The sequence below is a fragment of the Brevibacillus sp. NPDC003359 genome (genome assembly GCF_042878995.1).
Classification (GTDB): domain Bacteria; phylum Bacillota; class Bacilli; order Brevibacillales; family Brevibacillaceae; genus Brevibacillus.
Genome location: NZ_JBIAOR010000017.1, coordinates 1 through 56,917 on the forward strand (window position 1 = coordinate 1; position 56,917 = coordinate 56,917).

Consider the following 56,917-nt stretch of genomic DNA (forward strand, 5'->3'; position numbering starts at 1 on the left):
AAATTAAAAGGCATGAGCCCGGTACAATACCGCACTCATGCCCAAGCAGCCGCCTAATTAAATGACATGTCTAACTTTATGGGGTCACTTCAAGCGAATGCATCGGCGGTTTTTTCTGTCTCGCATGTAACACATACGATAGGCTTCTCATATTGACCGCACCCTTGCTTTTTTGCTACACTTAATACCGAAAATAGCCCGTCTTTCCTATATTTGCGAAAAGAAGTGGCAAAAGGTGGAGAAGGTGGCAGGAGGTCTTTTTCGTCGATGAATTTGATGCAATTTATGGTATCCATTGTTCTGTTCTCCGTGCTAGGATTTGGCATTGGGTTTATTTTAAACATGATTTTGAAAACGACATGGTTTCCAGTTGTGATCGGCGTTGGCGTAGTTGTGGGGGCGCTTGTCTATCAACAAATCGTTCCAGGAATTTGGGATTCGCTCATTCTGGGCTGCGGCATGGCAGGTACAGTGGCGAGTGGCTTGACCATTCAAACGCTTCGCAAAAAAGGATATCGGATGTTTTAACAAAAAGTGCAAGCAGGCCTTTGTTTTGGGCCTGTTTTTCTTTTTCAATTTGATTGGAAATGCGTGCAACTGACTGAATATTTCCGTAATCAACCAAAATTTGTGTATACTTTCCTCCTCGTCGGGACATGACTAGAAACGAGAGGAGGTTTACCAAGAAATGAATGGGAAGCAGTTCGTAAGTATCGTCGCGCTGTTCATCCTGGTCTTGACGGCCTTCGCAAGCGATGGATACAGCTATAATGTTGTGGGAGACCACGGTGTCTCATCCACCTTTGGAATCAAGGAAACGAAAGAGGGGCAGCGTGTCGTCAAAAAACGGACGGTATCTGCCAGTTCTCTTACTCAAGTGATTGATAAAATGGATGTATTTCACGATCAATATCCAAAAGTACGTGTAGTAGCAACAGGCTACTATGCTGGATACGAGTCGACGGGCAAAAATCCATCTCACCCGTCCTATGGCATTACATATTCAGGTGTAAAAGTACGTAGAGACGACTATTCCACGATTGCAGCTGATCTGCGAGTCTTCCCGCTGGGGACCATTTTGTACATCCCCGGTTATGGATATGGCGTCGTAGCTGACAAGGGTGGAGCGATTCGCGGCCATAAGATTGACCTGTATTTCGAGACCAAGCAAGACGTATTCTCGCAATGGGGGAAAAAATCGGTGGACGTGTATATCGTAAAAAAAGGCGAAGGCAAAGTAACGGAAGCTTTTCTGAATAGCTTGAATGAAAAAGGAATCGCAGCCATGGCGGAACCCGTCAGCGGGCAACAACAAACTGAATAGCAACTAACCAAACAAAAACAAATAGATGCCACAGCGGTGGCATGAAAGAAGAAAAGAAAAAACGTTCAAAGCACATGCTTTGAACGTTTTTTGTGTCATTATGTATGAATCAAATCAACCAGCTTCTCCAGTCCTTCCAAAATGCGAGGAGAAGGGCGGCAATATAGGCCTTCTTCCAACAAGTGGACCTGATTGTTTCGAATCGCGGTCATGTTCATCCACTCTGGGCGGTTTGTGATCATGTCAGGCTTGATTCGCTTCAGTTCAACTCCGCACCAGACGACGCAAATATGATCGGGATCGCGTTCCATGACCATTTCCCGGGTAGCCTTGACGTTCGCGACAGGATAATCTGCAAAAATATTGGTGGCTCCCGCAATTTCACTTACATCGGTCAACCAATTTTCCTGACCAGGTGTGTAGATGGGATTCGGCCACCATTCCCAGTACAGCTTCGGGCGTTGAGCGTATTTCGCGGCTTTTTGCCGAATGCTTTCGATGGTTTCGTCAAATTGGACCGCAAGCTGCTTGGCTTGCCTCTGTGTTCCTGTCGCCTCACCGACGAGTCGGATATCATGAGCGATTTCCCCGATCCGGGAAGGGTTCAGGACGATATGAGGAATGTCTCTATCGCGCAGAGCTTCTATATTTTTCTCCATGCCAGGAACAGAGAGTGACGATACAACCAGATCCGGTTGGAGAGCAGCGACCAGGTCCATATCGATTGTCAAATCGGGTCCAACCCGGGGGAGATGCTGCCACTCTGGTGGCCAGTCAGAGTGATCATCCAAACCAACGACATGCTCATGCAAGCCTAAATAATACAGGATTTCGGTATTGCTGGGACAGATGGAAACAATGCGCATGGGAGCCCTCCTTTAAAAAAACGGATGGAGCAATAACGCAATCATGACGCCTAACCAACCGCCGATCAACACCTCGATGGGTTGATGACCGAGCAGTTCTTTCAATTTTTTCGCTTTTTCCTGGTTCGGGCGTACTTTTAATGACCTCATTCCTTCTAACAGGTGATTGAATTCATCGACCAGCTTATTTAAGACAACGGCTTGCATACCGGCATGGCGGCGGACACCTGCGGCATCAAACATCACGATCACACCGAGAATAGCGGAAATAGCGAACATGTTACTGCCGAAGCCCTCACGTAGTCCCACGGCTGTGGATAGCGCCGTCACGGCAGAAGAGTGGGAGCTGGGCATACCGCCTGTACTCATGAGCAGTGACCATTGCCACGTTTTTGTTGCAAAAAAATGGAGGGGAATTTTGATAAATTGGGCGATCCCTATGGCTAGGAGTGCTGCCCATAAGGGGAAGTTTTCAAAAAAATTCGCCACGGAAAATCCATTCCTTTCTACTGTGCGCTTATCTCTAGGATTATTGTAACAGAAGGGCGTTGTCTTAATCCGTGAAGTTTTTGTTTGGATGTAAAGTCACTGCCAATCTGTGTTACCATGAAGACGGAAGGTTCGAAACGGAGGCATGCATCCATGGGGTATCCCGAACAGTATTTACAGTTCATTGAAAAATTCAATGATGGAGAATACTACGAATGCCATGATCTGTTGGAAGACATCTGGATGGAAGATAAGTCAGACAAGTTTTTGCAAGGATTGCTGCAATTGTCAGTCGGACTGTATCACCAAGAATACGGCAATATAAAAGGTGCTCGCTGGATGTTAGGCAATGCACGAAAGTATTTGACCCGTTACCAGCCCGTTCATTGGGGACTGGACGTAACAAGAGTTCTTCGGTACATAGATGAATGCGAGAAATTATTGCCGGAAAAGGATGTCATTTCTTACACAGAGGCAAAAGCCATGACGTTTCCACCTTTGCGCTTATATATCGACACATCGTTCTAAACAAGGGAGATCAAAAGGCGTCTTTTGATCACGTAGTAAATGTGCCCATATTGTATCCTACCACAGAGAAAGAGGGAAGAGTATATGAAAGTAGCAGTAGAAAACCGCTTACAGCTCGTGAATATTGCGTGTGATGAACTGATTGTCCCGCTATGGAAGGGTGAGGAGATTTCGCAAGTATACCCAGAATTGGACGAAGCTTTTGGAGGCAGTCTGAGTGGCTTGCAGCAGGACAAGGAAGTTACGGGTGAGGCAAAGGAAGTTACGGTTGTCCACGGAATGAACAGCGTTGCAGCGAAAAAACTGATGATCGTCGGTATGGGCGATCCAGGCAAATTTGATTTCGTCGCAGCCCGAAATGCATGGGGACGTGCAGCCAAAACGGTTGTGGGAAAAGGCAATGGCAAAACAGTAGTTATTGATTTGCCAACAACCGAGCATTTGAGTGCTGACCGTCTGGCGCAGGCAGTGACGGAAGCCTTTGGACTTGCCGAATACAATTACGAAGGCTACCGCCAAAAGGCAAAGCGTGAGTCAGACCCAGTTGCGACGGTGCGGATTTTATCAGCAGATGGCGATGCCTCATTGGTACAGGCAGGTGTTGTGCGTGGTTCGGCGCTCGTATCCGGTACGAATTTGGCTCGCACACTCGTCAATGAACCAGCCAACTACTTGACTCCACGCGCTTTGAAGGATGCAATGGTTGCGGTAGCTGAGCGCTATGGCATGACTGTGGAAGTAATGGAAAAAGCGAAGCTGGAAGAGCTGGGGATGGGCGGAGTGCTCTCTGTAGCGAAAGGTAGCGAGCTCGAGCCTTACGTCGTGGCAGTTAAATATCAAGGAAGAGACACGTGGGATGATGTCATCGGCTTGATCGGTAAAGGCGTGACGTTTGATACAGGTGGTATCTCCATCAAGCCGGTAGCAGGCATGGAAGACATGAAGTCGGACATGGGTGGAGCGGCTACGATGATCGGCGCATTGGAGGCACTGGGGCAGATTAAACCAAAAGTAAACGTACTGGCTGTCGTCGGTACTGTGGAAAACATGCCATCCGGAACGGCTTTCCGTCCAGGCGATGTCATCACGACTATGAGCGGTAAAACGGTGGAGATTATTACGACAGACGCAGAAGGTCGCCTCGTACTGGCTGATTGCATCACCTATGCAAAAGAGCAAGGAGTGTCTTGCCTGGTGGATGCCGCTACGTTGACAGGTGGTATCGTGGTTGCGCTCGGTCATTTCTGCTCTGGCGCCATGACCAATGACAAAGCACTGTTGGATGAGCTGATGACAGCATCAGACGTGGCGGGAGAGCGTTTGTGGCAGCTCCCTACCTTCGATGAGTACCGCAGCCTGAACAAGAGCCGTTTTGCCGACTTGAAAAACTCTGGCGGACGCTATGGCCACGGCATCATCGGCGGTGTTTTCCTGCAAGAATTCGTTGGCGATACACCGTGGGTACATCTGGACATCGCGGGTACGGCATACACAGCAAGTGCTGGCGACATGCAACCAGCTGGCGGTACCGGAGCGATGACGCGCACCATTGTTGAGTTTGTTTCCAGCCGTAGTGAATAAGAGGTAGTTCAACATACCATTCCAAATAAAAAAGGAGTGTTTTCACATGGCTCAAAATCCAAGCAACGAAGCACGTCGTCAACTGCTGGAGGATGCAAAAACAATCGCAGTAGTGGGTCTGTCCAACAAGCCGGACCGCACCAGCTATATGGTATCGGAGGCTATGCAGCATGCAGGCTACACGATCATCCCTGTCAATCCTGTTATCGCGGGTGAAACGGTTTTGGGTGAAAAAGTGCTTGCCAGCCTATCTGAGATCGATCAGCAAGTCGACATCGTCAATGTATTCCGCCGCAGCGAAGACATGATGCCTGTTGCAGAGGAAGCATTGAAAATGCAGAACAAGCCAAAAGTGTTCTGGATGCAGCAAGGCATTGCCAACGAAGAAGCTGCTAAATTGGTTGCAGATCAAGGTATCGAGGTTGTGCAGGACATGTGCATCAAGGTAGATCACGCCCTTTTGCGGGTTGGAAAATAAGAGACTGACAATCGAGGGAGTGGAAACAACATGTTTATCAACCCAGCGGCAGATACCAAGCGCGATCGCATTCCACCCAATCAAAAACAGACGACAGGCTTTCCTGTCCTGCACTATGGAGAGGTTCCCGAATATACAGATCTGTCGACGGAGTGGAGTTTTCGCCTTTTCGGTCTCGTCGAAGAAGAAGTGACGCTGACTTACGAAAAAATGATGGCTTTGCCAAAAGGCGGCACGACTAACGATATTCACTGCGTGACAGGCTGGAGCAAGCTGGACAATGAATGGGAAGGCATTCCGGTGGAGGAAGTTCTGAAGCTGGTGAAGTTGAAGCCGGAAGCGAAATACGTCATGCTGCACGCTGAGCACGGATGGACTGTGAACATTCCGCTTGTCGACTTCATGAAAAACGGCAATCTGTTCGCCACGAAACATAACGGCGAAGATTTGACCCCTGAGCACGGCTGGCCGCTGCGCTTTGTCATTCCGCATCTCTATTTCTGGAAAAGCGCCAAATGGGTGCGTGGGATTGAGTTTATGGAGAAAGACAAGCAAGGGTTTTGGGAGAAGAACGGATATAATATGTATGGCGATCCCTGGAAAGAGCAAAGGTTTGCTTGGGATTGATGGGGAAAAGAGGCGGGAAACCGCCTCTTAATTTGTTTCAAATGAAATGATTTTGCATGCTACTCTTCGACCAGGACCACCGACAGCCTCACCATATGTATCTACTACTATTCTGGAGAATACAGTTTGCATAATTACTTTCTTGTGCTCAAGCTCAAGATGTGGCCAGTTTTTCTTTATGGTCTTTGCAAATGTCATGACACCTTGTTTTGACAACTTAGGTATCGTTTTATCCATAGACGATTCTGCCATGAGTTGTGCCCTGATAGTCTCTTCACGTTCATTTTCTTCATGCATGCGGAGTTTGAGGTCATCTAGGCTAATTACATCATTAGCAAAAGCCATCTGCGATTTCTTTTTCCGCTTTTGTATTTCACTCAATTCACGCTCTAATTGTACGTGATCAGGAACCGTAAAGGTAACATGATGATCGTTGGCTACTTCGATTTCTTTTTGCCATGAACCATCTATAATGAAATCCATTTGTTCAAGCATGAGCTTTTCGATAGTGTCTTCAGCGATTATGGGTATTTCGTATATTCCTTGAGCAAATCGACCACTACATCTGTAATAACGGTAATTTTTAAGCTTTTGCTTTCTCTCCCCACCTTGGAGGGGGCTTCCGCATCGGGCGCATATTAAAATTCCAGTAAACGGAAAGCAAACATTAGTCTTCTCACGGTATATCAACCGTTTCTTAGTAAGAATACCAACAGCCTCGAAATCTTCTTCTGAAACAAGTGCTTCATGATCACCATCTATCAAGTTATCCATCCATCTCTTTTTTCCTATATAAACCGGATTGTTAAGAATGTATCTTACGGTAAATCCAGCCCAGAGCGCACCATTTCCGGTTCTGAGACCTTCTTTATTAAAAATCCTACTAATCTCACGCTGTCCCGCGAAGGAGAATCTGCTGTACAATTAATTACAAAAGTTTACACTACAGGATTATTAAGCAAATAAACTGGATTGTTTAGTAAAATGGATAGAGTGGTTAGGGACGTGTCAGTGTGAATGTGGCACGTCTATTTTTTTTACCTGAAATACGAACGTATGATCTTAATAGTGAGGAGGCATTGTGTGATCAAACTTACAGATGTAGCTAATCAGAAGTTGCTGGATGTATTTCTATCTCAAGCAGACAATCAACTACTATACCAACGAGTGCTTGCTTCACCGGGCGACACGCAGAGGAGTGATGAATTGGATAGTAGACTTCAGGAGTTTTACGCTGAGATCCAATTGACCAAATTTATTTCGTCACTCGATGCCCAACAAAACGAAAAGGCAGTTTCAATCACATAGTGGCGACATAAGAAAAACGAGCTAGGCACAATTTTCACTATGTGGGGAGCAGTACCAGAGATCAATGAGAATACAAGAAAAGTAAAACTGCTCACGGTCGAAGATGTCCAATGGATTCCGCTCGATAACATAACTGATGTTAAAGGCTAGGAGGTATACCATGGCAAAGTCAGCTACACCAAAACGTCCTACAAGAGATGAATTTGAGTTAGAGGAATTAGGGACTCAGCTCATTGAAGATAAAGATGATGGTGACGAAAGGTCGTTGATTGTTTGGGGAATGCCTGAGAAAGTGCGCGGGCGGATCACGGTACTTGACTCGCGAACAAGGCTAGTTCATGTAGAGGAAAACGGAGCAATTAGGAAGATACCTTTTCTGGACATTATGAAGGTGAGTTACGAGTAATTACCAGCGCATATCGCCTTTGTTTTTTTTACGCTGACGCTGGATGTACATAACGAGCAACACGCTAAAGACTGCAAAGTGGTGATTCAGCAAGATTTATTTTCGTCATAATGAAATCCCGCACTTATTCGAGTGACTACTGCAGTTTGTAGATCCGAAAAACATTGACAAGCACACACAGCCCCTATCCTGGTTAAAAGGTGGGGGCTGTTTGACGCTTGCCAACTAACCGGCCATTTCCCTACTTTACAAGTCCCTTCAAGTAATCCAGGAGCATCGGATAGAAATCCGGCTTGAAGTGAACACCGTTGTCCGCGTAACGGATTTTGTTGGCTCCGAAGAGGGGTGACAAGTCCACGTAATCGACTTTGACTTCATCGGCCAACTGTTCAAGCGCTTGGTTGAAGTCCGGAATGTTCGCATACCGCGGTTCTTGCTTCAGGGCTTCCTCGGTGACTGGCGGGATCGACAGGATGTGGATCTTGGCCTTTGGTAGCTTGTTCCGGATGCTACCGATCAGCTGGCGAAAGCGCTCGACGAATTCCTGCTTGTCCGACAACCGCATGTCATTGCTGCCCAGCAGAATGAATACATGCTCCGGTGCCCTGCTAGCGAGTTTCTCGACATTCATGAGGGCGAGAGAGAGCGTCGCGCCGCTCGGGGCAATGACATTCGCCGTATCCACTTTGTTCAGATAGGACAACGCCCCCAGGATGGAATCTCCCAGGAAAACACTGTGCCTGAACGCTGCTTTGTAGGCTTCGTTCGTATCGGCGACCGCCGGACCGCGCGTCTGATTGTCCAAATCCGTTTGCTCCTTCAAATAGCCCAACAGGATTGGATAGAATGCGTTCTTGAAATGAGAGCCGTCTTCATCGTATTGAATCTTGTGCTGCCGGAAAATGGGGGCAAGGTCAATGTAGTCTACTCCCTTCTCCTTCGCCATCTTCTGCAAGGCTGCGTTGAATTCTTCAATCTGCGGGTTCATGGACGCACCGAACGGTGATGCGGCATCTACCGGCGTAATCGACAGCATGTAGACGCGGGCCGCCGGCAGGAGTTCCCTTAGACGATCGACCAGCCTAGTGTATTTCTGTACGAATGTCTTCTTCGCTTCTTCTGACGGTTCCCTGAGATCGTTCTGCCCCATTGAAAGGAACACATGCGAAGGCTTGCGGCCCGCGATCTCTTCGACGTTGTCCAGTGTAGTTTGGACTGTTGCACCCAAGCCCCCCATAACGTTCGCTTCAGGCAGCAGGTCATCGTTCGTCAGTCCTCCAATAATGGAGTCGCCTACGAACAAGCTGCTGCCGAACAATTCCTGGACGCTGCCTGAAGGCGCCTGTGTCGTAGCGAGCTGAGTCTGCCGCTTGTCGTCGGCCGAGCCGCAAGCGACGAGGGTCGATAGTATCGCCGCTGACAGTAAAATGCTTACCCATCGTTGTACCATTTTCATGCGCAATATCTCCTTCTTGCAAGATACCCATATCATAGAAGAGAGAAATCAATATCGAGTGCAGACGAGGTCAATATTAGGTACAGATGAGATCAATATCGTGTGAAAATGTAACAAGCAACGTCTTCGTTTGACCTTTCGCGAAATTTATGAAGGATTATTTTCTAAGGTATGCTGCGTTCACCAGTATTCGTCGAGTTTATTCTAGCTGCCTAATCAACAACCCGCTCCCATTTTAGGAGACGGGTTATAATCACATAATGGTTACACAAGTATATGTACGGTGATCCTTGGAAAGAGCAGAGGTTTTCTTGGGATTAATTGGAATAAAAAGAGGCGGATAATCACCGCCTCTTAATTTGTTTTAAAGGATTTAATTTCACAAGCTACTCGTCGTCCTGGTCCACCTACGGATTCACCATATGAGTCTATGACTATTTCAGAAAACAGGGTATGCCCCAGTTTTCTTTCATAGTACGTGCGATATCGATGACTTCTTGATTTGTTAGCTTAATTTGCACCACCGCTGATCGCAGGACAGGCCACTACCTTGCCATTATGTAAGCTTTTTCGCACGTGGCTTGACAATTTGTCTTAAAAAAACGAGTGAGATCAAAAATAGATCAGCATCGAAAAATCCTCGCTATCTGTGCAGATGCGAGGACTTCCATTCATATCGTTATGCTATGCTACCTTAAATGTACCTGTAATTTCCTGAAGCTCCTGTGCCAGTATATTTAGAGATTGGGTTGAAGCTGAAATTTCCTCCATTGTAGCCAACTGCTCCTCAGAGGAAGCGGCAACCAACTGTGAGTTCCCAGCTGTTTCTTTGGAAATCCGCTCAAACTCAGAAACAGTAGCAGAGATCTCTTCGGAACTGGCTGACATTTCTTCTGCCAAAGCCGATACCTCTTGAATTTGATCGGTGACGTGCTGGATTTTGTTTACTATTTTCTGGAATGATTCACCTGCCTCGTGGACGACACTGATCCCAGATTGAACATTTTGGTTTACTTTACTCATCGTGCCTACGGCATGGTTCGTATTGTTTTGAATCTCGTGAACCAAGTGTGCAATCTGTTTTGCTGATTCCTCCGATTGTTCAGCAAGCTTTCTTACTTCATCAGCCACAACAGCAAAACCTCTTCCATGCTCACCAGCTCTGGCAGCTTCAATGGCTGCGTTTAACGCCAATAAATTGGTCTGCGAGGCGATGCCGGTGATCACATCTACGATTTTGACAATCTCTTCAGAGCGTTCACCCAAGAATTTTATGACATTGGTTGAGGTATCTACAGCCTCCTTGATTGAGTCCATCTGCTCGACAGCTTCTCGAATCGAAGTATTCCCTTGTATCGCTTCCTCCGAAGCCTCTGTGGAGGAGACAGACACCGTATAGGCTGATTCAGCAACTTTTTGGATGCCTACTGCCATTTCCTCCATGGATCGCGCACTCTCCTCTGACCCGTGAAGCTGTTGCTCCGCGCCATTGGCTACTTCCTGAATCGCCGTTGTAATGACAGTAGTGGCTTCTGCTGTTTGTTCCGCGCTAGCTGCCAACTCTTCCGAGCTCCCTGCCAAGGAAAGGGCATTGTCGTTAATTTTGCTGACAACGGTACGCAGTCCAGCGATCATTTGATTAAAATCTTTGGTAAGTGTCCCAATTTCGTCCTTGGATTGATATTCTCCGAATACAGTTAGGTCGCCAGCTTGGGCACGGCTCATCAGTTCCTGTATTTTTTTTACCGGTTTTGTAATCATATTGCTAATGACAACACCGATTACCGCTAGTAGAATAACAAACACGATGACAGCAACAAGCATGAAAGTAGCTTCAGTTTCGGCATTTTGCTTGTTTTCTGCATTGACCTTCCTTGTATCATCGGTCATGTAGTCCGAGAATTCCTTCATCACATCGAAGGTCTCTTGCTGCACAGCGCGGACTTTTGTTAGGTAATACTGATACGCTTCCGCGTTCCTGTTGGTTGTAGCAAGTTCTATTGTTTTATTTCGTTCAGTAACGTAATCGGCATACAATCCCTTGAATTTCTTGAACAGCTCGCTTTTCTTCTGATCGAAAGCGATGTTGTCCAGATCGGCTATTACTTTTGCATTATCATTTTTCACTTGTTCAATATTGTCTTTTAATTCTTTATTCCTTTTCTGGTCTGTGGTAACCATTAGTTCCATAAAATAAGAGGCATTGGTCTGCATATTGGTGCGGATCTTGCTGATCGACTCGACAGCATAAAAGTTTTCGTTATACAACGTTTCCGAGCTTTCGACCATTTCTCTTGTGGAAATGTACCCAACCCCTCCGACTGCCATCAACATCATTAATGCTAGGACAATAAGCGTAAAGATTTTGTAATACAACTTCAAATTTCGAAAGAACATCTGCTCTCACCTTTTTCTTATGAAAATACGATATGCTTGTTGTTTTCCGCTATTTTTGAAACTTTAAACATTTTTCGTAGAATGAGTTCTGGAAAATAAACCTTGATATAACTTTCCTTCGATAACACCGACGGCTAGAAGCAACGGCTGACCGGGTGTAGTCTCCAAGCTGAAAGACGGGCGATACCATGCAGATAAGCGTACAGTCGATTTCACCAAGATCATCAATTATACGTATGTAGACGTCCAGATCGCAGGCTACAGAAAAGGGGATTTTGGCTGGCTTGCTCATTATAACGGAAGGCCAGCAGGTGTAATTGAACTTGATGTTCCTCCCACACATAAGCAGGCGTTTTATGGTGTCGCAAAATCAATCACTACTGGAGAAGACCGCGATTTCGTTTACATTCAGCCGAAGATCAAAGCACGCGTCAAAATGCGAAACTGGGCAAAGAGCGGTATGCTTCGCTCACCAGTGTTCGTCGATTTTATTCTAGCTGGCAAAAAAATAACCCGTCCCTATTTTGGGGAGACGGGTAAGTACAATCTCTTTGAAAATGTCTGGAGCTTGTTCAATTTTTGATGATTCAATTTTCCCAAGTAGAAATCCGTAACCAGCAACGTGAGGATATACATCGGATTGCTTTAACTGATCCCTTAATGAGCCTTCTTCGTAGTATAGATCCCACGAATCATCTTCTAATTCAATGGCGATGCCCACATGCACTGTCCCGTTGTGATCGATTTCTAGATGGTAATGGCGTAAATTTTTCTCGTAATAGAGTGGAAGAAGTATGGGGTAACCTTATTTGCAACTTAATACCGATCTGTTCCTCATTTAAGTTCATCTTTTCCACTTCATTACATTTATTGGATTTCTAATGTATAAATAATTGCTTTCAAAAATATATTTATTTTGTTCCTTATTAAGTTTGAAACAAAATTAAAAAGGAGTGTTTTATTATGAGTAATTTAGAATTGTTAACACCAGAGAACAGTGCAGTAATTTTGATCGATTTTCAGCCTCAAATGACTTTTGGAGTTGCAAGCATTGACAGACAAACTTTGTTTAATAACGTTATATTGCTTGCTAAATCAGCAAAAGTTTTTAACGTACCCACTATTCTTACTACAGTTGAAACACGCAGCTTTTCTGGTTATTTTTGGCCACAAATTCTTGATGTATTCCCAGAACATGAACTTATAGAACGTAGTTCAATGAACTCTTGGGAAGATTCGAAATTTGTTGAGGCAGTTAAAGCAACAGGAAGAAAGAAATTGATATTTGCAGCACTTTGGACTGAAGTTTGCCTTGCATTCCCTGTGCTTGAAGCAATTAAAGCTGGCTATGAAGTTTATGCAGTTGAAGATGCTTCAGGTGGTACTAGTTTGGCAGCACATAACGCAGCTATGCGTCGTGTAGAACAAGCTGGAGCAATTCCAGTGACAGCAATTCAAGTTTTACTTGAATACCAACGTGACTGGGCACACAAAGACACTTATGATGCTGTTATGGAAATTGTAAAAGAACACACTGGCGCTTATGGTCAGGGCGTGGAATACGCATATACTATGGTACATGGAGCGCCTGCAAGCAGAAAAATATGAAACAAGAAGGAGTCACTGACGGAGTAACTCATACAGGGAATACGATGGAAGCTGGCGGTCCAGTAACAACGATTGTTACATGGAATATTCAAGAGGATAGAGAAACACAGTTTGAAGCGTGGAGACATGAAATCGAAGCTGCCGCTACTAAATTTCCCGGGCATTTGGGCGTAAATCTAATAGTTCCCAATAACGGATCCAGAGAGTATAGTGTTATTTTTCGCTTTGATACGTATGAGCATCTACGTGCTTGGCAAGAATCAGATATTCGTCGAGATTTGTTAAAAAAGGCAGAACGATTTCAAGCTACTAATCCAACTTACAAAACTGAAAGTAGTTTGGCGTATTGGTTTGTTACTCCGGAAACGCCAGCTCCACCTCCAACATGGAAAATGTCTATTGTTACCGTTCTTGGTGTATGGCCTCTTAGCATTTTGGTTCCTATGGTGTTAGGACCTATTATAAAAAATATGAATCCCATTATGTCAGCTTTTTGGGTTGCTGTATGCATAGTGTCCTTACTTTCATGGGTAGTAATGCCGATTCTCGCTAAAATATTTCATCCATGGTTACAGAATAATCGGAAGTAGACGAGGTGTGGACATGAATTTACCGGATATGATCTTATATAACGGAAAAATCACTACCCTTGACCCATCTCAACCTGAGGTATCGGCTATCGCCATAACTGATGGTTTAGTCACTGCCGTAGGTGGAGATGAGCTTCTTGATAGTGCCACGGAAAAAACCCAAAAAATAGACCTTAAAAGAAAAAGAGCGATTCCGGGCTTGAATGACTCTCATATACACGTTATTCGTGGTGGCCTTCATTATAATATGGAATTGCGCTGGGAAGGTGTGCCATCACTTGCTATTGCTCTGGAAATGCTTAGAGAGCAGGCAAGGCGTACACCTGCTCCTCAGTGGGTAAGAGTAGTTGGAGGTTGGTCTGAATTTCAATTTAAAGAAAGACGGATGCCAACTTTAGAAGAGATTAATGCTGTTTCTGAAGACACGCCTGTCTTTGTGCTACATCTTTACGATAGAGCACTTGTAAATCGTGCAGGGCTGCGCGCACTGGGATACACAAAAGATACCCCAGACCCTCCGGGTTGTTTAATTGAGCGGGATAAACGAGGTAATCCAACGGGTCTTTTACTTGCCTATCCTAACGCCTCTCTTCTTTATTCAAGTTTGGGTAGAGCACCAAAACTTAATTTTGAAGACCAGATTAACTCAACTCGCCATTTTATGCGCGAATTAAATAGAGTAGGTATCACAAGTGCCATTGACGCAGGTGGTGGATTTCAAAATTATCCTGATGATTACAAAGTTGTTGAACATTTAGCCGAGAAGGATCAATTAACTTTGCGTATTGCGTATAATCTATTTACGCAAAATCCAAATCATGAATATGAAGATTTTACTTCATGGGCAAAAATTGTTTCTCCAGGTCAAGGAAATGATAAGTATAAAATGAATGGTGCCGGAGAAATGTTAGTATTCTCGGCTGCCGATTTTGAAAAATTTCAAATGCCGCGACCCGAACTAACTACGGTGATGGAAGCTGACTTAAAGAAAGTAATTTCTCTATTGGTGGAAAACCGTTGGCCATTCCGTTTACATGCAACTTATGAAGAGTCAATAACTCGTTTCTTAAATGTTTTTGAGGAAGTCAACAGAGAAATTCCTTTTAATGGTCTACGCTGGTGGTTTGACCATGCAGAAACAATCTCAGATCGTAGTATGGAACGTGTTAAGGCTTTAAATGGCGGTATTGCCATCCAAGACCGCATGGCTTTCCAAGGTGAATACTTTGTTGATTTATACGGAAAGGAAGCTGCAAAGCGTACTCCTCCGATTTATCGTATGCTAGACTTGGGTATACCTGTCGGCGCCGGTAGTGATGCAACCAGAGTTTCCAGCTATAACCCGTGGGTTGCTCTTTACTGGATGGTTGCCGGAAAAACCATTGGTGGGCTTTCGATATACGATGAAAAGAATAAACTTGATAGAAAAGTAGCCCTGGAGCTATATTCAAAAGGAAGTGCGTGGTTCTCTGGTGATGAAGGTAAAAAGGGAACGCTTGCAGTAGGTCAGTTTGCTGATATTGCTGTATTGTCTGCTGACTACTTTACTGTTCCAGAAGAAGAAATCAAAGACCTTGAATCATTACTCACCATTATGGGTGGGCAAGTTGTTTATGGGAATGATGAATTTAAAAGTTTATCACCTGAATTGCCGCCAGCATCACCTGATTGGGCACCGACGGGAGTATATGGTTATGGTGGAGCTAACCTATCCCACAATATAATTTCTCACGATGCCCATGATCATAAGTCACATCGTTGCAGTAACCCTCTCCATCAACACACTCATACCGTAATAGGAAAAGATGGAACTAAGTGGGGGATTGGTTGTACTTGCTTTGCTTTCTAATAAGGGTTGGGGGCCGAGGACTACACAAGTATATGTACGGTGATCCTTGGAAAGAGCAAAGGTTTGCTTGGGATTGATCATACAAGAAGAGGGGCGGGAAACCGCCTCTTCATTTTGTCTCAGTGGATTCACGTTCATGCCTAAACAGCCATATCATGATCAAAGGCACTTGCATAGTATGCACCACGTGCATTTTTAGCCTTTATTGGTGTTTGGAGTGAAGCATTTCGATGGGGGAATGGCTGCCTGTATTCCTGTAAGAAAGGGTGAATCCAATTTGGCCTGCCCATTTTTTCAGCCAGCAGTGGAATACAATACGGGAGGAACATCTCCTTCCAGCATTACTTCTGCCGATTTTAACGGAGACGATTTGATAGACTTGGCCGTAGTGGATATTGGGTCCAATGATGTTTCCATTCTTCTGAACAATGGCTCCGGCGTATTTTCCGTATCACAAACGATACCCTTCAGTATTTTGTTTCCTGGGTCTGTACTAGGTCAAATTGTAGCAGCTGATTTCAATGAAGATGGTTCTATAGATTTGGCTGTTACAGATCAATCTTCCAATAACCGCGTTTTTATCCTTTTCAATAACGGAGATGGCACCTTTTCTTCACCTGTAGCCTACAGTACCGGTGTGTTTCCTGCTGTTTCCGAATCTTTTGCGATTGCTGTAGGTGACTTTGATGGTGTGAACGGTTTGGACTTGGCTATAGCAAATAGGGGCCAACTTGCAGGAACTAGTTTTATTACGGTCTTGTTGAATGATGGATCAGGGGTATTTAGCATGGCGCCAGGGAGTCCTTTTGACACGAATCCTGGCTTGGCCCCTGCTGATATTGTAGCGGCTGATTTTAATGGAGATGGCAAGCTTGATCTGGCCACTGCCAATCGAGACACCAATGATGTAACATTGTTTAGAGGGAATGGAGACGGTACGTTCCAAACTCCTGGAGTGAGCTTCTCTGTACTTCCCGGGGGCTCATCCCCCAGTAGCCTTGTATCTGCTGACTTAAATGGTGATGGGATTCCTGATATTGCTGTCGCAAATAACGCAACGAGTAATGTAACCGTCTTTCTAAACGATGGATTCGGTTCATTTACAGAAGCAACAGGAAGTCCTTTTTCCTTGGGTACTAATGCATTTCCTTTTGATATAACAGCGGCAGACTTTAATTGTGATGGATTCATTGATTTAGCTACCCCGAATGAAGGTTCTGATAACGTTTCTGTACTCATCAATGACGGAACGGGAGGGTTCTCGACACCCTTTCAGTTCTCTACAGGTGCAGGTCCGCTCAGTATAACAGTAGCTGATTTTAACGGAGACGGAAGAGTTGACATTGCTACTGCAAACGAGGATTCGAGCAACGTTTCTGTTTTGCTCAATGGATGCGTGCAGCCACCAACCTGTCCACCTGACATGATAGTACTCTGCCCTATTGTAAACTATCCAACACCTGTATCTCTTTGCCCGGGAGTTACGGTTACCTGTTTTCCGCCTTCAGGATCCCTTTTTCCAGTGGGAGATACTGATGTCACCTGTACGGCACAAGATATATTTGGGAATACGGAAGTATGTTCATTTACCATCACGGTTATTGACGAACCTCCAACCATCACTTGTCCTGAGGACATCACAGTCCCTGTTTTACCTGGGCAAACTTCCGCTACTGTTACCTATGAAGTCACTGCCACGGATACTTGTGGTGTAACCTCTATTACCTGTCATGGGATCACTCGGTCCTTTTCTCCGCCTGCCCCAATTGCAGTTACAACTTTTACCATGGACTTTCCTGTAGGAATGACTATGCTCACCTGCACAGCCAGGGATCAGTCAGGAAATATGGCCTCTTGCAGCTTTGTTGTTACCGTCACTTCTGGAGTCTCCAACAGTGTTCAGCCAGAAATCATTCGAGTAAAAAAAGTGTATGATTGGGTAGTCTTTCAATCTAATTTTAGGCTCATACTGGATTTAAATCGTAGTCATGATGATCAAGGAAATCAAAAATGAACCCGTCTCCTTACAAAGGGACGGGTTTTCTTAGCTGTTTCTGGCTTAATGGATACTTCTTCATTTCTTTAATCGATATGGAACCGTAGCAATTTTTACATCTTGGCGGGCGAATAAATACGCGCGGATTAATAAACTCGTCTGGTTATGAAGTAAGTTATGCCACCAGCGCTTGGTAATAAACTGTGGAATCATGACAGTAACATGATCCGTTTCTGCTTTTTCCACTCAACCGTGTCAATAAACTTAAACAAAGGTCTTATTATACTGCGATAATGTGAACGCAGGACAATCAAACGTACTCCGGGATTCCATAGCTCCCATTTTTCCTCCATTTTTTTCATATCTTCATCACTGAACCCGACGTAGACAGCGACAATATCGTCTGACAATGATTGCGCATAACTAATGGTGTTTTTCACCACCTGCGAAATCCTTGCCACAGGAATAACGATGACACTCCCTTTGGGTTCGGGTTTGTCTGTTTCCATATCAAGTCGTAACTCATCTGCCAAATCTCTATAATGCTGATTGATCTTCCTAAAGATGAAAATGACGATCGGAAGGAAAATAAAAATCGGCCATACCTGAGAGATTTTTGTAATCAAAAAGATGAGGCAAATGGTAAGGGTCGTTAACATTCCTAGAGTATTAATAACAAAAGGGGCTAGCCACCCTCGTGGCTTTTTGGATATCCAGCGTTTCATCATTCCTGCTTGTGACAAGGTAAACGGTATAAAAACACCAAGCGCATACAAAGGGATTAAGTTTTCCGTTTCTCCTTTAAACGCAATCACTAATATTGCTGAAAGAATAGCCAAGAAAATAATCCCGTTTGAAAACCCAAGACGATCTCCTCGAACCATGAACATATTTGGCATAAATCTGTCCTTGGCTAACATAAAGGCGAGTAAAGGAAAGGCTGCAAAAGCAGTATTAGCCGCCAGGAATAAGATAAGTGCCGTAACAGCTTGAATCGAGTAATACATGATTCCTCGTCCAAAAACAGCAGAAGCGATTTGAGATACCACTGTTTCCTTTGGGCTCGGTGAAATACCATACAAATAAGCCAACAGGCTGATGCCCATGAACATAACTCCGAGGATAAGTCCCATCATGATTAGAGTTAATGCTGCATTTTTCGGTGCTGGGTCCCTAAAGTTGGGAATTGCATTGGATACGGCTTCTACCCCTGTTAATGCCGAACACCCTGAACTAAATGCTCTCAATAGAAGGAATAATGTTATTCCTGGAACAACTGCCCCATTTCTGGAGGATGAGCTTGAACATTTCCCACCATCCATTGATATCCCCCGCCAATAATTAAGACGAGAATAGCGACAACAAACAAATAAACAGGGTACATTAAAATCGTTGCTGATTCTGTTATTCCACGTAAATTTAATACCGTTACGATTGCAATCATGAACAGAGCAATAAGAACGCGATGATCATGTAGTATTGGAATGCCGAAGTAATAGCGTCAGTAGAAGCAGACGTACTAACAGCAACCGTTAAAATGTAATCCACGAGCAAAGAGCCACCTGCAACCAGTCCAGTAGTGGTTCCAAAATTGTCCTTTGCGACAATGTATGCTCCACCACCAGTTGTATAAGCAAAGATGGTTTGGCGGTAAGACAATATGAGGATGGTTAAAAGACCAACAACCGCAATGGAGATGGGGATAGAGTACCACATCGCTACTGCACCCAAAGTAATTAACACGAGAAGAATCTGTTCTGTTCCGTAAGCGACAGAAGATAGAGCATCAGATGAAAGAACCGCCAAAGCTTTTACTTTATTTAACTTTTCTTCGGCAAGTGCACTTGATTTCATAGGTCTACCGAGTAAAAATCGCTTGAATTCTGATATCATGTGTATTCCCCTATCTGACATTTCTCGTTAGTTTTCCCACTACCACAATAATATTAGTCAACTACATGATCAATGACTCGGCGCGGGCGGATTATGAAGGTCACTTACGCGTAAAAAAGAAAACGGGTTCTTGTCCCTTAGCTTCATGCTTTTGGACAAAACCCGTTGCAATCATTTAATTAGATTCACCTGAATTTACTTTTGTATCCTTAACACAATCCGTTCACAGAATACGTTGAAACACGCGAAAATCAGATGGACTACGGCCCGTCATTCGCCAAAGTCTCAGATAACTGTACGCGTATTTATAAAAATGGCCATGCCTGCTTTCAACTAATGCCTGTTCCCAGTACGAAGCCTCTAATGGATTCAACTCGGCTTCCGTAACCTCCATATCGGATTCAACCCGATCTTCCTCAAATGTATTTGCATAAGCCAAGAGGTTGATTCTCGTGTAAAAGGCTGGATCGAGATGGTCGTGTACATACTGGCGATAAGCTTGATTCATTTCTACTATAGCGTGACCATGCGTAAGGATATGCCCCAACTGCATATCGCCTTTCTCCATTTGCAGCGGTCTCTGAAAGTTATGGAGTAAGTCCAGCACTGCCTCCGGAGTCAGCTGTAATCTTCCACCTGTATTTGGTATGCCGTCAGGATCAATGACGATATTCTCCCCATTTACAGTAACAAAGCCAGGACCTGATGCTGCGAAACCTCTAACAATCTTCCCCATGGCATCAAACAATTCGGTAGTTGCCGGAATAGCGGAACGAGAGAGCATACTCAGCAAATAGAAAGTGTAGATCACGTCATGACCAAGAGCATGGCATGCCTGGTTCTTTTGGACAAGCAGTCTCGTCATTTGAGCAGGAAAGTCCTCGTATTCTTTGTTTACCCGGTACTGCTCTTCGTTTGCATGTTCTTCTACAATTTTATCAAGATTTTTACGAATCGAATCTTCCAATAAGACAGGTACAAGTCTTTCTTCCAAAAGCGTAGTCAAGGCTATAACCGCACACGCCCAATGGCCTTCCCATATGTTGCTTTGTGACGATTCGATCATTTTTTGGCAAGCCCATTTTCTATAGAAATTGATATCCATATCAATCACCTTTCACTCTGATTGAGCTTATTCTTTAAAAGAAGGAACCTGTATACATGATGATAGAATAATACAAATACCATGATGTCAAAACTAAAAATTGACATGACACCAACTAGATGAGGGGTGTTCCTTGATGACAACGAGCAGAACGAATCCTAAGGTTGATGAATTTTTAAATAAAGCGAAGAAGTGGAAGGCAGAATTTGAGAAGCTGAGAAATATTGTTCTTGCGTGTGAGCTGACCGAAGAATTTAAGTGGATGCATCCTTGTTACACGTTTGAGAAAAAAAACATCGTTTTAATACATGGATTTAAAGAATATTGCGCGCTACTGTTTCAAAAAGGTGCCTTGTTAAAGGATCCACACGGGATTCTTATCCAACAAACGGAGAATGTACAGGCGGCGCGCCAGATCCGGTTCACCAATTTGGAAGAAATCATTGAAATGGAATCCATTTTGAAGGCTTATATTCAGGAAGCCATTGAAGTTGAAAAAGCTGGCTTGGAAGTGAGCCTGAAAAAGCATGAAGAATACGTCATTCCTGAAGAATTGCAAAAGAAAATGGATGAAATCCCTACCTTGAAAACTGCTTTTGAAGCATTGACTCCGGGACGGCAAAGAGCCTACATTCTTCATTTTTCAACACCCAAACAGTCTAAAACTCGAGAGGCAAGGGTTGAAAAATGTATGCAGCAAATTCTCGAAGGAAAGGGATTAAATGATTAGTATATTTGATGAGAAAATGGTGAAGAAGAGGCGGGAGAACCGCCTCTTTTTTGTTTTTGTATTTCGTTTCATTCGCGATATCACGAATAGTATACTTTTTCTACTTTATATAATGTCTGCTCAATGGTTGGGCAGAGATCGGCATCTACTTTGTAAAATTTCACCCGGAAGTACAGGCTTTTCAAAAAGTTCTTTATATTGTTTTTTTGTTTAAAGGCAGGAAGAAATTCGGAACTCTTCTCCATATCACCAAAACTTTGAATCCATTGCTCTACATAAACCTGGCTAAGTATTTTTCTATTCAAAATACGAATGATGGATTTTACCATGCGCTCATCTTCCCCATCGGAGTAAATGCGATCGGTGATGGTCATCTTTTCGTAAACCAAATCGAGGATGGTGATGAGGTCATTTTTATCCAGTTCGGGACATTGAGCTAATTCGTCTAATGCATCTGCTGCATGGGCTATGGCATGAGCCCAGCCTTTTTCATCATCATATCCTCGATAATCACGCTCTTCTCGTACGTTATAAAAAACTTTCTCTTTGATCGCCTGGATGTTCTCGCGGGAGAGAAAGGGGGATTCTCTGTGTCTCATAAGAAGGAGCGGTATGACTAGCATGGAGAAAGAGCGGGTAAAGACAGAATCTGTATTTGTTTCACCAAGTCTAAAGAGCAAATGGTTTTGATCTAGAATGATTGGTATCAGTTGTTCCAGTTCGTTTGCAGTTAGAGAATTGTCAGGAATCCAATGTGATAAGGTTGTATAAATGAGGTCATCTCGTAGTTCGGCATCCAAAGAACCAATGTGACTCATCATTTCTTGTATGAATTGGAATGTATCGGGTGGGGCTTGGTAGCCGTTTTCTTTAATAAATATCAGCTTTTCTTTTACATTCATTTTACACGCTCCTACTCGAAGTTTTCCGAACTGACTTTGCGGTAAGTGACAGTTTAAGTTTCGACATAAATAGGTTATGAACCTCCCTGTACAATTGCCAGACAAGAGACCCTAAGACATTTGAAAAAAATTTAGAAGAGAACCGAACCTTTTTCCGAAAGAGAGACAATATAGTGTGTAAGCTTACTCAGGAGGGCCCTCTGAATGGAAAATGAAGAGATGTATCAATTACTTATAAAAATGAAAGAGGGTGATGAACAAGCATTTCATACGATGTATGATGCCACCTTTCAGGACGTATACCGGACCGTCTCCTTTCTAGTGGATCATAAGCAAGATCGGGAAGATGTCATGAATGAAATCTATATGCAAATGTGGACATCACTTGCTAATTACGATACGAAACGTCCTTTCCAGTTCTGGCTGCATGGCCTGGTAATCCGTCAAGTGCAGAGATTTCGGGTCAAGAGCTGGAGGAGATTCCGCATTTTTGAACGCATCCGTTCCTACTCCCAGGAAGAGTCTTATTGGGATGAACATACTGCGTTGATGGATGGGAGGAACCAACTGATATCCCAGTCCATACGAAAACTGACCGACAAACAGCGGTCAGTGATTATCTTCCGCTTTTATCACGACTATACTCTTGAGGAAATTGCGACGTTGCTCGATATTCCGTTGGGTACGGTCAAGTCCAGATATCATGCTGGCCTCCAGGCGCTTCGAAAAGACTTCGGGAATCTCCCCCTGGAAAGGATGGAAAAGATCAATGACTATTGAACGCAAAATCTGTGAACATCTGCACGAAGAGGCAGAAAAGATGGAGTGCCCGCCGGCCATTTCCAAACGTATAGAACAATCCTATTCTCACTATTTGCAACGAAAAAGGAGCGAAATAACGATGAAAAAACGTTTAATTGGTGGATTAGTTGCTGCTGCGATTTTGATTCCAACCGCAGCATTTGCGGCCCCTGTTGTGATTGATATGCTTACTCGAGCACCAATGACTTCTGAACAAGTTAAGCTGGATGAGGTTGGCAAGGCAGTACTTGAGAAGCTGTACAGCGCAATTCCCGAAGCAAAATCGTTTGAGATTATCGATGCAAGCTACCTTGGAGACTCCAGTGATTCAACCAAAAAGGTCCAACTAAGCATCGTCCTGCAGGAAAAAGGAGGAACTGGCAAAAAGCTTACTCTTCATACAAACGGTATTACGGGTGAGATTCAAGACCTGACTCAAGAGAATTGGGAGCCTAATGAGAAACCACTCATTACATTGCCCGATCAGGAAATCAAGGGAAAGGTAGATCAGCTCATTGATAAAGTGTATGGCAACATCAACGAGTACGAGGTTGCCATGGAGCAAATGGAGAATCCAGATCAAAAAACATTTATCTTGAATTACATCAAGAAGGGATCAGAGGGAGGGGGTTACCAAGTATTTGTTCACGGTAATACCATTAGTCTTTCTCCGATACCTCCTAGACCTTCAAACAATGAAGTAGAAGGATATTTTTCCAGAGAGGTAGCTCCTGCACCTTCAAACAAGGAAGTAGAAGGTTATTTTTCCAGAGAGGTAGCTCCTGCACCTTCAAACAAGGAAGTAAAGGGTTATTTTTCCAGGGATGGTAAACCTGATTATACTGCTGATAACTTCTTAAACAATGAAAAACTGTTTTCTTTACTAAAAATGAGCCCGACAGAGTTAAAAGAAGAAATAGCAAAAGGGAAATCTGTTGTAGAGATTGCAGCATCTAAAAATATCTCGAAACAACAAGTAATTGATGTGATCGCAAAAACACAGGCTGAAGTTCAACTTCAAGATGGAAAAAATAAAGTAACAATCAGCGATGATTTACTGAAACAAATGATGAAAGCAGTTGAGCCAAAAGTCCTACACGTCATTGAACACAAAACGGAAACAGAATGGAAGTAATAGAGAAGAGGCGGGCGAACCGTCTCTTTTTTTATGGAGATTTTACGAGGAGAAAATAGAAATATTTGGTAAAGTGAAAGTGGAACAAATAGAGCAATGAAAAGAGGATGAACGGTGAATAAACAAGCGAATAAAGAGACAAAAGAGGCATTAAAAGTATTACAAAACCAATCAGTCATCCAATCAGCTGAATACTGGGTACAAAACGCTCATGAAGGCGGAGTTGTCCGTGGAGACTTGGTAGCATTGCTCATTCAAAACATGGCGAAAAAATTGACTGGAACAGTTCCTCAACCCGAGCCGCCGGAAAAGCCGAAGCCTGAACCAACTCCAGGACCTACCCAACCTACCAAGCAACCGAAGCCGTGGAGTGAAATCGAAAAGCTGGCAAAGGCTGCTTCTGTTCACATAGACATTGGATTCGGCGGAACGGGTGTATTATTGAAAGGTGGCCTGTTGCTGACGGCAAAGCACGTATCCAAAGGGAGAGTCTCTTTCAGAGTGAAAACGTACTCTCGGGATTGGTTAAACGCGACACTGATTGCGGAGCACCCGGGAATAGGAAAAGATGCTGTTGACCTGGCTCTGTATAAGATTGAGAGACCGCCTGCCAAATTACCTTTCTTGCCTTTGAGCGCGGACCCACTTGTGAGTGGTCAAAAGATACTGACTGTCGAAGCGGAGTATCAGGACTGGATCGTAAGGACTGGTGAGTTGTGTCAGTTAAGCACAAAGCTGCAACCGTGGGAATTTGACTGCTCTGTTCCTGTGGAGAATGGCAACAGCGGCGGAGCTACCGTCAATGAGTATGGAGAAGTGGTCGGTATTTTCGTCAACATAACGTCTGTAGGCATCCAACGAGGAAGCGTCCGGGAAAGCGTTCCTGGTGGGGAAGCAATCAATTTGCAGCACTTATCTGTTTCAGAATGGCTTAAAAAATGGGTATAAGCTTCAAGGTCGTAAGGGTAAAATGAGGCACCTTCCTGTTAGAAGAAGGTGCCTCATTTTGTTATTTTCCGTCACGGGTAACGGCTATTGCGTGATTCCCAACATTTGTTTCATATCTTCTTGGGCATCACAAATCAATTGGATATGGAACAAGTCTTGCAGTACTTGCAGAACACCTGGCTGAATGAACTCAGGCAATTTTGGGCCAATCCGTATGTCTTGTATCCCCAGGCTAAACAGACCAAGCAGGATGGCAACCGCTTTTTGTTCAAACCAGGAAAGAACGATACTTACAGGCAACTCGTTTACTTCACACTCGAAGGCTTCGGCTAATGCAGCCGCAATCGTAATGGTAGAAACCGAGTTATTGCACTGTCCCAAATCAATGTATCTTGGGATGTCAGTACCTGGCACGGTGCCGAAATCTACATCGTTAAAACGAAATTTGCCACAGGAGGTAGTAAGAATGACTGCTTCTAGTGGTAAGGATGTAGCCAATTCACGGTAATACTCTCCTCCCTTGCCAGGAGCGTCACAACCAGCGATGACGAAGAAGCGTTTGATCTTCCCTTCCTTTACTGCCTGAATAATTTCAGGGGCGATTCCGAGGACTGTTTTGTGATGATATCCGGTCGTTAATGTCAGTTCCGATTCGATAGAAACCTCAGGAAGAGACAATGCTTTCTCAATGAGCGGCACAAAATCGTTATCCACAATTTTCGTCACATTCTCCAAGCCGGTTATATCATACGAAAAGAAGCGATCGGCGTAGCTGCCACGGATGGGCATCACACAGTTTGTTGTAGCCAGTATGGCGCCTGGAAATTTCTCAAACAATTGACGTTGATCGTACCATGCTTTCCCGATGTTCCCTTTCAAATGGGGATATTTTTTCAGTGCGGGATAGCCATGAGCGGGCAGCATTTCAGAATGCGTGTACACATTAATTCCTCTGCCTTCTATCTGTTTTAACAGCTCTTCGAGAGCAAACAGATTGTGCCCCGTAACAACGATGCATTTGCCTTCTATTTTATTTTGCGAGACTGTGATTGGTTGCGGGATTCCGAAATGATCCGTATGGGCACGATCCAAAAGCTCCATTACTTTTATGGCGGCTTTCCCTACTTTCATGGCCATTTCCAGATGCTCTTCCAAGTTGAAATTCACATTCGTCAATGTAAAATAGAGAGCTTCCTGCGTAATTCCATCCACTTCAGAATCGATATAGCCCAGTTGCCGAGCATGTGTTGCATAAGCCGCAATACCTTTTAAAGCAAAAATAATTGTATCCTGAATACTCGCAAGATCTTCATTCTTTCCGCATACGCCGATGACCTTACAACCACCTGATGGAGTCTGTTCACATTGATAACAAAACATGTATCATCCACTCCTTCTATTCAAGATTTCGCTTTGATTATAAGCGGATCGCCAGGAAGGAGCTGTGATTAAAATCACAACGAAAAAAATATAGCCTCTTATCATAGGGGATGAAGAAGATTCCCAAGTGAGGGGTGTTGTTATGGTACGAAAATGGCAGTTGCCGTTACAGACATTGAGTCTTACGGTCGGTTTCATGGTATGGGTCATTTTGTCATCACTCATGCCATTTATCAAAGAAACCGTACCTATGAGTGCAAGCGAAGTGGCGTTGGTGACAGCGATTCCCGTCTTGCTTGGATCGGTGCTGAGAATCCCAGTTGGATATTGGAGTAACCGATTTGGCGCGAGAATTTTATTTAGCATCAGCTTTCTCTTGCTGCTGGCCCCTGTTTTTTATGTTAGCAAGGCGACGACTTATACCGATTTGCTAATAGGCGGGCTATTTTTAGGGATAGGCGGAGCGGTGTTTTCCGTTGGTGTGACTTCTCTACCGAAATACTATCCGAAAGAGAAGCATGGTTCCATAAACGGAATCTACGGTATGGGGAATATTGGTACAGCGATAACGACTTTTGCCGCGCCAGTTTTGGCTAAAACGTTTGGCTGGGCCAATACCGTACAGATGTTTATGCTATTACTTGCGGGATTCGCTGTGCTTACCTTCTTGATGGGGGACAAAAATGAACCTAAGGTAGTGACACCTCTTGGTCAGCAGATAAAGAGTGTCTACAAAAACGAAAAGCTATGGTTAATCAGCTTGTTCTACTTTATTACGTTTGGCTGCTTCGTCGCTTTCACCGTTTATCTCCCGAATTTTTTAGTGAGCCATTTCCAATTGGATAAAGTAGATGCAGGTATGAGAACAGCGGGATTCATTCTGTTGGCGACACTTGCAAGACCATTGGGGGGCTGGCTAGGAGATAGATGGAACCCATTCAAGGCATTGATGATTGTGTTTGCCGGGCTCGCCTTATCTGGTATTGTCCTATCATTTTCGCCATCGATTTTGATGTATACGGTAGGGTGCTTGCTGGTGGCGGTATGTGCCGGAATCGGTAACGGAGCCGTGTTCAAATTAGTGCCGATGTATTTCTCGCGACAAGCGGGGATTGTGAATGGGATCGTATCTGCCATGGGGGGATTAGGAGGATTTTTCCCGCCGTTGATCTTAACGATGCTATTTAATCTGACGGGGCATTATGCGATCGGTTTCATGGCGTTATCTCAGTTTGCACTGGCAAGCTTAGTCTTGGTGATGTGGATGTTTTATCAAGAGAAGCTGCAGCTCGCCTCCACCATTATGGAAAAGACAGGAGAGGCGATACTGATTACTGATACACGAGGAGTCATTAGAAGTGCGAACCATGCTTTTACGAAAGTGACCGGTTATGAGATGAAAGAGGTGCTTGGCAAGTCTCCCAATATTTTAAAATCTGGCAGGCAGGATGCCGACTTCTATCAAAAGATGTGGGACTCGATCAAGAAAAATGGCTATTGGCAAGGAGAGATCTGGAATCGTCGGAAGAATGGGGATCAATATCTCCAATGGTTAACCATCAGCGCGATTCTGGACGATGCAGGAGACATCGAGTACTATGCTGGCATGTTCAGCGAGCTCGCGGAGCAAAGACATGGATAAAGAAGGCTGAATCGCTTATGAAAAAAAGTCTTGGACGGACAAGTCCAGGACTTTTTTTCGTGTAGAAAAGTATGGCCAGTTTGCTCACATTTGGCAGATATCAGGAGGGCAGTCATCACAATAGATCGCTTCTTTTAAATAGGCCAGGTCTTTAATCAAGATGTGCCCGTGGGGAAGCAGATCGATGGAGTTCTGTTTTTTTAGATCGGCAAGCATCCGGTTGACACTTTCTCGTGTCAGGCCAATGAATTGCGCCAAATCACGATTGGTAAGGGGAAGGTCGATGAGGATTCCGTCGGGGTGTGGCTTGCCGTACGTGTTGCTCATGCGGATTAGCGTCGAATACAGGGCGCCGATTTTGCCATTGAGTAGCAAATCACGAAATTTAGACTGCATCCGCCTGTTCATCAATCCCATCCAACGCAGGAAGTCTACGCAAAATTGACCGTTTTTGATGAGCATTTTTTCCAACGCTTGTCGCGGGATGATCCATACCTCCCCCTCCATCAACATGGTGCCTGTGGAGGTGTACGTCAATTCCTGTTCGAAGAGCCCGGAGACGCCGACAAGCTCTCCTGCACCAAATACTTGCAGGGTCAGTTCTTTTCCATCGTTTGTGTTTTTTGTGAGCTTGATTTGGCCCGACGAAATTAAGAATAGCTGATCGGCTCTTTCACCATCCAAAAACAGGACGGATCCAGGAACAAAGTTTTTCCTAACAGAAAACGTTTCAAGGCTATTCACAAAATCGGAAGAAATCTGCTCAACAAAGGTAGTGCCATTTCCGGTCATGTGGGTCCCCCTTACAACAAGGATAAAAAGGTAACTCATTATACCATTCGAAATCGATGGTTTGGGAAGAGAAAATAGTCATGATTGTGGCAGGGGGTGTGAGGTATATCACAACCTGGGTTACGAGCCATTGCTACAATGGTCTCGAACGAAAGGAAAAAAAGAGCAGCAGCAGGGAGGGTGTTGTATGAACTATATTTTTGCTTCCAAGGTGGCGAAGCGTGCTTTTATCATCATTGCTTGCTTGTTCGTCCTAAGTTACGTGGGAACACGTTTTTTCACTCATATTGACCTGGCGCTTTACGGCTATATGGTGGGAACGCTTGTCTTTATTGGAGGTTTCCTCTACCGATTTTCTGCGTGGGCAGATCGCCCGCCAACGAATGTGATTTTGAAAAAGGGACTACGGCTTCTCTTTCGTAAAAGCACGGCGAATACAACGGTGGATCATCTAGCCATCTATCGCTTTATTTGGAATCGCGGGTGGTACCGCTGGACACAGCACATTTTGCTGGGATGGGGATGTATCTTGTCCGCATTTGTTACCTTTCCGTTGGTTTTTGGCTGGATGTATTTCACGATGACGGACAACGGTTACTATCAGGTCGTGTTCATGGGTGTGGATATTCTGACCGTACAAGCGGATGGCTGGGTTGCCTTTCTCTTTTACAATGCGTTGAACATTACCGCTTTTATGGTCATCAGCGGAGTCGTCATGGCCTTATATCGCAGATACAAGAACATGCAGGCACGGGCTGAACAAACCTTTGTCTATGACTTTTTGCCTTTATACCTGCTGTTATTTATCAGCATAACAGGATTGATGTTGACAGCTAGCAACCTGTTCCTGGGGGGCTTTGGGCACCCACTCATATCGGTCACCCATCAATTCGCAGTGATTGTGACATTGATTTATCTGCCATTCGGAAAACTGGCACACATACCGTTCCGTCCCATGAGTGTGTTTGCACGTAATTATCGCGAGCACTATGGCGAGCAGGAAATGAAAAAGTGCAAAGTGTGTAGCAATGAGTTTGTCTCTGCGGAGCAATCGGCTGATGTAATCAACGTACTTGGTAAAAACGAAATGGCTTTTCAAATGGAAGAAGGATTCCACTTGGCTGAACTCTGCTTGCCGTGCCGCAGAAAATACCGGATGTTCCGCTTTACAGGAGTTCCTACGCACGAGATCAATGCCAGGGAGGCAAATCAACATGCCAAAGGATAAATTTTTTAAAGACATTGAAAACAAGATTCATCCTAACGAGAAATTGGTCAGCACACACTGCTGCTACTGCGGTATGCAATGCGGGATGAACCTGCGTGTAGATACAACGACGAACAAGATTATCGGAGTGGAGCCACGGTACGATTTCCCTGTCAATCTGGGGAAGATGTGTCCAAAAGGGGTGACGGCTTATCAGCAGGTTAACCATCCGGATCGGATACAGCGGCCGTTGATTCGAACAGATGCATCTTTAAAAGGCACGGCGGAAGGATTTCGGGAAGCGTCATGGGAGGAAGCACTTGACTTGATCGTTTCTAAGTTCAAGGAATTGCAACACCAATATGGCAAAGATACCTTATCTGTTTACTCTGGCGTTTCCATGACGAACGAAAAATGTTATCTCACTGGTAAGTTCGCACGAGTCGCCTTGCAAACCCGCTATATCGACTACAATGGCCGCTTTTGTATGTCCTCCGCTGCGGCAGGATTGAATCGAAGCTTGGGGATCGATCGCGGTTCTACCATTCCTTGGACGGATATTCATCAAACAGACTGCTTGTTTTTAGCCGGTTCAAACGCGGCTGAATGTCATCCAACCAGCATGTTTCGTATTTGGGAAGTGCAAAATCGAGGCGGTTATCTGATCGTAGCCGATCCAAGGGAAACACCTTTGGCACGTCGAGCTGATATCCACTTGGATCTGCGACCCGGAACAGATTTGGCACTGGCAAACGGAATCGTCCACCTGCTGATCAAGAATGGGCATATTGATGAAGACTTTATTCGAAATCATACGAATGGTTTTGAAGAAACAAAAGAAGTGGTCGCTACCTTCACACCGGAGTATGTCAGCGAAATAACAGGGGTTTCGGTGGAGAAGATTGTGCGGGCCGCCGACATTTTCGGGAGGGCACCCGATGCGATTGTGATGTTTTGCCGTGGGGTGGAACAGCAGTCGAAAGGGACGGATAACGTATCTGCCTATACCAACATGTCGCTCGTCACAGGCAAGATTGGTCGTCCCAAATCAGGTGTTGCAACCCTTACCGGTCAAGGAAACGGTCAAGGAGGGCGGGAACACGGGCAAAAAGCCGATCAATTGCCTGGCTACCGCAAGATCGACAATCCTGAACATGTGCTTGAAATTGCGTGTGCTTGGGGGATGCCAGTGGAAGAGATGCCGCAGAAAGGTGTCTCTGCCTATGAGATGTTCCAGCTTATGAAGGATAAAACGATACGTAGCTTATACTTGCTCTGCTCCAATCCGGTTGTCAGTGCGCCAAATCTAAACCATGTCCGAGAGTCCCTGAAGAGTCTGGATTTTATGGTTTGCTGTGACTTTTACTTGTCCGAATCCGCTGAATACGCGGATGTCGTTCTTCCCGTTACGACGTGGGCCGAGGACGATGGAACGACAACGAATCTCGAAGGGCGCATTATTCGTCACCGGCAGGCGCAGGATTGGTTTGCCGAATCCAAGCCTGACTGGTGGATTCAGATAGAAATCGCCAAAAGAATGGGGCGCGGAAAATACTTTACGCACTTGCAGTCTCCTCAAGATATTTTCAATGAAATACGTCAGGTCTCCAAAGGAGGAATAGCTGACTATTACGGGGTCACCTACGAGAAAATTGAACAAAACAATGGGGTTTTCTGGCCGTGTCGCGAGGAAGGTGACGAGGGACAGCCCCATTTATTCCTAGATAATAAATTTTATCACCCAGATGGCAAAGCCAAGATATGTGCACTGCCTTACCGTCCACCAGCAGAGGAGCCGGATGAGGAATATCCTTTGCGGCTGACTACAGGACGAGTTGTGTTCCACTATTTGTCCGGGAATCAGACAAGACGAATCCCTTTTTTGAAGGACATGTATCCTGATCCTCTGCTAGAGGTTCACCCAAAAACAGCGACGCATTATGGCATTGAACACAATGAGCTGGTCACGCTGAAAACGAGAAGAGGCGAGGCGCAGTACCGTGTGAAAGTTATCGAGGCGATTCGAGAGGATACGGTTTTTGTTCCGTACCACTGGGGAAAAGCAGAGTCTGTCAATCTGCTGACTATCCCGGCATTGGATCCTTACAGCAAAATGCCTGAGTTTAAAGCGTGTGCAGCGAAAATCATCAAGCAAAAACATGGAGGAGTTCGCCATGGGTAAACAAGTCTTATACATCGAAATGGACAATTGCATCGGTTGTCGAAGCTGCTTGGCGGCGTGTACACAGTGTGGAGGCCACGACAACCGAAACCGAAACTACGTACTGGATGTGGACCCGTTTATCAACAGACAAACGATTCCTCTCATGTGCTTCCATTGTGTCAATCCTGCCTGTGCCCGTAGCTGTCCTGCTCAGGCGATCCAAATCGCAGATAATGGAGCCGTATTGTCAGCTTTGGTAGAGAAATGCATCGGCTGTCAAAATTGCACGATTGCGTGTCCCTATGGCATTCCAAAATTTGATGAAGAGCAGAATCTCATGTACAAGTGCGATCTATGCTACGACCGTACGAAAGAGGGAATCCCGCCGATGTGCGCTTCGGTTTGCCCGACAAACACCTTGCAATGGATTGAGGAAGCAGAGCTGGAAGAAAAACGGGCACAGATTCCTTTGGCCAATGGCAAATGGACGGCCAGCCACGACCCGGATGTGCTGGAAGGCGAAACCAATGTGAAAATTAGCCTGCCTGGTATTCTACAGGGCAAACAGAAGCTATTCTAGAGGGGAGATATACCTTATGGAGAACGAGAAAACCCGCCCAATTCCGTTGAAGGATGACAATTATACGCATAACATCAATCGTTCCAATGAGCGCAATCTGGATCGACGGAGTTTTATGAAAACAATGGTAGGGGCAGCTGGCCTTTTCGCGGCATCTACTCTGCCATGGGGGGCATTAGCTGCCAAGGAGCTGATGAGTTCATCCAGCAAGTCGTATCCCACACAAAAAATCGCGAATCTCAGCGATATAATACCCGGAGATGCAATTGAGTTTGCTTATCCAGGAGAGCATGACAGCGCGTTGTTTGTATATGTAAAGGAAAAGGAATACAAGGCGTATCAAAATGCGTGTACCCATCTGCGTTGTCCGGTATTTTGGGACCGAGATGAGAAGGAGCTGCTATGTCCTTGCCATCATGGGAAATTTGATATCGCCACAGGTAAGCCGCTCGCTGGTCCGCCCAGAAGACCGCTTCCGGAAATTGTTCTTCAAGAAAAAGATGGAGCCGTATACGCTGTAGGGGTGAAAAGATATGAAGAACAGCTATAGAGGTGTCATCCTACTAGCCTTGATCTTGTTCGCCAGCATTGTTTGCACCCAGTACACAGTCAATATGTATTTTGCACAGCGATATATGGAGGTGCTACTGCTCAGTGGTGCTGCGGTGGTGTTGTTCCCACTGGCATGGATGGTATATAGCAAAGACCAGCGAGATCGACGAGAGCAAGGGAAATAATGCGGGGAAGGAAGTGTAATCAGTTGCCATGAATCCTAGTAAGCGAACGATTGCCGCGCTTCACCAAGAGCTGCCTTCCTTGGTAGATAAAAAAATGGGGATACTTATTCAAGATTTGGCGGATGATGCCGAGCCAAACAGTCCAACTCTCTTGGAAAGGCAGCTGGCAAAATGGGAGATCACGGAGGATGAGGAGCATCTGCGCCTCTATTTTAATCCTTGTCAGTTTGTTGCGATTCCTATCCAGAATGGACCCGTTGTTTTTTCGCAAGAGGATGACTGTATTCGAATGGTTACCAGGGATAATCGGGGACAGCTAGCGTATTGCATTTCTTTTGGTAATTAACTTCCACTAGTAGATGGAGGGATTGTAATGGGACCACCGCCAATGGGATGTATGGGGAAGATGCAGGAGTTTGGGGGCAGGAGGAAGCTGTGTCCAGCTCTGGAAATATTGAAAGACGAGCACCTATCATTGGCTGAGCAGATGAGTGAGCTCGTAAATCTAGCAAATAACCTGAAATCTACTGCCGAACCTACTAGAAGAAAAAAAGGATTAACGGAGCTACATGAGCTAGCGTCCTCGTTTCGGGCGGAACTGGAGAAACACTCCAGACGCGAGGAGGAAGACCTGTATCCCCTGATGGCTAACTATATAGAACGGGAGATGGGACCGATTGCTGCCATGGAGGAAGAGCATGATCTTATTCATGAAAGCCTGAAGTCGTTCATGCGAATCGTAGAAAAGGAAAAGTCTGAACCAGTTGAAATAGCAGCAGTCCACACTCAGTTGCTGATGTCAGTAGAAATACTCTTGGAACATTTCTTTAAAGAAGAGAATGTGTTGTTCCCGATGGCCGAATACGTATTGAGTGACGCAGAGAAAGAGCAGTTGCAAGCACTGTTTGAAGATTAGCAATCATGTAGCCCTCCTACTGGTAAAAGTGGGAGGGCTACAAAAATGTGCGGGTTTCTACTGGCATTTGTCAGTTTCAATTGGATGAAACAAGTCATTAACTAATAGGGAACAAATAGAGAAGGAGGTGTTCTAAGTGCCGATTATTAAACCGTATTTAGCCTCATTGAGATTTACGTCCACCATGGGTGCTGGAACTGGTACTGGTGCCACGTTTTCCATTGCAGCAACTACATTTACCAATGACGCGGGCGCTGCTGCGACAGCATTTCCTGGTACGTTTGCTTTTTACAATCTCTACATTAATGGGGTGCTACAGCCAGGTAATACTTCCACAATTACAACGACAGCGATTACGATTCCAGGTGGAGATGCCGAAAACGTTGGTACACCCGTAGTTGTAGAATTTGTCGTGAACTAAGGTGAATAGGATGGTGGCCCCAGGTGGATGGAATGTGCCTGGGGTTCACTCATGTACGTAAATCGGAGTGAACGGTCGAAGCACTTCGAGAAAGGACGAGTGATTTCATGAGGCGCTATGTCACACAGCAATACACAGTTAGGAGACACAGCCTGCAATTCGTCCAGCCATTAGGTTGTCCCGGAATTTTTCCAGTAAAACCCTCCCCAACGTGTCCGCCATGCCCGCCCTGTCCATGTACTCCTGGTTTAATTCGAACAGAAACATATCAGTATACGGCAATTTCAGATGGAGTCAAAAACATGTATACCAACAGTGATGCTGTCATGCCGTTCAGTACTTCTGGCATTCTGGATCCGAATGAAGTTTCTGTTGTGAATCTTTTCATCAATGGAATGCTTCAGCCTCCCAATTTATATGTTGTCCAGCCAGGCGGTTTAATTCTGAGTGACATACCTGTACAAGGTGTTCCTCTTATTCTTCAGTTCATCAAGATGATTGTCTCATAAATGGTAGCTTTCATAATGGGAAAAAGGTTTACAGGGGAGGGAGACTGTCTTTTCAAAGCATAAGGAGTTAGACATGTCATACATACATGTCCATTTCCCTTCCATACGACTTTGGGTGTCGACACACCGATGCGTCGCGCAGGGCAGCCGTTCGAGCTGGCTCCGATCTATGTCTACCTGGCCTCGGATGATTCTGGATATGTCACGGGCCAGGTATTGCATGTCAACGGTGGAACGATGACAGAGACGTAACGGTGAATCAAAAGTCTCTCGTCTTCGATTTGGCGGGCAAGATCGCTTGCTCTCCTTTTTCATAGAAAGCCAGTAGAGTATGGACAAAACTCAATCTCGGCACGATCATATAGACAGTCAAGGCGGACCCAATACTGATCAGAGCACCCACGATGACATCTGCCGGATAATGAACGCCTACCAAAATGCGAGAAAGCCCAACACAAGCAGCAAGCAGCATCCAGAGTGGTCCCGTCGTCTTATTAAAAAGCCAGTAGCTCATGCAAAAGGAAAAAAACAGGATCGTATGGTCGCTGGGAAACGAATTGTCGACCGCTTTTTGTACCAATTGATTGACGTCCGCAAGCTCTGCGAATGGCTGATTGTTCGCATGTAAAATTCCGGCTACTTTCCCGAATAGCTCGGCGATGACAAACGTAAATGTCGCACAAACGACCATGATGCGATTCTCATATTTTCTCGTAAACCAATAAACCAATGCACTCAATGCCAAAATAAACACCGTATACTCTGCTACATAAAAAGCTACGGGATTGAGAGCCGGATACTCTTTCCCCAAGTCATTAATTAAGCGAAAATAGTGAATGTTGATTTCCATGCCATTCATTTTTAGTGATCCTCCTTTACGCGTAACAGGAGAATCGTAATCGATAGGAGAGAAATGGGAAATTGATTTACCTTACAGTATATTACAGGGTTGTAAGGTTGGTTTCGTAATCGCGTTCAAACCCATCAAAAAAGAGGCGGCAGAACCGTCTCTTTTTAAGTGGACAAAGGTCTATCTTATTTGTGTTTGCCCTCTAATTTGGCTTCGGAGTAGATGTCTTTTTTGACAGTCTGTAATTCTCCGACACTATTCATTGTCACGTAGATGGAATGATCCGGGGATTTGTACTTAACAAGAATCTGTGTCTGGTTATCCTGGGAGGTAGAGGAATGGATCTCGGAGAACTTGTAGCTTTCCGCTTGCTCTCCAAACAAACGTTTGAGATGCTCCTTGCCTTTTTTGAACGCTTCCTTCTCATCTATAACCTTTTTTGAAGAGGGGAGTCCGTTTTGAAGCTCGACACTAAGCAGCTCACCCGTGCTGGAATTTAAATGGACAACTCCGAAATTGGGATTTGTCCCTTCTGGTGTGCCTGACAAAATGATTTCCAGACGTTCGATTGTTCCAGAATTGGTCATTATATTTTCTTTTATGATGGAGTCTATGCCGTATTTTTTAATCGCTGGAATGACGTCTTTCACGTGGTTCAGCGTTGCTTTTGATTTGGAATTCAGGTCTTTTACTGTAAGCTGCTCGAGCTTGGTCGCCGTTACAGTGGCTTTCTGAGGAGACGCAGCGGAAGCTTCATTTGTCAGCAGGGCTGGGTTTGACAAAAGAACAGCTGCTGTCAGGGAGAAAGCTAATCCTTTGCGTTTGATCATGGTTAGTCACCTCCATTATCTGTAAATGAGACACCCATGGATTAAGACGTAGGGATATGGCTAGAAGTAACGATTCGTCATGTCGAAAAATAGATTTGAAATTTTATTTCAAATCTGACAATTCATCTTGATATTTTATTTCAAGTGTCTATAATACAAAATATGTAACGAATTACCAATGTCACACTCAAATGTAAGCGCTTAACAATTTCGCGAGACGAAAGGGGTGGTATCGTGTTGAATGGCGGATTGTTGCGCATCCGTGAATCGTTGCACAATATCAAGCGTTCTGAACAAAACGCAGCACATTACATTTTAGCCAATCCGGATGAGGTGATTCGTCTTTCCATCAAGGAACTCGCGGAAAGAAGCGAATCCAGCCAAGCTGCCATCATACGCATGTGCAAAAGTATCGGTTGGTGATGTGGCAGTCGGCATCTCGAATTCGGGGGAGACCTCCCAGATCATTACGACGATGAAACAAGCCCGTAAATCGGGTGCTGTGACCATCGGCATTACCAAATACGGCACAAACTCCTGCCTTTATCCTTTTATCCCTATCAGTCCGTTAAGAGTCCCTTACCTTCACAGTACCCATCATGTGGCCAGAAGTGCGTTAGGCACTTGGAAATATCGTTAGCTACGCAAGTTTTCTACTGATTGCAATTAGGGAGGTTTTCCATGAAAAAGAGAAGGTTTCTCTCAGTACTCGGTTTGATTGGCTTAATCGCGGCATTGCTTGTTTCCGGATGTAGCAGCCAGTCCTCCACACAGCAGGGGGACAAAGTCGAATTGTATATGGGTTACAGCTCTGATCCACCTACGAAGAAAAAGATGGAAGAAATTATCGCAAAATTCGAACAGTCACATCCTCATATCAAGATCAAAACGATGACAGCTCCTTATGATGACTTCTATCAAAAACTAACAACTCAGATCGCTGCCGGGAATGCGCCTGATCTTTGGCAGAGCGATGGGACAAAAGTATTTGGTTACGCCCAACGCGGCGCGATTCTCGACATCACCGATTACGTCACGAAAGAGATCAGCAAAGATGAGCTTAATGGACTTGAGTTCAACAAGGACTCAGATGGGAAGTATTGGGGCGTGCCACAGGGCATCCAAGTCGGAGCGCTTTTCTACAACAAGGATTTGTTCGACAAAGCAGGTGTCCCTTATCCTACCGCAGATTGGACCTGGGATGATTTGAAAGCCGCTTCCGTCAAGTTGACCCTCGATGCCAACGGGAAAAATGCGGACGATCCTGCTTTTGACAAAAAATCAGTGAAGCAGTACGGCTTCGCGTTTTTCGGTAGCTCACGCGGTGCATTTAACATCTTGAAAGCGTATGGTGGTGGGGTATTGGACCCGACGTTGACAAAATCGATTATCAACAGCCCTGAGAACAAAAAAGCGGTTGAGTGGATGGCCGACGGAATGCAGCGCAAGCTATTTCCGAATCCGGCTGATCTGAAGGCGTTCCAGAGCAATTTCAAAGCGTTTTTGAGCGGGGCTGTGGCGATGCAAATCGATATTTACGCAGCAACGACTTCGATGAATGGCGCAGGGTTGAACTACGACGTCGCGCCCATGCCCAAAGGACCGGACGGCAAACGATTCGCACCCGTGATCGCCAACTCATGGGTCATCAACAAAAAAGCAGAGGAGCAGAAGGTCAAGGCCGCTAAAGAATGGATCACATACTGGACGACATCAGATGAAGCACAAAAAGAGTGGACAGAAGTAGGCGAAGCGATTCCAGTGAAAAAATCAGTGGCGAATTCCGAAATGTTCCTAAACCCAGCCACGAAGCCGGAAAACAAAAAAGTCTTCCTCGACACCTTGGAGTTCGCGGGCACGATTGATACCAACGCCGTCTTTACCGAGTGGGTGAAGGTGTTCACGGATAATTTGGCGGAACTGTTTATGGATAAATACGGAACAGATGAATTCATCACGAAAACAGACCAAGGTATTCAAAAAGTTCTGGATGACTTCTTCAAGAAGAAATAGTCATCTATCAGTGAGGATGTGTGCCAACCATGCTAGAGCTTTCCACCAAGCAACAGGCGAAGCCTGCTGTGAAAAAGAGAAAATGGTTGGATAGCGAGGGGAGATGGGGACTGCTCCTGGTCTCCCCTTATCTCATCCACTTTCTCGTGTTCGTCGTGGGTACATCGGTCGCGTCAATGTACTTCAGCTTTTCTGATTACGATATTTTAAATCCGCCCAAATGGATTGGCTTGGACAACTATGAAAAGCTGTTTGAAGATCCACTGTTTTATCGGGCGTTATGGAATACGGTTTACTTTACGATCCTGTACGTTCCGGCCAAAACGTTTTTGGCGTTGCTGTTAGCAGTTGCCCTGAATCAAAAGCTGAAAGGCTTGAAATTTTTCCGGATGGTTCACTTTTTGCCGGTCATCTCCTCGTGGACGGTGATCGCGTATGTAGCGGATGCGGTGTTTAACCAGCGGATCGGTTTTGCCAATGCCTTTCTGTCTAAACTTGGGCTAGCCCCGCAAAACTGGCTGATTGATGAATTCTGGGTCATCCCGGTCTTGGTTCTCATCGCCATCTGGAAGTCAGTCGGCTACATGATGATTATTTTTCTCGCGGGGCTACAAGGAATTTCTTCTGACATGTATGAGGCAGCCTCGATTGATGGAGCAAACGCCTGGCAAAAGTTTTGGCGGGTGACAGTCCCGATGATTTCCGGCACGACGTTTCTGGTCGTCATCTTGAATACGATTTACTCCTTCCAAAACTTCGAGCAGATTTTTGTCATGACCGGAGGCTCTACGGAGGCAGGCTCGACAGGTGGTGCGAACAACGCCAGCCTCGTCCTGATGCTGTTTATGTTCCGCCAAGCATTCAGCTTTTTCAAAATGGGCTACGCCTCTGCCATCGCGTGGGTGTTGTTCCTCATCCTGCTTGCCATTACGCTCATCCAATTCAAGCTGCAAAAGAAATGGGTTCACTATGATTAATGGGAAAGGAGGTAGCCATGCAAAAGCGTCTTCCTCTCAATAAGATCGCTGGATATCTGTTTGTCATAGCCAGTGCATTGATTATGCTGGTTCCGTTTTTGACAACCGTGTTTAACTCGCTGAAAACCTACAAGCAGTATATGCAATTTCCACCAGAATGGCTGCCCAATCCGACGCAGTGGAGCAACTATACAACTGTGTGGGAACAGGCGAATTTCAGCAGCTATACGATCAACAGTCTAATTGTTGCGATCCTTTCCGTTATCGGGGCCTTATTGTCCAGCTCGATGATTGCCTTTGCCTTTGCCAGGCTGCGCTTTCCTTTCCGAGACACGCTGTTCATCATCGTGCTGGGAACGATGATGATCCCAGGGATCGTCACGATAGTCCCGCAGTTTATTATCTTTAAAAATTTGGGACTGCTCGACACGTTGGCTCCGCTTTGGATTTTGGAGTGGCTCGGACAGCCGTTTGCCATCTTTTTAATGAGGCAAGCATTCTTGAACATCCCGAAGGATTACGAAGAGGCGGCAAAGCTGGATGGCTGCAATCCGTTCCAGATTTATTGGCGGGTGTTTTTGCCGATGTGCAAGCCTTCCTTGGCAACACTGGCGGTCTTTACGTTTATGGGGAAGTGGAATGAGATATTGGCGCCGGTCATTTATTTGATTTCGGATGAGAACTTTACGCTGCCGATCGGGATTTTGTCCTTGAGCGGTCAGTACAAGACAGAGGATCAATTGCTGGTAGCAGGGGCCTTGATCAGCTTGATTCCGATTTTGATCGTGTTTTTGTTTGCGGAGAAGTATTTTGTGGAAGGCTCCAAAACCTCTGGATTGAAATAGGGAGTAAAGGAGGATAGCATCCGATGCAATACGTACATTGGGACGATCAATATACAGACGCGCTGTGCGAGCTGTGGAATCACGAGTTGGGTGATCGCTTTCCCATGCGGCCTGGGCTCATGCGGCAAAACAGCTTTGAGGATCAGAATGTAGTAAAAGCCGGGTCGTGGATTGCGTTAGATGCTGTGACGCAGCGTCCCGTCGGTTTTGTCGTGGCCAAATGCTGGCAGGAAAAGCTCGACATTCAATTGGGAAAAGGCATTGGTTGGATACAGGTTTTGCTCGTGTCTACAGCACATCGCGGGCAAGGGGTCGGGCGTGAATTGCTGGCACGGGCTGAAAATGCGTTGCGAGAGCAAGGGGTGGAAAAGATCTCGCTGGGACGCGATCCGTATCATTATTTCCCGGGCATACCCGATGAATCTGCGGACGTAAAAACGTGGTTTGAGCGACAAGGGTATCACTCAGAGAATCGATTGGAGAACGATCTGTTATGCCAGTATCTCGAACCAGCAGAGCTGGAATTGCCCGAGGTACCAGAGGGCCGTTTTCGGCTGTTGACGAGAGCGGATCAAGACAGATTCCTGACCTTTTTACATCGATGCTTCCCCGGACGCTGGGAGTATGAAGCCATTCACTATTTCCAGCGGGGAGGAACCGGACGCGAATTCGTCGTTGTGGAGCTAGATGGTGAAATCGTCGGTTTTTGCCGGATCAATGATGCCGATTCTCCGTTTATTGCACAAAACGTATACTGGGCGCCTTTGTTTGCAGATGGGCTGGGCGGCATCGGTCCGTTGGGCGTAGATGCGGAGTATAGGGGACAGGGCTTGGGACTGGCGATTGTGGAGGCGGGCATTGTGGCCTTGCGGAACCGTGGTATCCCAAACATTGTCATCGATTGGACGACACTGGTCGACTTCTATGCGAGGCTCGGGTATCGCAGCTGGAAACAGTATGCGAAGTACGGTAAAGCATTCTCTTGACAAGAGCAAGTCGATAGGGAGGAGGGTTCCATGCAAGCCGAACATATGACAGTGGAACAAAAGGTCGGGCAACTACTGATGATCGGTTACCCTACACTGGATATTCCCAAAGAAATGGAAACGTGGATCAAACAAAAGCAGATTGGCAACGTGATTCTGTTTAGCCGTAATATCGGGACACCGGAAGAAACCTATCAACGCGTACAGAAGCTTCAGAGCTGGGCGCATGAGTCTTGGCATCCCTATCCGCTGTTGATTGGGACCGATCAGGAAAACGGTGTAGTTTCCCGTCTGCAAAAAGGGGCGACTCGCTTTCCAGGAGCAATGGCTTTGGGGGCGACAGGCAATCTCGATCAAGCCAAGCGCATCTATCAGGCAACCGGTGAGGAGCTGCGTGCAGCAGGGATTTCGGTCAATTTTGCCCCGACGGTCGATGTGAACAACAATGCGGACAATCCGGTTATTGGGGTGCGGTCTTTTGGAGAAGCGCCAGAGCAGGTGGCGCGGTTTGGCGAGGCAGCCATTCAAGGCTTGCTTGCGAGTGGTGTCATTCCCTCTATCAAGCACTTCCCCGGTCATGGTGATACGAGCACGGATTCTCATGAAGCTGTTCCTGTGCTCGGACATGATCGTAAGCGACTGGAAGAGGTCGAGCTGGTTCCATTTCAGCGCAGTATCGCGGCTGGTGTCCCAATGGTGATGGTTGGACATATCAGTTTGCCCAGCATGGATGAGTCAGCTGCTCCTGCTACGTATTCCAAGGAGATCGTGACGGGGATATTGCGTGAGTCACTCGGTTTTGATGGGGTCGCGATTACGGATTGTATGGAAATGGCTGCCATTGCGGGTACCATTGGGGTTCCAGAAGCAGCGGTTCGTTGTGTGCAGGCTGGGATCGATCTTATCCTGATTTCCCACACGCATGAAGTTCAACAAAAAACGTATGACCGACTGATTGCGGCCATTCATTCGGGGGAGCTGCCTGAAGAGCGGGTCAACGAAGCGGTGAATCGCGTGCTTCAATTAAAGAATCGTTTTCTTTCCTGGGAGCATTGCTTGCGAGCAAAAGGCCCTTCCTTTGACCGTGTCCAACATGCAGACATGGCAAAAAGTGCGCTCGCCCAGGCCATAACCTTGGTGAAAAATGAACATCAGTTGCTTCCTTTACAGAGAAGCACGCAACCGCTTGGCGTGATTTTTCCGGGGATCACCAACCTTACTCTGGCAGAGGATGGGCAAGTAGCTTCTGGAGATGTGCTCGAACCATTGAGAAAATATCGTGCAGTTGAATATCATCTGATGTCGACGCTCAACCCGACAGAGGGTGGAGTGGAGACTGTGACGAATGTGATGTCAGCCGTGGAGCAAATCGTCGTTTTTACGTACAATGCCCATATCTTTAAAGGCCAATCTCTGCTGGTGAATCGGCTGATTCAACAGGGGAAAAAGGTCGTGGTTGTCGCCCTGCGAAACCCGTATGATCTCTTAGGAATGCCAGAGGTCGATGCGTATCTCGCCGTTTACGACCATACGTACCAAGCGATAGAGCTTGTGGCAGACATTTTGTTTGGGGAACGAAAGGCCGCTGGACATCTTCCGGTGAGTCTGTTTCCATCGGAGAAAAAGCAGCATGGAGTGGGGTAGAAAGAGAAGATGAGTGTAGATGGGTGGGAGGTAAGTGGATGAAGTTTCACCTGCGCGATTTGACGACAGAAACAAGAAATCTAAATACAGAAGAGCTGGATAAATTCTCTACGATGGAAATTATCCAGATTATGAATGAGGAGGATAAAACAGTCGCATTTGCGGTTGAAAAGGAGCTGGCCTCGATAGCAGCGGCAGTTGATTTGATCGCAGAGTGCTTGGAAAATGGTGGAAGACTCTTTTATTTTGGAGCAGGAACGAGTGGGAGATTGGGGTTGCTCGATGCTGCTGAATGCCCGCCAACCTTTGGTACGGACCCCTCATTGGTGCAGGGAGTCATTGCAGGCGGGGAAAAAGCGCTCGTCAAGGCAGTCGAAGGAGCCGAAGACATGGAGCAGAACGGCAGGGAAGATGTGTTTGCCTATGGAGTTAGGGCAGGGGATGCCGTGGTGGGAATTGCAGCGAGCGGTCGGACACCCTATGTGATCGAAGCGTTGGCGGAAGCAAGAAGGCGGCAGGCAAAAATCATTTCGTTGTCCTGCAACCAGGTGGCGCAGATCAGTCAAGGTGTGGATGTAGCGATTAATGTGGTAGTAGGGCCAGAGGTGGTGACCGGATCGACTCGCTTAAAAGCTGCGACGGCGCAGAAGATGGTCCTCAATATGATTACGACCGGATGCATGGTACGGCTGGGGAAAGTGTACAAAAATTTGATGGTCAATGTGCAGGTAACAAATGAAAAGCTGAAGGAACGGGCAAAACAAATCGTGGCAGAAGCGACCAATATCTCTACCGATGAGGCAGACGTACTGTTGCAAAAGGCAAGCGGTGACGCAAAACTGGCGATCGTGATGCAAAAGACCGGGGTGCCAGCAGAAGAGGCAAGCCGTTTGCTCACCCAGTACAAGGGGAATATTCGGCGGATTTTGGAAGGGAAACACAATAAGGAATGATCAGCCTGATCCTTTGGATGAGGCTTTTTTTGTTATTCAAGGTCTTTGAGGTAGCAGAGTGCTTTCTCAAATTGCTCTACTCTTGAATTAGCCTTACTTAGCCACTGCAAACCATTCTTTCGAGGTCGATATCCCCCCGTGCTAAATTGGTACTGTTTTATCCATGAAAGTATGTCTTGCGCGTTGTCTAATCCCAAATAGTATAAAGGTTCGATTGCTTTTTTTAACAAATCTTCTTCCAGTTGAGGACGAAAGTGAAGGACTGTCGATATAACCATAAAATAACCTTCAGCGGCAGTGGGACAGGTATAGCTTGGAATCCATGAGTAGACTTTTTGGATGATTTCTTGGTCTGAAGCTGTGCATGTATGAGATTCAATGGAATAAATCAATGTCATGATTTCATCGGATTTTGTAGGCAAATTCTCCGCCTCCCAATCATGCTTTTTCCATCATTATAAGCTATAGGACATAACTGGTAATGAAAATCACTTGTATGATCCATAAAATGTTCATTTGAATATCTTCGAAAAAGAGGATATGATTACATTAATTATTACATTGTAATTTTTATAATTAAATGGACAGAGGTGATACGTATGAAAAAGGGTGATTATCATCATCTTGATCATGTGAAAGAACAGCAAACATCGAAGAAAACATTGTGGATTACGCTCATATTGACGTTGTTTTTTACGATCGTGGAGGTTGTGGGAGGCTTGATGTCCAATTCACTCGCGCTCCTGTCCGATTCCGCCCATATGATTTCTGACGTCTTTGCTTTAGGGTTGAGTATGACCGCTATTTATATGGCGACACGTAAGCCGAATAAGAAGTACACATTCGGATTTCTCCGTTTTGAAATTATTGCTTCGTTCTTGAATGGCTTGGCTCTTGCCGTGATTTCGATCGGGATTGTCATTGAAGGGATCAAACGGATGCTCAATCCGCAAGACGTTGATTTGCAGTTGATGCTGACCATCGCATCTATTGGCTTGGTTGTAAACATTGTGCTGACCATCGTACTTTCCCGTAGCATGAAGGAAGAAGACAACCTCAATGTAAAAAGCGCATTATGGCACTTTATTGGAGATTTGCTCAGCTCCGTCGGTGTGATTACCTCGGCGATTCTCATTTACATGACAGGCTACTACTTGTTCGACCCGTTGATTAGCTTGGTGATTGGGGGAATTATTTTTACAGGTGGTGCCAAAATCATTCGTGAGTCGTTGCTCGTGTTGATGGAATCTGTTCCAGAGCAGTTTGATCTCGAGCAAATCCGTCAGGACCTCAGTGAAGTTGAGGGAGTGGAGGATGTCCATGAGCTGCACCTGTGGGCGGTATCCACGGAACATTACTCCCTGACAGCGCATGTGTTCGTTCGTGAAGGCATCCAGCCGTATTGTGTCATTCTGGCGATTAATCACATTCTGCAAACGAAGTACGGAATTGACCATTCGACGATTCAGATCGAGCACCCGACGATCCTGGATCACGGGGAATATGGCAAGCAGTTTTTGCTTCAGCAAGCATAAATGACAAGGAGAAAAAGGCTAGTCTCCAAGGAAGCTCAGGAGATAGCTTTTTTTTTACTTCCCATCAAAGAAACTGAACACATATGGTGAACGTCTAAATAGACAGGAAGGAGGTCTTTTTATGAAAATAACAACCAAATTGCCACTGTATCATGAAAATGTACATGTCGAGTTGATGAAAAATGAATGGATTCCACTAAAAGAACCTCAGAATTTGGGCTGGGCAACTCTTTTATCGATGCCTTTTATGCTGATCAATGCCCTCATCGCTTTTGGGATCATCCATATTTTTTCGCCACTAACCTTGCAGGAATTTGGGCTGACATCCGGCTCTTTTTCCATATCCATTAACTTGGGTGTGATTTTCTTCATACTCGCCTTGGTCATTATTCATGAATGTTTGCATTTGATTTTCATCCCAAATTTCATGAGATCAGAAAAAACATGGATGGGGCTTACCTTGTTTGGAGGATTTGTAGCAACGGAAGAAAAGATTCCAAAAGCAAGATACATACTGATTACCATCGCCCCATTCATTATCATTTCGGTTATGTTGCCATTTCTTCTAGGTATTTTTGGATGGTTAACTACCACATTCAAATTTTTGATTTTACTAAATGCCCTAGCTTCATCAGTCGATATGCTGACTCTTTTCCTGGTGATGAAGCAAGTTCCGAAACAGGCAACCTTGATCAGTAACGGACAAAAGACGTATTGGAAATCGCTCGGAAACAATTAAATCCAAAGAAGAAGCAACGAACATATCAACATAAATCCTGCATTTATTGCCATGACGGGCTTATGTCTTGCCCGAAAAAGATGGGCATGGATAGCACCAAGCATGAGGATGGCAAACAGGGTGCATGCGAGTTTTAATACCCCGTGTATCCAAAAAGCGCTAATCACGCCGATGACTCCGACTAGCTCAAGTGAGGCAATTACGTCCATAAACCAAAGTGGGTACCCATATTCTTTCCAGTGCTGGAGCATAGATTTTGCGCGTAAAAATTTCATTAACACAGAGATGGAAAACATCAAAGCCAAAATCAGTGAATGAATCATGATAAATGTGTTCAACGGTAAGGTCAATTGGAAAAATTACGATTTTTGCGAAGGAAGTTGGCAAGAGCTAATCCCAAAGATACGATAGAAGAAGCATTGTTTGGTCAAAGCTGTATACAGTAGCGGAATGCCCATCAATGAAAGGTATTGGTAGCCTCCTTCCAGAAAGAAGAACAAGGACAGAAAGGCTAACCCAGCAATGATACGAAACATTTGATCAAAACGACCGACGTTTTTCATGTTTATCCCTCCGGTTATGGTGTTTGTGTTTGATGAGACTTATTGTACCGGAGTGCTTTTTTGCTGCATGTAACAAAGTCACATAAAGCGAAGATTTTTCCATCCCAAAACAAACGCCAAGCAGAAGGGAAGAAAAGCATGAACCATATCCGTTACCATCGCAGAAAATACACGCAAGGACATACACCAATCGAAAGGCTGGAGCGACTCTCCAAGGAGCTGGGGGGACCGAGCATTTCTATCAAGAGGGACGACTTGCTTGGCTTGACAGAAGGGGGAAACAAGACGCGAAAGCTGGAGTATTTGGTGGCGGAGGCAATCGAGCAAGGGGCAGACACATTGATTACTTGTGGAGCTGTCCAATCCAATCACTGCCGGTTGACTCTGGCGGCGGCCGTTCGCGAAGGTATGCACTGCCAGCTCGTGCTGTCCGCGCCTGAGACGGGCGACTACCATCCTCAAGCGAGCGGCAATCATCTGTTGTTCCACTTGCTGGGAGCAGAAAAAATCGAGGTCATTCCAGCAGAGGCAGATCTGTTTACAGCTATGGAGGAGCTTGCTGAAGGTCTGAGAAAACAAGGCAGAAAGCCATATCTGATCCCTGTAGGCGGCTCCAATGAAGTCGGGTCTTTGGGATACATGGCGTGTGCGGAAGAAATCGAGCAGCAGGCTTTGGAAACGACGACTCCGTACGATTATGTCGTGACGGCAACAGGAAGTGGCGGTACGCAAGCAGGTCTCATTGCCGGTTTTATGGCGCGCCAGTCTAACACGAAAGTAATCGGGATCAATGTTAGCCGCGATCGGGCTGCACAAGAAGCCAAGGTGATGGGGTTGCTTCGCAGTACAGCTGCACTGATCAGTTTGCAAGGGGACATACGAGCAGAGGCTGTGCTTTGTGACGACAGATTTATCGGTCCAGGCTATGCGATTCCAACGGATGGCATGATCGAAGCGGTACAGCTGGTCGCACGGACAGAGGGGATTTTGTTAGATCCGGTCTATACGGGTAAGGCAATGGCAGGCTTGATCGGCTTGATTCGCGAAGGGCGTTTTAGTCGGAACGATCATGTGCTGTTCCTGCATACGGGTGGTGCCCCAGCGCTGTATACCGTTCCTCAGCTGTTTTTGCCATCCAAATAGCGTAAATGATAGCAGGCAGCGGTAGTCTAGGATGTACTTTCACGTCCATAGCTACCGCTGTCTTTTTATAAGAAAGCTGACAGACTTAGTGCTTCACAGTGCCTTGGTCTGCCACAACATCGGGGGTGCCTACCTGCTGCATCAGCATACGCATGGAAACGACGATTCCTAGCGTGGCCGTTACCAAAAGACCTGCCAATACAAGGTAACCGACTGATGCGCTGGTTGATACATTGCACCAGCCCATAAATGCAGAGAGCAACACAAAAACCGAGCCCATTGGGATCACAACGGTCATTACAAGAGCAATCGCCATCAAGATGAAATTCCCTACCATATTAAGGAAAGGCACCGATTTTTCCACGAAACCAGGTAAGAAGAAATCCCGCCAGCACTGCGCCTATGGAATACGTAACCTCTCCCATGGAATAGATCGCCACATCTTCCCCCAAAACTTGGCTAACAAAGGTAGGGTTAAGCAGGTTCGTCAGCAATATGGAGAACCAAGCGTTACTTATTCAAGATACCTAAATATTCCCGCCAAGGTCCAACATCCGCCGTGTACCGCTTGGCTATGACCCGTACGATCTGCGCCATATGCGTTAAATCGTGAACCACCCACGTAGAGAGTAGCTCTCTTGCCTTGACTACGCCAAATGCAGGGTGTATCCCTGTTAATTCGAGATTCTTTTCCAGTTCTACGAGTGCTTGTAGTTTTGCGAGATTTTCTGTTCGAAGTGTTTTGAATTCCTGGAGCTTTTGTGCGAACGACCTTTCGGAAGTTTCGTGTAAGTGAGAGAAACGGTCAAAAATAGGAAAGGGTTTGCTTTCCCCATCCTGAAGAATCATTTCGAGCCGTGGGAGCCAATTTATTTTCTCAGCCTGGATCAAGTGCTCGATTACTTCGGTGGCATTCCAGGTTGCATCCCCTTCGTTGTCCTGTAACCATCCATCCGATAAGCCCACTAAAAAATACTCCAATGTTTGCGGTGTACGCTCCAGAACCTCAATCGCTTGTTTCAGATTAAAATTCATCGTAGGACTCCTTTCGGAATGGAAACCCGTAGTATTCTCCCAACATTTCTCTTTCGTTTCGCGTAGTCCTGCCCATTTTGTGTGCGAAGGGTGGATTTGTGTCAGAGAATACGTATAGAATGGTCGTAGGCAAGGTTCGATAAATAGAGGGTAGAGGTTGGATTGATGGATGTTTAAAATCGGCGTAGTGGGTCCCAAGCAATCGGTAGAGAGAATTCTTGCGGTTGCCAAGGAATTCGATGAAGGGATGAATTTTGTCCCATATCCGTATACAGAGACGAAAGAGACGGCAAAGATCGTCTTGGAAAATGATCCGTTCGTAGATCATTGGCTTTTTTCCGGACCGATTCCGTACATGATTGCCAAACAAGCATTAGACGATGACAAGCGGATGGAACATATTTATCCGACGGAGTCCAGCATTTATAAAGGGTTTTTGGAAATGGTTTACACCCAGCGAAGACTGGTAGACCGGGTCAGTATTGACATGCTCTTATCCACCAAATACATGGAAGATTCCCTGCACAGCATCAACATCTCTGTGAGCGATATGTATATGAAGACGTTCGAAGCGACGATCGATCCGCAGGAGCTGTTGGATTTTCATCTTGCGCTATGGAAGGAGAAAAAGACAGACGCTGCGATGACCTGCTATCCGACGGTCTATCAAGCGCTAGTAGAAGCAGGTATCCCAGCCTATTGGATCTCGCCAAGCCGAATGGAGATTCAGCAAACGGTACGTGTGTTTGTCGAGAAAGTGCGGACGTCGTATTTCAAGGATACACAGATCGGGATAGAGATGATCGAAGTCGAGCAATTTGACAGAATCAAGGAAAGTGCAAAGACCCCATATCATTTGCAATATTTGGAGCTACGTATAAAGGAAGCGTTGATCAAGCTGTGCGAGCAGGTGGATGGATCGCTCCTGGAGCAAGGGAATGGCCGATATGTCATCTTCAGCACGCGTGGGACGATTCACAGGGAGATTCCTACCTTGCAACAAACAGTCGAATATTTGGCGAAGGAAGCAGATACGACCATCGCAGTCGGTATCGGTTTTGGAGAGACGGCTTTTGCAGCAGAGGTGAATGCCCATCGCGCCCTGCGCCAATCGAAGGAAAAAGCAGCGCGAGATATCGTCATGATTCAGGATGATGGGACAATTGTGGAGTGGGTCGGTCAGGAAGAGGAGCTCACCTACTCGTATCGTGCCGATGACGATGAGGTTTTGGAAAAGCTGAAAAAAGGAAACATCAGCGTCAAAAGCTATAAAAAGCTCGATGCTTTGCTACAAAAAATGGGTTGGACCGATTTCACGACAAAGGACCTGGCCAAATATTTGCAAATGAGCGAGCGAAATGCCCAGCGAATCGTCGCGGATTTATGCGCCGTTGAGTTGGCGGAAAGCTCGGGGGAGGAATCGCAATCAACGCGAGGAAGACCCACCAAACGATATCGACTCTTGTAAGCACCCTGCAACGGGTGCTTTTGTCATTTGTTGGTAGTGAAAATGTTTAAAAAAACTGTTGCCAATAGTCTCAACATTTCGTAGAGTATATATAACGACATGTCGTAATATATGCGGTAAATAAGAAGGCTGGACCATATTTGCGCGTATCTTCAGTCATCCAACGAGATGAATGCGCTTTCGCCAAAATGAAAGACTAGCTTAGTAATGCATCTAGAAGGAGGTATCCACACATATGGTATCAGCACGCACGAGAAACTGGATTTTAGCGCTACTCTTTCTGGGCTGGGCATTAGGGAATCTGGATCGATACGTCATGAACTATGCCATTTTGTCGATCACAGAAGACTTGCAGCTTAGTGCTTCATCCACGGGATTATTGCTCAGTAGTTTTTTTGCTGGTTATGCACTCATGCAAATGCCTGGAGGTTGGCTGGCAGACCGATTTGGTTCCAGAAAAGTACTCATCGTTTCTGTTGTCATGTGGTCTATTTTTACAGGGCTGACCGGAGCCGCTTGGTCTATGGCTTCGATGATTCTCATCCGTTTTCTGTTCGGGATCGGCGAAGGTGGCTTCCAACCAGCCAGCTCGAAGATTATCGCTACTATCTTTCCTGTAAAGGAACGCTCGCGAGCAATGTCCGTGATGCTCTCCTCTAGTGCCATTGTTGGACTTTTCTCCCCGATTTTATCCGTTTGGATGATCCAAACCATTGGCTGGCGAACCATGTTTGTCGTCATTGGAGCCATTGGCGCCATCATCGCTTTCCTGTTCTGGCGCTATATTAAACTTCCACAAGCAGAGTCTGCAACGAATACAACTGGCTCCGATCAACCAAAAAGCTCATTGGCTATGCTGTTTAAAACGCCTTTGCTGTGGAGTCTCTTAATCGCTTACTTTAGCATTTACGCAGTAAACTGGGGCCTCGTAACCTGGATGCCAACTTACTTGAGCAAGGTACGCGGACTGGATATGATTTCACTCGGTTGGCTGCAAACGATTCCAGGCTTCGCTACTTTGGTCGGTATTTATGTGAGCGGCTATGTACTGGACAAGCTGCCAAAAGGTCGCGAAAAAATCATTGGAAGCCTGTCCTGTGTCGTGGTTGCTGTGCTCTTGTACTTCATGTTTACTGCATCGAGCGTGACGATGTTTATTACGTACCAAGCAATTGTGTCGCTGTTCCTTTCCTTTGTGATCATCCTGTTGCCGTCTGTCGTCCTGAAAAATCTTCCGGCTGCCGTAGCGGGAACGGGGATGGGCATCGTGAATACAGGTGGACAGCTCGCAGGTTTTATCACGCCGATGGCGATCGGTTTCATCGTAGAAGCGTTTAACGGTTCATTTGATGCAGCGTTCTGGATGCTGATCGGCTTCGCGGTCATCTGCATCGGCGCACTATTATCGTTGAACTATGAAAAAGGCGAGCTATTGAAGCAAAACGCCGACAGTGCATCCGCCTGAACTTCGAGAGAAAGGAGCGTATGAAATGAACAGAATCGAGATCATTTCTGCGTTAATTGAGCAAAAAAGAGACGCGTTTATTCGCGTTAGCGATAAAATTTGGGAAACACCAGAGATCTACTTCGAGGAGCATCGTTCTGCCGAGTATTTGTGTCAAGCGCTGGCAGCAGAAGGCTTTGAAGTGGAGAAAGGAATCGCTGGACTGGGTACTGGCTTTGTTGCTAGCTTCGGCAGCGGCAAACCCGTTGTGGCAATCCTGGGCGAGTATGATGCGCTGGCAGGTTTGAGCCAGAAAAAAGGCGCGATCAACCATGATCCGATTGTAACGGACGGCCATGGGCATGGATGTGGACATAATCTCTTGGGTGCCGGAGCGTTGGCAGCAGCGGTTGGCATCAAGGATTACATGGAGCAAACTGGCTTACAAGGTACAGTTCGCTACTATGGGTGCCCAGCAGAAGAAGCTGGCTCTGGTAAAGCGTATTTGGCAAGAGCTGGAGTATTTGTTGACGTAGATTTTGCGCTCTCCTGGCACCCTGCGACAGCACCAAGTATCATGAACATCAGCTCGCTTGCGAATTACTCTGTTCGTTTTCAGTTTCATGGAAAAAGCGCGCACGCAGCAGCCGCTCCCCATTTGGGACGCAGTGCCCTGGATGCCGTTGAACTGATGAACGTAGGCGTGAACTACATGAGAGAGCATATGATTCCAGAAGCACGGGTTCACTATGCGATTACGAATACAGGCGGAATTTCGCCAAACGTCGTCCAGCCTTTTGCGGAGGTCGTGTACTTGATTCGCGCTCCGAAAAAGCAGCAAGTAAAGGAATTGTATGAAAGAGTCTACGACATCGCACGAGGAGCCGCCCTCATGACGGGAACCACCATGGAAGCGGTGTTTGAAGGTACGGCTTCTGACCTCGTGCCGAATACAGTATTAGCCAAGCTCATGCACAAGAATCTGGTTGAAGTCGGCGTACCTACGTACGATGAAGCAGATCAGCAATATGCCAAACAAATTCAGGCTACCCTATCCGCAGAGGATATGAGAGCGTCGTTGTTCGGTTTGGATCGTGAAACAGCGAAGCAACTGAAGGACAAAGCGATTGCGGATGTGGTCGGGCCGCTTTCTACGCACGAGTTTACACTTGCCGGCTCTACGGATGTGGGTGATGTCAGCTGGCAAGTTCCGACGATGCAATGCATGACGACATGCTGGGCACTGGGAACGCCATTCCATACGTGGCAGGTCGTCTCGCAAGGGGCTATGCCAATCGCACATAAAGGGATGCTGCAAGCAGGCAAAGTCATGGCCGCTACTGCGATTGAGGCGATGGAAAATCCGACATGGATCGAACAGGCAAAAGCCGAATTGCAGGAACGTTTGGAAGGAGAAGAATATTTCTCGTTCATCCCAGACGATGTTCAACCACCTCAAAAAGCTTAAATCGACGGTGAAAAGGAAGATGGTTAGTCAAGTGGCGCAGCAAACAAGAACGATCGAAACAGACTGCTTGGAACAATGGATCGAGCAATATCGCGGGGAGTCCAGCAAGGGCAAATGCGCTGCTTATATCCCTGCATTGAAAGAGGCTGATCCAACACAGCTAGGGATTTGTGTGGTGGGACCAGATGGACAAATCAGCAGGGCAGGTAATTACGATGCTCCTTTCACCCTGCAAAGCATTTCAAAAGTCATCAGCTTTCTCGCAGCATGTACGCACCATGGGATTGCGAATGTATTGGAGCAGGTGGATGTAGAGCCTACTGGAGACGCATTTGATTCGATGGTTCGTCTGGAAATGCACAAGCCGGGAAGACCTTTTAATCCGATGATCAATGCAGGAGCCATTACGGTTTCTTCCTTGTTGCAGGGGGACTCGACTCAGGAAAAATTCCTGTCCTTTCAACAAATGGTCGAGCGCATGACAGGACGCAAGCATCAAATCAATGAGGATGTGTACCGCTCCGAGTGGCAAACGGCCAACCGAAATCGTTCTCTCGCCTACTATCTCGCAGCTACTGGCTTTTTGGCCTGTCCGGTAGAGGATGCTTTGGACGCGTACATTCGGCAATGTTCCCTGGAGGTAACGGCAGAGGACATCGCGAAAATCGGCTTGATCTTGGCTCATGATGGCTATGATCCGATACGCAAGGAACAGCTATTCGGCAAAGAGCTGGCCCGCGTGACTAAAGCACTGATGGTCACATGCGGCATGTACAATGCTTCCGGCAATTTTGCCGCTTTTGTGGGCGTACCAGCGAAAAGTGGCGTATCGGGAGGCATTATGGCTGCTGTCCCTCCGCGTGGGCGTTCGGGGGAGCTGCCTTTTGCTGGAGGCTGCGGAATTGGAGTATACGGACCGGCGATTGACCAGTACGGAAACAGCGTAGCAGGTGTCGCGTTGCTCAAGCATATGGCAAGTACGTGGGATTTGACGATTTATTAAAAAAATGGCTAGAGATCACAGAGCATGTCTGGATCTTTAGCCATTTCTTTTACTTATGTAATTGATTTTTTATAAGTTTCTCTTCGTATTCTATCGGAATCGAAATTCTGTTTTTCATAAAGAATGCAGCCTGGATTTCATTGGCAAAAAAAAGAACCTATGACATACTGGAGCTATCACGGTCATCGGAGGAAATCAACGTGGTAGATGTGGTTGCATGTGGCGAGTTGTTGATTGATTTTACACCTGTACAGCAGAAGGAAAAGCCGGGCAGCGTTGCATTTGAGCAAAATCCTGGGGGAGCGCCTGCCAATGTACTTGCCGCTCTGTCGCGCTTTGGAAAACGGACTTCCTTTATCGGTGCGGTGGGAAACGATGTGTTTGGGCGTTTTTTGCAACAGACCTTAATCCGACAGAATATTGGCACAGAGGGGCTTGTACTCACGGAGGAAGCGCCTACGACGTTGGCTTTTGTGCATCTCGATGAGACAGGGGATCGTTCCTTTCACTTTTACCGCAATCCGGGTGCAGACATTATGCTGCGGGAGCAAGACGTGAATGAGGCGCTGATTGCACAGGCTGCCATTTTTCATTTCGGTACGTTGTCCTTGACGCATGAGCCATCCAGAGCAGCAACATGGAAAGCCGTTGCGTGCGCGAAAAAGCATCAACGACTCCTATCATTTGACCCGAATATTCGAGCGTCCTTATGGGCTGATCTGGAGGAAGCGAAGGTAATGGCCCTCAAAGGAATGGCGCAGGCCGATATCGTCAAGCTGTCTGAGGAAGAGCTGGCTTTTCTCATGGGGAGCGAGGATGTCGAGGAAGCGACCGTGTTGATGCTTGCGCAGTATGATCTGCAAGCTGTTTTTGTCACGTTGGGGGAAAAGGGGTGTTTTTACCGCACACGAAATCAATTCGGTACAGTCGGCGGATTTCACGTAACTGCGGTCGATACAACAGGAGCTGGAGACGTGTTTGTGGGCGCGCTGCTCTATCGGCTTCTTGAGGTGGGGGAAAGTATGCTGGATATCCCACAAGTCAAGCTGGAGGATATGGTGCGCTTTGCAAATGCGGCAGGTGCACTAACGACAACCAGAACAGGAGCCATTCCCGCCATGCCTACGCTGGAAGAGATTAAAGGCTTCATGGAAGCAGTGCGTTAGGAGGGAAGCGTCATGATTTTTGTGGAAGTCATCCTTCCTGTCTTGCTCATTTTTCTTAGTGGTTATATTTTACAGCGTATTTTCAAAATGGATTTGAAGCCTATCTCTTCGCTGGCGATCTACATTTTGTCGACGGCGCTCGTCTTTCGTACTTTTTACAAAACACAGCTGGACTTGCAATTATTTTACATCGTCGTGATTTCGCTGCTCTTGCTGGCTGCTCTCGTTGTGATCACGCAGTTGACGGCACGAATGTTCAAATACGACAAGCAACAGGAAAGCGCACTGATGCTCGCGACCGCCTTCATGAACAGCGGGAACTACGGGACGCCGATTATTTTGTTTGCCTTCGGAGACGCTGGCTTTACATATGCGGTGCAAATCATGGTTTTCCACTCGATCATGATGGGCGTATTCGGTGTGTATTTTGCCTCCCGAGGCGGGAATGGAATGGGGACGGCCATCAAAGCGATCTTCAAGCAGCCGTCCAATTACGCTGTGGTTCTCGCGATTTTGATGCAACAGCTGCAAATTGTCATCCCGCAGAGCTACTATCAGGCGATTGATCTCGTTGCACAGGCGGCGATTCCAGTGGTGATGCTCATCTTGGGCATGCAGCTCGCCAATGTATCTACCAAAGCGCTAGAGTGGCAGGGACTCAGTGCTGCGAGTGTCATACGGTTGGTGGCGTCACCACTTTTGGCGTACTTCATCTGTCTGTTATTCCCGATTGATCCGCTTTTGCAAAAGGTGCTGGTCGTTCTGGCAGCCATGCCATCTGCCGCAACCACCGCGATCTATGCCATTCAGTTCAACATGCGGCCACAATTCGTCTCCAGCAGTGTCTTGGTTACGACAGTCATCAGTATAGGGACGCTCACGTTTTTATT

The 56,917-nt window shown here is 46.0% G+C and carries 60 protein-coding genes and 2 pseudogenes (1 of these 62 cut by a window edge); 44 read left to right on the forward strand and 18 right to left on the reverse strand.

Features of this window, described 5'->3' with window-relative positions:
• Nucleotides 1-267 precede the first annotated feature (267 nt).
• Both ACFYU8_RS26590 and ACFYU8_RS26595 read left to right on the forward strand, forming a co-directional pair.
• Nucleotides 268-528 carry a YuiB family protein gene (locus ACFYU8_RS26590; RefSeq protein WP_390305724.1) on the forward strand — a complete coding sequence of 87 codons (261 nt, stop codon included), beginning with the start codon at nt 268-270 and terminating at the stop codon, nt 526-528.
• A 160-nt stretch (nt 529-688) separates the two neighbouring features.
• Complete coding sequence (locus ACFYU8_RS26595) at nt 689-1,324, forward strand: 3D domain-containing protein (protein WP_390305722.1); 636 nt, start codon at nt 689-691, stop codon at nt 1,322-1,324.
• Nucleotides 1,325-1,422: 98 nt separating this feature from the next.
• Here the strand turns inward: ACFYU8_RS26595 and ACFYU8_RS26600 are convergent, their stop codons facing one another.
• Complete coding sequence (locus ACFYU8_RS26600; RefSeq protein WP_390305720.1) at nt 1,423-2,190, reverse strand: cobalamin-binding protein; 768 nt, start codon at nt 2,188-2,190, stop codon at nt 1,423-1,425.
• Between the two features lie 12 nt (nt 2,191-2,202).
• Entirely contained in the window at nt 2,203-2,679 is a 477-nt protein-coding gene (locus ACFYU8_RS26605; RefSeq protein ID WP_390305718.1) for a divergent PAP2 family protein, read from the reverse strand.
• A gap of 153 nt (nt 2,680-2,832) precedes the next feature.
• On the opposite strand from ACFYU8_RS26605, the gene ACFYU8_RS26610 reads away from it, so the two are divergent.
• From ACFYU8_RS26610 to ACFYU8_RS26625, 4 genes are all read left to right on the forward strand, one after another.
• Nucleotides 2,833-3,207 (forward strand): DUF309 domain-containing protein, encoded by a 375-nt coding sequence (locus tag ACFYU8_RS26610; RefSeq protein ID WP_390305716.1) that lies wholly within the window; start codon nt 2,833-2,835, stop codon nt 3,205-3,207.
• Between the two features lie 84 nt (nt 3,208-3,291).
• Nucleotides 3,292-4,788, forward strand: a complete 1,497-nt coding sequence (locus tag ACFYU8_RS26615; RefSeq protein WP_390305714.1) for a leucyl aminopeptidase — start codon at nt 3,292-3,294, stop codon at nt 4,786-4,788.
• A gap of 46 nt (nt 4,789-4,834) precedes the next feature.
• Nucleotides 4,835-5,266 carry a CoA-binding protein gene (locus ACFYU8_RS26620; protein ID WP_390305711.1) on the forward strand — a complete coding sequence of 144 codons (432 nt, stop codon included), beginning with the start codon at nt 4,835-4,837 and terminating at the stop codon, nt 5,264-5,266.
• 30 nt (nt 5,267-5,296) lie between these two features.
• Entirely contained in the window at nt 5,297-5,893 is a 597-nt protein-coding gene (locus ACFYU8_RS26625) for a sulfite oxidase-like oxidoreductase (protein WP_390305709.1), read from the forward strand.
• Nucleotides 5,894-5,920: 27 nt separating this feature from the next.
• On the opposite strand, the gene ACFYU8_RS26630 is transcribed toward ACFYU8_RS26625, so the two are convergent.
• Nucleotides 5,921-6,817 (reverse strand): recombinase family protein, encoded by an 897-nt coding sequence (locus ACFYU8_RS26630; protein ID WP_390305707.1) that lies wholly within the window; start codon nt 6,815-6,817, stop codon nt 5,921-5,923.
• Between the two features lie 159 nt (nt 6,818-6,976).
• On the opposite strand from ACFYU8_RS26630, the gene ACFYU8_RS26635 reads away from it, so the two are divergent.
• Nucleotides 6,977-7,201, forward strand: coding sequence for a hypothetical protein (locus tag ACFYU8_RS26635; RefSeq protein ID WP_390305705.1), 225 nt, complete (start codon nt 6,977-6,979; stop codon nt 7,199-7,201).
• Nucleotides 7,202-7,361: 160 nt separating this feature from the next.
• Complete coding sequence (locus tag ACFYU8_RS26640; protein ID WP_390305703.1) at nt 7,362-7,607, forward strand: YolD-like family protein; 246 nt, start codon at nt 7,362-7,364, stop codon at nt 7,605-7,607.
• Nucleotides 7,608-7,848: 241 nt separating this feature from the next.
• Here ACFYU8_RS26640 and ACFYU8_RS26645 read toward each other — a convergent pair whose 3' ends face one another.
• The 3 genes from ACFYU8_RS26645 to ACFYU8_RS26655 form a co-directional block, all read right to left on the reverse strand.
• A complete protein-coding gene (locus ACFYU8_RS26645; RefSeq protein WP_390305701.1) occupies nt 7,849-9,099 on the reverse strand; it encodes a GDSL-type esterase/lipase family protein in 1,251 nt (416 codons plus the stop codon).
• A 648-nt stretch (nt 9,100-9,747) separates the two neighbouring features.
• A complete protein-coding gene (locus tag ACFYU8_RS26650) occupies nt 9,748-11,460 on the reverse strand; it encodes a methyl-accepting chemotaxis protein (protein WP_390305699.1) in 1,713 nt (570 codons plus the stop codon).
• 493 nt (nt 11,461-11,953) lie between these two features.
• On the reverse strand, nt 11,954-12,181 hold the full coding sequence (locus tag ACFYU8_RS26655) for a hypothetical protein (RefSeq protein WP_390305697.1): 228 nt from the start codon (nt 12,179-12,181) through the stop codon (nt 11,954-11,956).
• 242 nt (nt 12,182-12,423) lie between these two features.
• Between ACFYU8_RS26655 and ACFYU8_RS26660 the strand changes: the two genes are divergently transcribed.
• The 4 genes from ACFYU8_RS26660 to ACFYU8_RS26675 all read left to right on the forward strand — a co-directional run bounded on the left by ACFYU8_RS26660 (nt 12,424) and on the right by ACFYU8_RS26675 (nt 17,521).
• Nucleotides 12,424-13,068, forward strand: a complete 645-nt coding sequence (locus tag ACFYU8_RS26660; protein WP_390305695.1) for a hydrolase — start codon at nt 12,424-12,426, stop codon at nt 13,066-13,068.
• Complete coding sequence (locus ACFYU8_RS26665; RefSeq protein ID WP_390305693.1) at nt 13,065-13,658, forward strand: antibiotic biosynthesis monooxygenase; 594 nt, start codon at nt 13,065-13,067, stop codon at nt 13,656-13,658. Before ACFYU8_RS26660 ends, ACFYU8_RS26665 begins: the two co-directional genes overlap by 4 nt.
• A gap of 13 nt (nt 13,659-13,671) precedes the next feature.
• Complete coding sequence (locus ACFYU8_RS26670) at nt 13,672-15,507, forward strand: amidohydrolase (protein WP_390305691.1); 1,836 nt, start codon at nt 13,672-13,674, stop codon at nt 15,505-15,507.
• A gap of 217 nt (nt 15,508-15,724) precedes the next feature.
• Entirely contained in the window at nt 15,725-17,521 is a 1,797-nt protein-coding gene (locus tag ACFYU8_RS26675; protein ID WP_390305689.1) for an FG-GAP-like repeat-containing protein, read from the forward strand.
• Between the two features lie 60 nt (nt 17,522-17,581).
• Here the strand turns inward: ACFYU8_RS26675 and ACFYU8_RS26680 are convergent.
• Both ACFYU8_RS26680 and ACFYU8_RS26685 read right to left on the reverse strand, forming a co-directional pair.
• Nucleotides 17,582-19,396, reverse strand: a pseudogene (locus ACFYU8_RS26680) (APC family permease).
• Nucleotides 19,397-19,619: 223 nt separating this feature from the next.
• On the reverse strand, nt 19,620-20,501 hold the full coding sequence (locus ACFYU8_RS26685) for a hypothetical protein (RefSeq protein WP_390305687.1): 882 nt from the start codon (nt 20,499-20,501) through the stop codon (nt 19,620-19,622).
• 136 nt (nt 20,502-20,637) lie between these two features.
• On the opposite strand from ACFYU8_RS26685, the gene ACFYU8_RS26690 reads away from it, so the two are divergent.
• Nucleotides 20,638-21,231: a YdeI/OmpD-associated family protein gene (locus ACFYU8_RS26690; RefSeq protein ID WP_390305685.1), complete on the forward strand. Its 594-nt coding sequence runs from the start codon at nt 20,638-20,640 to the stop codon at nt 21,229-21,231.
• Nucleotides 21,232-21,311: 80 nt separating this feature from the next.
• Here the strand turns inward: ACFYU8_RS26690 and ACFYU8_RS26695 are convergent, their stop codons facing one another.
• Nucleotides 21,312-22,133, reverse strand: coding sequence for a DUF2785 domain-containing protein (locus tag ACFYU8_RS26695; RefSeq protein WP_390305683.1), 822 nt, complete (start codon nt 22,131-22,133; stop codon nt 21,312-21,314).
• Nucleotides 22,134-22,337: 204 nt separating this feature from the next.
• Here ACFYU8_RS26695 and ACFYU8_RS26700 point away from each other — a divergent pair, with 204 nt between their 5' ends.
• The 3 genes from ACFYU8_RS26700 (at nt 22,338) to ACFYU8_RS26710 (ending at nt 25,017) form a co-directional block, all read left to right on the forward strand.
• On the forward strand, nt 22,338-22,913 hold the full coding sequence (locus ACFYU8_RS26700; RefSeq protein WP_390305681.1) for a sigma-70 family RNA polymerase sigma factor: 576 nt from the start codon (nt 22,338-22,340) through the stop codon (nt 22,911-22,913).
• Nucleotides 22,903-24,069, forward strand: coding sequence for a hypothetical protein (locus ACFYU8_RS26705; RefSeq protein ID WP_390305679.1), 1,167 nt, complete (start codon nt 22,903-22,905; stop codon nt 24,067-24,069). Before ACFYU8_RS26700 ends, ACFYU8_RS26705 begins: the two co-directional genes overlap by 11 nt.
• Before the next feature lie 114 nt (nt 24,070-24,183).
• Nucleotides 24,184-25,017 carry a S1 family peptidase gene (locus ACFYU8_RS26710; RefSeq protein ID WP_390305677.1) on the forward strand — a complete coding sequence of 278 codons (834 nt, stop codon included), beginning with the start codon at nt 24,184-24,186 and terminating at the stop codon, nt 25,015-25,017.
• 84 nt (nt 25,018-25,101) lie between these two features.
• Here ACFYU8_RS26710 and hcp read toward each other — a convergent pair whose 3' ends face one another.
• Complete coding sequence (hcp, locus tag ACFYU8_RS26715) at nt 25,102-26,397, reverse strand: hydroxylamine reductase (protein ID WP_390305675.1); 1,296 nt, start codon at nt 26,395-26,397, stop codon at nt 25,102-25,104.
• Nucleotides 26,398-26,539: 142 nt separating this feature from the next.
• On the opposite strand from hcp, the gene ACFYU8_RS26720 reads away from it, so the two are divergent.
• Nucleotides 26,540-28,039: a nitrate/nitrite transporter gene (locus ACFYU8_RS26720; protein WP_390305673.1), complete on the forward strand. Its 1,500-nt coding sequence runs from the start codon at nt 26,540-26,542 to the stop codon at nt 28,037-28,039.
• Between the two features lie 84 nt (nt 28,040-28,123).
• Here ACFYU8_RS26720 and ACFYU8_RS26725 read toward each other — a convergent pair whose 3' ends face one another.
• Nucleotides 28,124-28,831, reverse strand: coding sequence for a Crp/Fnr family transcriptional regulator (locus ACFYU8_RS26725; RefSeq protein WP_390305671.1), 708 nt, complete (start codon nt 28,829-28,831; stop codon nt 28,124-28,126).
• A 187-nt stretch (nt 28,832-29,018) separates the two neighbouring features.
• Here ACFYU8_RS26725 and ACFYU8_RS26730 point away from each other — a divergent pair, with 187 nt between their 5' ends.
• The 10 genes and pseudogenes from ACFYU8_RS26730 to ACFYU8_RS26775 form a co-directional block, all read left to right on the forward strand.
• The gene (locus tag ACFYU8_RS26730) at nt 29,019-30,059 is read left to right on the forward strand and encodes a hypothetical protein (RefSeq protein ID WP_390305669.1); all 1,041 of its coding nucleotides are present in this window, start codon (nt 29,019-29,021) and stop codon (nt 30,057-30,059) included.
• On the forward strand, nt 30,046-32,220 hold the full coding sequence (locus ACFYU8_RS26735; protein WP_390305667.1) for a molybdopterin oxidoreductase family protein: 2,175 nt from the start codon (nt 30,046-30,048) through the stop codon (nt 32,218-32,220). The genes ACFYU8_RS26730 and ACFYU8_RS26735 overlap by 14 nt, the downstream gene beginning before the upstream one ends.
• Nucleotides 32,213-32,782: a 4Fe-4S dicluster domain-containing protein gene (locus tag ACFYU8_RS26740; RefSeq protein ID WP_017251305.1), complete on the forward strand. Its 570-nt coding sequence runs from the start codon at nt 32,213-32,215 to the stop codon at nt 32,780-32,782. The genes ACFYU8_RS26735 and ACFYU8_RS26740 overlap by 8 nt, the downstream gene beginning before the upstream one ends.
• 16 nt (nt 32,783-32,798) lie before the next feature.
• On the forward strand, nt 32,799-33,332 hold the full coding sequence (locus ACFYU8_RS26745) for a Rieske (2Fe-2S) protein (protein ID WP_390305664.1): 534 nt from the start codon (nt 32,799-32,801) through the stop codon (nt 33,330-33,332).
• Nucleotides 33,316-33,519, forward strand: coding sequence for a hypothetical protein (locus ACFYU8_RS26750; protein ID WP_390305662.1), 204 nt, complete (start codon nt 33,316-33,318; stop codon nt 33,517-33,519). The genes ACFYU8_RS26745 and ACFYU8_RS26750 overlap by 17 nt, the downstream gene beginning before the upstream one ends.
• Nucleotides 33,520-33,547: 28 nt before the next feature.
• Nucleotides 33,548-33,865, forward strand: coding sequence for a hypothetical protein (locus ACFYU8_RS26755; protein ID WP_390305660.1), 318 nt, complete (start codon nt 33,548-33,550; stop codon nt 33,863-33,865).
• A gap of 27 nt (nt 33,866-33,892) precedes the next feature.
• A complete protein-coding gene (locus tag ACFYU8_RS26760) occupies nt 33,893-34,435 on the forward strand; it encodes a hemerythrin domain-containing protein (RefSeq protein WP_390305658.1) in 543 nt (180 codons plus the stop codon).
• Between the two features lie 136 nt (nt 34,436-34,571).
• Nucleotides 34,572-34,856, forward strand: a complete 285-nt coding sequence (locus tag ACFYU8_RS26765) for a DUF4183 domain-containing protein (protein ID WP_390305656.1) — start codon at nt 34,572-34,574, stop codon at nt 34,854-34,856.
• A 107-nt stretch (nt 34,857-34,963) separates the two neighbouring features.
• Nucleotides 34,964-35,365, forward strand: coding sequence for a DUF4183 domain-containing protein (locus ACFYU8_RS26770; RefSeq protein ID WP_390305655.1), 402 nt, complete (start codon nt 34,964-34,966; stop codon nt 35,363-35,365).
• A 108-nt stretch (nt 35,366-35,473) separates the two neighbouring features.
• A pseudogene (locus ACFYU8_RS26775) lies at nt 35,474-35,617 on the forward strand (SDR family oxidoreductase); the annotation flags it as partial.
• Between the two features lie 7 nt (nt 35,618-35,624).
• Here the strand turns inward: ACFYU8_RS26775 and ACFYU8_RS26780 are convergent.
• The gene (locus tag ACFYU8_RS26780; protein ID WP_390305652.1) at nt 35,625-36,224 is read right to left on the reverse strand and encodes an undecaprenyl-diphosphatase; all 600 of its coding nucleotides are present in this window, start codon (nt 36,222-36,224) and stop codon (nt 35,625-35,627) included.
• A 176-nt stretch (nt 36,225-36,400) separates the two neighbouring features.
• Entirely contained in the window at nt 36,401-37,045 is a 645-nt protein-coding gene (locus tag ACFYU8_RS26785; protein ID WP_390305650.1) for a hypothetical protein, read from the reverse strand.
• A gap of 234 nt (nt 37,046-37,279) precedes the next feature.
• Here ACFYU8_RS26785 and ACFYU8_RS26790 point away from each other — a divergent pair, with 234 nt between their 5' ends.
• From ACFYU8_RS26790 to murQ, 8 genes are read left to right on the forward strand one after another with little or no spacing between them, the layout of a single operon-like run.
• Nucleotides 37,280-37,468 carry a MurR/RpiR family transcriptional regulator gene (locus tag ACFYU8_RS26790; RefSeq protein WP_390305648.1) on the forward strand — a complete coding sequence of 63 codons (189 nt, stop codon included), beginning with the start codon at nt 37,280-37,282 and terminating at the stop codon, nt 37,466-37,468.
• 1 nt (nt 37,469) lies between these two features.
• Nucleotides 37,470-37,685, forward strand: coding sequence for a phosphoheptose isomerase family protein (locus tag ACFYU8_RS26795; protein ID WP_390305646.1), 216 nt, complete (start codon nt 37,470-37,472; stop codon nt 37,683-37,685).
• Nucleotides 37,686-37,726: 41 nt separating this feature from the next.
• Nucleotides 37,727-39,058: an ABC transporter substrate-binding protein gene (locus tag ACFYU8_RS26800; protein WP_390305643.1), complete on the forward strand. Its 1,332-nt coding sequence runs from the start codon at nt 37,727-37,729 to the stop codon at nt 39,056-39,058.
• A 29-nt stretch (nt 39,059-39,087) separates the two neighbouring features.
• The gene (locus ACFYU8_RS26805; protein WP_390305641.1) at nt 39,088-40,035 is read left to right on the forward strand and encodes a carbohydrate ABC transporter permease; all 948 of its coding nucleotides are present in this window, start codon (nt 39,088-39,090) and stop codon (nt 40,033-40,035) included.
• Nucleotides 40,036-40,052: 17 nt separating this feature from the next.
• Nucleotides 40,053-40,880 carry a carbohydrate ABC transporter permease gene (locus ACFYU8_RS26810; RefSeq protein WP_390305639.1) on the forward strand — a complete coding sequence of 276 codons (828 nt, stop codon included), beginning with the start codon at nt 40,053-40,055 and terminating at the stop codon, nt 40,878-40,880.
• A gap of 23 nt (nt 40,881-40,903) precedes the next feature.
• On the forward strand, nt 40,904-41,866 hold the full coding sequence (locus ACFYU8_RS26815; protein WP_390305637.1) for a GNAT family N-acetyltransferase: 963 nt from the start codon (nt 40,904-40,906) through the stop codon (nt 41,864-41,866).
• Nucleotides 41,867-41,896: 30 nt separating this feature from the next.
• Complete coding sequence (locus tag ACFYU8_RS26820) at nt 41,897-43,510, forward strand: glycoside hydrolase family 3 protein (protein ID WP_390305635.1); 1,614 nt, start codon at nt 41,897-41,899, stop codon at nt 43,508-43,510.
• Between the two features lie 38 nt (nt 43,511-43,548).
• Nucleotides 43,549-44,463 (forward strand): N-acetylmuramic acid 6-phosphate etherase, encoded by a 915-nt coding sequence (gene murQ / locus ACFYU8_RS26825; RefSeq protein WP_390305633.1) that lies wholly within the window; start codon nt 43,549-43,551, stop codon nt 44,461-44,463.
• A 32-nt stretch (nt 44,464-44,495) separates the two neighbouring features.
• On the opposite strand, the gene ACFYU8_RS26830 is transcribed toward murQ, so the two are convergent.
• Complete coding sequence (locus tag ACFYU8_RS26830) at nt 44,496-44,885, reverse strand: hypothetical protein (protein ID WP_390305631.1); 390 nt, start codon at nt 44,883-44,885, stop codon at nt 44,496-44,498.
• A gap of 177 nt (nt 44,886-45,062) precedes the next feature.
• Between ACFYU8_RS26830 and ACFYU8_RS26835 the strand changes: the two genes are divergently transcribed.
• Both ACFYU8_RS26835 and ACFYU8_RS26840 read left to right on the forward strand, forming a co-directional pair.
• Nucleotides 45,063-45,998 (forward strand): cation diffusion facilitator family transporter, encoded by a 936-nt coding sequence (locus ACFYU8_RS26835; RefSeq protein ID WP_390305629.1) that lies wholly within the window; start codon nt 45,063-45,065, stop codon nt 45,996-45,998.
• A 121-nt stretch (nt 45,999-46,119) separates the two neighbouring features.
• Nucleotides 46,120-46,737: a DUF3267 domain-containing protein gene (locus tag ACFYU8_RS26840; RefSeq protein WP_390305627.1), complete on the forward strand. Its 618-nt coding sequence runs from the start codon at nt 46,120-46,122 to the stop codon at nt 46,735-46,737.
• Here ACFYU8_RS26840 and ACFYU8_RS26845 read toward each other — a convergent pair.
• Together ACFYU8_RS26845 and ACFYU8_RS26850 are read right to left on the reverse strand one after the other, a co-directional pair.
• Nucleotides 46,734-47,075 carry a DoxX family protein gene (locus tag ACFYU8_RS26845; protein ID WP_390305625.1) on the reverse strand — a complete coding sequence of 114 codons (342 nt, stop codon included), beginning with the start codon at nt 47,073-47,075 and terminating at the stop codon, nt 46,734-46,736. The two genes, ACFYU8_RS26840 and ACFYU8_RS26845, sit on opposite strands and share 4 nt — an antisense overlap.
• A gap of 21 nt (nt 47,076-47,096) precedes the next feature.
• Complete coding sequence (locus ACFYU8_RS26850; RefSeq protein ID WP_390305622.1) at nt 47,097-47,300, reverse strand: YgaP family membrane protein; 204 nt, start codon at nt 47,298-47,300, stop codon at nt 47,097-47,099.
• A 138-nt stretch (nt 47,301-47,438) separates the two neighbouring features.
• Here ACFYU8_RS26850 and cuyA point away from each other — a divergent pair, with 138 nt between their 5' ends.
• Entirely contained in the window at nt 47,439-48,443 is a 1,005-nt protein-coding gene (gene cuyA, locus ACFYU8_RS26855) for a D-cysteate sulfo-lyase (RefSeq protein ID WP_390305620.1), read from the forward strand.
• Nucleotides 48,444-48,528: 85 nt separating this feature from the next.
• Here cuyA and ACFYU8_RS26860 read toward each other — a convergent pair whose 3' ends face one another.
• A complete protein-coding gene (locus ACFYU8_RS26860; RefSeq protein ID WP_391365915.1) occupies nt 48,529-48,759 on the reverse strand; it encodes a hypothetical protein in 231 nt (76 codons plus the stop codon).
• Nucleotides 48,760-48,953: 194 nt separating this feature from the next.
• Nucleotides 48,954-49,478, reverse strand: coding sequence for a DinB family protein (locus ACFYU8_RS26865; protein WP_390305616.1), 525 nt, complete (start codon nt 49,476-49,478; stop codon nt 48,954-48,956).
• A gap of 169 nt (nt 49,479-49,647) precedes the next feature.
• Between ACFYU8_RS26865 and ACFYU8_RS26870 the strand changes: the two genes are divergently transcribed.
• The 6 genes from ACFYU8_RS26870 to ACFYU8_RS26895 all read left to right on the forward strand — a co-directional run.
• Nucleotides 49,648-50,946 (forward strand): hypothetical protein, encoded by a 1,299-nt coding sequence (locus tag ACFYU8_RS26870; RefSeq protein WP_390305614.1) that lies wholly within the window; start codon nt 49,648-49,650, stop codon nt 50,944-50,946.
• Between the two features lie 235 nt (nt 50,947-51,181).
• On the forward strand, nt 51,182-52,411 hold the full coding sequence (locus tag ACFYU8_RS26875; RefSeq protein WP_390305612.1) for an MFS transporter: 1,230 nt from the start codon (nt 51,182-51,184) through the stop codon (nt 52,409-52,411).
• A gap of 25 nt (nt 52,412-52,436) precedes the next feature.
• On the forward strand, nt 52,437-53,858 hold the full coding sequence (locus ACFYU8_RS26880; RefSeq protein ID WP_390305610.1) for a M20 family metallopeptidase: 1,422 nt from the start codon (nt 52,437-52,439) through the stop codon (nt 53,856-53,858).
• A 19-nt stretch (nt 53,859-53,877) separates the two neighbouring features.
• On the forward strand, nt 53,878-54,861 hold the full coding sequence (locus ACFYU8_RS26885; RefSeq protein WP_390305608.1) for a glutaminase: 984 nt from the start codon (nt 53,878-53,880) through the stop codon (nt 54,859-54,861).
• 200 nt (nt 54,862-55,061) lie between these two features.
• Nucleotides 55,062-56,027 (forward strand): PfkB family carbohydrate kinase, encoded by a 966-nt coding sequence (locus ACFYU8_RS26890; RefSeq protein WP_390305606.1) that lies wholly within the window; start codon nt 55,062-55,064, stop codon nt 56,025-56,027.
• Nucleotides 56,028-56,039: 12 nt separating this feature from the next.
• Nucleotides 56,040-56,917: the 5' portion of an AEC family transporter gene (locus tag ACFYU8_RS26895; RefSeq protein WP_390305604.1), read on the forward strand. Its footprint extends 16 nt past the window's final position; 878 of the gene's 894 nt are visible here — the first part of the coding sequence; the start codon lies at nt 56,040-56,042; its stop codon lies beyond the right edge, outside the window.

Coding starts and splice junctions, on each gene's coding strand:
- ACFYU8_RS26590 (WP_390305724.1), top strand. CDS start 268: ATGAATTTGATGCAATTTATGGTATCCATTGTTCTGTTCTCCGTGCTA.
- ACFYU8_RS26595 (WP_390305722.1), top strand. CDS start 689: ATGAATGGGAAGCAGTTCGTAAGTATCGTCGCGCTGTTCATCCTGGTC.
- ACFYU8_RS26600 (WP_390305720.1), bottom strand. CDS start 2,190: ATGCGCATTGTTTCCATCTGTCCCAGCAATACCGAAATCCTGTATTAT.
- ACFYU8_RS26610 (WP_390305716.1), top strand. CDS start 2,833: ATGGGGTATCCCGAACAGTATTTACAGTTCATTGAAAAATTCAATGAT.
- ACFYU8_RS26615 (WP_390305714.1), top strand. CDS start 3,292: ATGAAAGTAGCAGTAGAAAACCGCTTACAGCTCGTGAATATTGCGTGT.
- ACFYU8_RS26620 (WP_390305711.1), top strand. CDS start 4,835: ATGGCTCAAAATCCAAGCAACGAAGCACGTCGTCAACTGCTGGAGGAT.
- ACFYU8_RS26625 (WP_390305709.1), top strand. CDS start 5,297: ATGTTTATCAACCCAGCGGCAGATACCAAGCGCGATCGCATTCCACCC.
- ACFYU8_RS26640 (WP_390305703.1), top strand. CDS start 7,362: ATGGCAAAGTCAGCTACACCAAAACGTCCTACAAGAGATGAATTTGAG.
- ACFYU8_RS26645 (WP_390305701.1), bottom strand. CDS start 9,099: ATGATATGGGTATCTTGCAAGAAGGAGATATTGCGCATGAAAATGGTA.
- ACFYU8_RS26650 (WP_390305699.1), bottom strand. CDS start 11,460: ATGTTCTTTCGAAATTTGAAGTTGTATTACAAAATCTTTACGCTTATT.
- ACFYU8_RS26660 (WP_390305695.1), top strand. CDS start 12,424: ATGAGTAATTTAGAATTGTTAACACCAGAGAACAGTGCAGTAATTTTG.
- ACFYU8_RS26665 (WP_390305693.1), top strand. CDS start 13,065: ATGAAACAAGAAGGAGTCACTGACGGAGTAACTCATACAGGGAATACG.
- ACFYU8_RS26670 (WP_390305691.1), top strand. CDS start 13,672: ATGAATTTACCGGATATGATCTTATATAACGGAAAAATCACTACCCTT.
- ACFYU8_RS26685 (WP_390305687.1), bottom strand. CDS start 20,501: ATGGATATCAATTTCTATAGAAAATGGGCTTGCCAAAAAATGATCGAA.
- ACFYU8_RS26690 (WP_390305685.1), top strand. CDS start 20,638: ATGACAACGAGCAGAACGAATCCTAAGGTTGATGAATTTTTAAATAAA.
- ACFYU8_RS26695 (WP_390305683.1), bottom strand. CDS start 22,133: ATGAATGTAAAAGAAAAGCTGATATTTATTAAAGAAAACGGCTACCAA.
- ACFYU8_RS26700 (WP_390305681.1), top strand. CDS start 22,338: ATGGAAAATGAAGAGATGTATCAATTACTTATAAAAATGAAAGAGGGT.
- ACFYU8_RS26705 (WP_390305679.1), top strand. CDS start 22,903: ATGACTATTGAACGCAAAATCTGTGAACATCTGCACGAAGAGGCAGAA.
- hcp (WP_390305675.1), bottom strand. CDS start 26,397: ATGTTTTGTTATCAATGTGAACAGACTCCATCAGGTGGTTGTAAGGTC.
- ACFYU8_RS26720 (WP_390305673.1), top strand. CDS start 26,540: ATGGTACGAAAATGGCAGTTGCCGTTACAGACATTGAGTCTTACGGTC.
- ACFYU8_RS26725 (WP_390305671.1), bottom strand. CDS start 28,831: ATGACCGGAAATGGCACTACCTTTGTTGAGCAGATTTCTTCCGATTTT.
- ACFYU8_RS26730 (WP_390305669.1), top strand. CDS start 29,019: ATGAACTATATTTTTGCTTCCAAGGTGGCGAAGCGTGCTTTTATCATC.
- ACFYU8_RS26735 (WP_390305667.1), top strand. CDS start 30,046: ATGCCAAAGGATAAATTTTTTAAAGACATTGAAAACAAGATTCATCCT.
- ACFYU8_RS26740 (WP_017251305.1), top strand. CDS start 32,213: ATGGGTAAACAAGTCTTATACATCGAAATGGACAATTGCATCGGTTGT.
- ACFYU8_RS26745 (WP_390305664.1), top strand. CDS start 32,799: ATGGAGAACGAGAAAACCCGCCCAATTCCGTTGAAGGATGACAATTAT.
- ACFYU8_RS26750 (WP_390305662.1), top strand. CDS start 33,316: ATGAAGAACAGCTATAGAGGTGTCATCCTACTAGCCTTGATCTTGTTC.
- ACFYU8_RS26755 (WP_390305660.1), top strand. CDS start 33,548: ATGAATCCTAGTAAGCGAACGATTGCCGCGCTTCACCAAGAGCTGCCT.
- ACFYU8_RS26760 (WP_390305658.1), top strand. CDS start 33,893: ATGGGACCACCGCCAATGGGATGTATGGGGAAGATGCAGGAGTTTGGG.
- ACFYU8_RS26770 (WP_390305655.1), top strand. CDS start 34,964: ATGAGGCGCTATGTCACACAGCAATACACAGTTAGGAGACACAGCCTG.
- ACFYU8_RS26780 (WP_390305652.1), bottom strand. CDS start 36,224: ATGAATGGCATGGAAATCAACATTCACTATTTTCGCTTAATTAATGAC.
- ACFYU8_RS26785 (WP_390305650.1), bottom strand. CDS start 37,045: ATGATCAAACGCAAAGGATTAGCTTTCTCCCTGACAGCAGCTGTTCTT.
- ACFYU8_RS26800 (WP_390305643.1), top strand. CDS start 37,727: ATGAAAAAGAGAAGGTTTCTCTCAGTACTCGGTTTGATTGGCTTAATC.
- ACFYU8_RS26805 (WP_390305641.1), top strand. CDS start 39,088: ATGCTAGAGCTTTCCACCAAGCAACAGGCGAAGCCTGCTGTGAAAAAG.
- ACFYU8_RS26810 (WP_390305639.1), top strand. CDS start 40,053: ATGCAAAAGCGTCTTCCTCTCAATAAGATCGCTGGATATCTGTTTGTC.
- ACFYU8_RS26815 (WP_390305637.1), top strand. CDS start 40,904: ATGCAATACGTACATTGGGACGATCAATATACAGACGCGCTGTGCGAG.
- ACFYU8_RS26820 (WP_390305635.1), top strand. CDS start 41,897: ATGCAAGCCGAACATATGACAGTGGAACAAAAGGTCGGGCAACTACTG.
- murQ (WP_390305633.1), top strand. CDS start 43,549: ATGAAGTTTCACCTGCGCGATTTGACGACAGAAACAAGAAATCTAAAT.
- ACFYU8_RS26835 (WP_390305629.1), top strand. CDS start 45,063: ATGAAAAAGGGTGATTATCATCATCTTGATCATGTGAAAGAACAGCAA.
- ACFYU8_RS26840 (WP_390305627.1), top strand. CDS start 46,120: ATGAAAATAACAACCAAATTGCCACTGTATCATGAAAATGTACATGTC.
- ACFYU8_RS26850 (WP_390305622.1), bottom strand. CDS start 47,300: ATGAAAAACGTCGGTCGTTTTGATCAAATGTTTCGTATCATTGCTGGG.
- cuyA (WP_390305620.1), top strand. CDS start 47,439: ATGAACCATATCCGTTACCATCGCAGAAAATACACGCAAGGACATACA.
- ACFYU8_RS26860 (WP_391365915.1), bottom strand. CDS start 48,759: ATGGCGATTGCTCTTGTAATGACCGTTGTGATCCCAATGGGCTCGGTT.
- ACFYU8_RS26865 (WP_390305616.1), bottom strand. CDS start 49,478: ATGAATTTTAATCTGAAACAAGCGATTGAGGTTCTGGAGCGTACACCG.
- ACFYU8_RS26870 (WP_390305614.1), top strand. CDS start 49,648: ATGTTTAAAATCGGCGTAGTGGGTCCCAAGCAATCGGTAGAGAGAATT.
- ACFYU8_RS26875 (WP_390305612.1), top strand. CDS start 51,182: ATGGTATCAGCACGCACGAGAAACTGGATTTTAGCGCTACTCTTTCTG.
- ACFYU8_RS26880 (WP_390305610.1), top strand. CDS start 52,437: ATGAACAGAATCGAGATCATTTCTGCGTTAATTGAGCAAAAAAGAGAC.
- ACFYU8_RS26885 (WP_390305608.1), top strand. CDS start 53,878: ATGGTTAGTCAAGTGGCGCAGCAAACAAGAACGATCGAAACAGACTGC.